The following is a 57,671-nucleotide window of genomic DNA, read 5'->3' on the forward strand; positions in this document are numbered from 1 at the left end:
TCTCCCACATCTCCCACGCCCCCTACCTCCCCATCTCCCACATCTCCCACGCCCCCTACCTCCCCATCTCCCACACCTACCCAAGTAACCCCAGAACCACAGCCAGAGCAATCTGACTTAAATCAAGATTGGCAAAAAGTATTAGCCCACCTAGAGCCAATTTCCCGGCGAGAGTTACTGCGGCAAATGTGCTACTTAGTTGAATTTGATGGTAGGGTGGCGCGTGTAGGTGTCAAACCAAAATGGTATAAAAAAGTTCAATCAGACCTGCCTACTATTACGACAGCGTTCCAACAGGCTTTCCAACATGAAATCAAAGTAACTTTAGAAGAAGGAATAGTTGCTAACTCTACTGTGGCTAGAAAGGAACCTCCAGCCAAGAACCCTTCCACTGTTCAACAATCATCACCGCCTAGCTACAACAACCAGAACAAGAACATCACACCGACCCCAGCACCACCAACACCACCAGCACCAGCAAGAACCGAATCAACAGCGACAAATACTAGTAGAGTGCAAACTTTACCGTCGCCCACAATTCCCACAAACCAGTTGAATTGGGAAACTGATGAAGTAGCGATCGCCGCCCAGCGTCTAGCACAATTTTTTGATGGACAAATAGTCCGGTTTACAGACGATGGAGTCGATACACCTGAATCCATGACTACCTCTGAATGGGTAGATGAATCAGAAATCGACGATGATTGATGTGGTTGGGAATGGCGGATCTAGGCCCTTTCCCCCATAAAAAAATCCAAAATTCAGAAATTACTCTAAATTTTGGATGTTGAGTGTTCAATTTTGTAAAAAAGACTATTCTCCTTTACCTGAATGCACTGTTTTCACCCATTTCAGACGTTTTGGTCTAAAAGAAATCCGAGCAGTAGTACTACTCATGACTACCAGCCAGTGCAACATATATAAAGTGCCACGTAAGGTTTGTAGCAATAACACAAAGACTGTAGGAATCTTAAATTCCTTATCTTGACGAATACGCTTCAGCCCAGCAAACATCCCCACAACAGACATGCTTACCGATAAACTAGTTATCGGGCCTAAAATTGGTAACCGATGACGAGCTACCGCCATTAATAAATCGGGAATTGCTGCTGTAGGAAGAATGTACATAGTTAGCATAAACATCAGCAGATCCCAGGTTTTCCGCACACCCATGCGGTTTTTGAGTATGAGATCCCAGTAATCCAAATAACGCTGATAACCACCTTCTGCCCAACGATTGCGCTGATGCCAAAGTGCGATCGCATTTGTCACACCTTCTTCCTGCACAGCTGGGTAGAATGTACACTCAATATCCCAGTTGTCTAGATGTAGGCGGAAAGTCATATCCAAATCATCAGTAATGGTTTCTTCATTCCACCCGCCACAACTTTCTAAGGCTGTACGCCGGACAAATTGACCATTACCCCGCAGTTCACCAACGCCACCAATAGCAATACGTTGTTGCTGAAACCAGGTATCCAGAGCCATTTCTGCCATCTGTCCCTTAGTCCAGAAATTTTCTTTGGCGTTAGCAATGGCTTTTCGTACCTGCACCGCTCCCACCTTTTCTCGTTGGAATAAAGGTGCTACCTGTAGTAGTAAATCTGGTACAACCTGAGCATCGGCATCAAACACGGCGACAATTTCGCCCGTAGTCAATGGCAAAACCTGATTCAACGCTCCTGATTTACCACCAATCGCTTGTGGGGAACGCCTGAAGACGTTGAGTTGGTCATATTCCTGTGCTAGTTCTGCTAAGACTTGGGGTGTGTCATCGGTGCTGTTATCGTCAATTATCCAAACTTCATACTTGCCATCTGGATATTCCAGATTACAAAGATTTTTGACTAATTTACCAATAACTGCATCTTCGTTTTTTGCTGCTACCAATATAGATACAGAGGGTAAATCTCCCTGTATTTCTTTGTGATAGCGGCGAGGTCTAGCAAACACAATCACTAAAGCGTGAAATCCCAGGAGAGTTGTCAGTCCGAGGATGAATATTGAACCCCACGAAGCTAAATGCAGGGCAATAGTACCGCTCCAAACTACACTTAAAACCAGAGCGGCTTTGCGTCTACGTCCTTGAAACCGGGATGGCAAAGGCATAGAATCTGCCTCTACCACTGACTCCTCACCATCGGCCGATTGGTCGGATAACAGGGAGTTGAGTGGGTCAAGCTCGTCGTAATAATCGTTCTCGGGCCAGGAATTCGCTGGCATAGTTTAGTTGATTTAAAAACCAGTATTGTTATACACCTTGCAGAAGCTAAAAATCAGGTAACAATCAAACATACAACCTGCGTACACTTGCAGTTACCACCAACAATGACTCACAATCAAGTTTGTCAAGTCACTGAATGAAATAATAGCAAGTGCGAGTTTATAACAGCTTGTTGTTGCCATCAATAGCAATAACACTATTCTCCGCTTCACAGCAGGTATTTTTCCTGTTATTGCTTTAGCTTCCATAAAAGTCAATGCAGCCCTATTGTAACCGAAATTTTTAATATTTCTTAGCAGTTACTTCTATAGACACTATCATTTTTGGACATGGTATTGGTTTTTATAAAGCTCAAAACAGACAATTGAGCAGGTTCAGCCGGCATCCAGCATTTTTACTTTATTCATGTTGTATCGTGCAAAAAAGCCAAAAAACCAATGTCTTTTCTTTTCTGCCCCTCATCCCCCTGTGATGAAATATTTTTATTTTTCAGTCTCTTACCAGCCCTCGCGTGAACTATAGATATTTTTTGGGAATAATATTCACATCCACTAATATCCCCAGTTGGTGAATAACTTGAGGAATATTTAACAATGTCTATTGAGCAAATCCAGCCGGCCAATCAACAACAAGCAAGTGTGTACTTACCTTATATTCAGGGTACAAAGCGCAATTTTTTACCTTATGCCATTAGTCTCTATCAAAAAGGTGTTTTAGAAGGACAACGCAAAATTGAAGCTAGTGAAAGTATTCCCTTTGTCGCCTCGTGGAATGTTGCTACCCTGCCTTCAGATTTAACCCGTTGTCGGATTCAGTTTGAAGGGAATGCCGAACTCAGCTATGAAGTGATGATGGCAAGTTTTGAATTTATGAGTTTTTTAATTGAACTCATGGAAAACTATAAACGCTATCGCTTGACTGATTTTTCACAAGCTTTCTATCGTAAGGTGTTGCGTATAGACGAATAAAGCTGTAATAACTTCAAAAGTAGCATATTTAGAACTCTAATGCCAATAAAGCTAGGAAATGGAGTTATTTTCAGCCATCGATACTATTAACGAGGGCAGTAATAACTCCTGTAGCTATATTTTTAACTATTTATGTTGCTATTTTCTACGTAATTACTCTTAATGCTAGCCATATAGCTTATCTTTGAGAAAATGTCATTTTTGTTTGCTATTCATTAAATTCAGGAGTTTTAGAGACAAAATATTGATAAGCTTTATGCTAAAAATAAAAATAATTGAATACTAACTTGTAACTTACATTTTAAGTATAAATATTTAGCTGGAAAAAATAAAATATACTAAGAAAAGGTACATTCTAGCAAACACCACCTTGTAAGAACTCGAGGCTGCCGCCGGAAGCAACTAAAATTAGGAAACACCTAGCTTAGTTCTACTTCCTTTTGCAATTAGGAGTGCATGTGTGCCGAAATCTGCTAAATGTCTGCTGATTGGCTCAACTGAGACTTATAGTGGTAAATCTGCAACTGTTTTGGGTTTGTCTCATCAGCTACAGCAAAAAGGACTAGATATTGCCTACGGCAAACCATTAGGCACTTGTTTTAGTGCATCTAGCGGCAGCGTAGTTGAGGAAGATGTCCAATTTATTGCTCATAGTCTCAACCTGCCAACAAACCGCGTTGCGCCCACTATGTTGGCTTTAGATGAAGTCAATGTGCAAAAACGCTTGCGCGGCGAAGACAAAACTGATTATCGACAATCTCTAGTACAGCAATATTCACAAATTTCTCGAGGAGATTTAGTGTTGCTAGAGGGGCCTGGTGATTTGACACAAGGCTATCTGTTTGATTTGTCTTTGTTGCAGGTAGCTGAAGCCTTAGACGCAGCTGTGTTGCTGATCAACCGTTATGATTCAGTGCTTTCTGTTGAGGCATTATTATCTGCTAAACAACGTGTGGGCGATCGCTTGGTGGGAGTTGTCATCAACGATATCCCCACGGACAAATTAGAAATAGTAGATCATCTCTTATGCCCATTTTTAGAACAGCAAGACATTCCTGTGTTGGCAACATTGCCGAAAAATGACTTGCTACGTAGTGTCAGCGTCGGCGAACTAGTAAACCAGTTAAACGCCGAAGTTCTCTGTCGTAGCGATCGCCTAGATTTAATGGTAGAGAGTCTGGCCATTGGCGCTATGAATGTCAATTCGGCTGTGAAGTATTTCCGTAAACGTCGGAATATGGCAGTAGTCACAGGAGGCGATCGCGTAGAAATTCAACAAGCTGCTTTGGAAACTTCTACCCAATGCTTGATTCTCACTGGACAACTACCACCACCCGCGTTTATTCTCAATCGGGCTGAAGAATTAGAAATTCCCATCTTGTCGGTTGACTTAGATACCCTCACTACTGTAGAAATTGTTGACCGTACTTTTGGGCAAGTGCGCGTCCATGAACCAATTAAGGTTCAGTGCATCCGTCAGTTGATGACTGAGCATTTTGACATTGATCGCTTGTTATCGAAACTAGGCTTAACTCCCGCAGGGGTTAATCAAAAGTAGTCAAACAATTTTGAAATTGCCAGCAACTACTCACATTCATGGAACAGTTTCAAAATCCCCAACAACTGCCAAAAACAGCGAAGTTTCAATATCTCACCCTTCTCAAAGGCATGAATTATGAAACATATTACTTAGCTTGGTGTGACCAAGCTATCCACCTACTGAGTTAGACAATTCAGAAAATGTAGCAATATGTAACTCAAGTTGGCTTCGCACCTACACTCTGTTTGGTAGAATAGCTGGGTTGTTTCATCTGATTACGTCCATCTTTGAGCCAGTCAACAGACATCATCAACCTCGATACATTAGCGCAGGAACTGGCGACAATTCAGCAAACGGGTTCTAAAAAAATCGCCTTGCTGGGTTCTCGCCATGTGCCAATTACGCATCAGAATTTAATTGAAATGATGACCTATGCCCTGGTTTTATCAGGCAATCGGGTTATCACTTCTGGGGCTACAGGTACCAATTCCGCTGCCATTAAGGGAGCAATGCGGGCTGACCCCAATTTATTGACAGTGATTCTACCCCAAAGCTTGGAACGCCAGCCTCATGAATCACGCCAGCAACTAGAACAGGTAATGCATCTGGTAGAAAATCCCAGTAATGATAATCTGTCCCTAGCTGAAGCTAGCTATATTTGTAATAAGGAGATTGTCTCCCGCTGCCAGCAACTGATTTGCTTTGCATTTCACGACAGTCGCACTCTACTACAAACTTGTGGAGATGCAGAAGAACAAAGAAAAGTGGTGACGCTTTTCTACTTTGACTAAAGTGAAGTGAAATTCTAGCCTAGGTAATGTATAGATATAGGGAACCGCTAATTGGTAATGGGTAGTTGGGTTTGCCAAATTACCTGTTACCCATTAAGGGATAACTAACTAGTTCTATTGATAAACTCGATGACGCTATTGCAAATACCTGTGTCTCATATTTTTTTGTACTCCATAGCTGCTGCCGTCGTTTTGATTTATCTACCGTTTTTGCTGGTAGCCTATGGGCGCCTTCAAATTGGGTACGAGGCGCTAGCTACTCCTCGCGCCAAATTTGATAAACTGCCCCCTTATGCTCAACGAGCTACCTGGGCGCACCAAAACTCCTTTGAAGCATTTATGTTGTTTGCCACCGCAGCATTGATGGCATACGTGACTGGTGTAACTTCTTCTACAGCAGCAGTGGCCGCGATCGCCTTTGTTGTCGCTCGGTTGCTATACTCAGTTTTTTATATTTTGAATATACCTCTGTTGCGATCGCTCATGTTTGCCATTGGCTCTCTTGGATCTGCTACTCTCATCATTTTGAGCATTATCCAAGCTACTAGTTAATGGGGGAGTAGGGAGTGGGGAGTGGGGAGTGGGGAGTAGGGAAAACAACTAGTCTCTAGTCTCTAGTCTCTAGTCTCTAGTTCCCAATCTAAAATCTAAAATCCCAACTTGTTTATGGCTTCTACATATTCCTTTGACATAGTAAGTGACTTTGATCGGCAAGAATTAGTTAATGCGGTTGATCAAGTTGTGCGAGATATTAAAGGCCGTTATGACCTCAAAGATACTCAAACTACTCTTGAGTTAAACGAGCAAAGTATTAATGTCAGCACTGACAGCGAGTTTACCTTAGACTCTGTTCACAACATTCTCCGAGAAAAAGCCGCCAAGCGTAACCTCTCTCAGAAAATTTTTGAGTTTGGCAAAGTTGAATCAGCTAGCGGTAACCGTGTTCGTCAAGAAATCACACTCAAAAAAGGCATCAGTCAGGAAATTGCTAAACAAATTTCCAAATTGATTCGTGACGAATTTAAAAAAGTACAAGCCTCGATTCAAGGTGATGCTGTACGGGTTTCTGCTAAAGCTAAAGATGACTTACAAGATGTGATGCAGCGGGTAAAACAAGAAGATTTTCCTGTGGCTTTGCAATTTACTAATTATCGTTAAACAGCCTGTAGAGTGGATTTTTCCACCCTACATTACTATTTTTTAACGGCCGCCAATGCTTTTTTGAAAAGCTGGACGCTCAGATATGCGCTTGATATAGTCCAACACGGCTGGGTAGCCACTCAAGTCTAGCTTCAGCATGATGGGAATGTAAGCCAAAATAGAACCTACTACTACATCAGCAACAGTGAACTCATGACCTAGTAAAAAAGGTTGTTGCTCCAGAATTTCCTGAAGAGGAGTTAATAAGCGAGGCATTTCTCGCTCTCGATTGGCTTCGACAAAAATCCCAGGGCCGAGGGTAGCATTGGCAAACAACGCCCACTGGGAAAATATACCCCTCTCTTCTGGTGAAAGTGGGGTTTTGCCATACTTGTCAGCAAGATACAGTAAAATTGCCCCTGATTCCCAAAGCTGGAAATCCCCATCCACGATTGCTGGTACCTTACCCATAGGATTAATTTTCAGGTATTCGGGCTGGCGGTGTTCACCAGCTTGCATATCCAGCATCACAAATTCGTAAGGAACTGCCAATTCTTCTAAATACCACTGGACAATTGACGCTCGACTACGAGCGCCACCATAAAGTTTCAGCATAATTACTTACTATTTATTTAAAACTAAAGGACTTTGTGAGTGTGGGAATGCTGTTTCACGTTGTCTTCTTTATTGACAACTCTCGCAGCATTTAGTACTCTTTTCCGTTCAGTAGAATACTGGAAATCAGTGTGGGTTGTACCGACGGGAATGAGGGATTTTGCTATTTCACGACGCTTGTAAGTACGAGCAGCAGCAAACACGCGGGAAACAAATTCTTCTCCGAGCTGCGCCGAAGTGGGAAACCCATCAGGGAGCATTGGTGTATCGCCATTGAGTACAGCACCCAACGTTGTTGCATAAGCTAGCTTGTATGAAGTGGGAATACCTTTAAACAGCGCTTCTAAAGCCGCTGAAGGAATTGGTTCGACAACTTCAACTTGATAAACTTCTCCGTCTTCCTTGATGAAGCAAGTTGATAGACCTATAACTATATAATCATCAGCAGTTAGATCGGGTGCATCTTGATAAGAAATTGCTGTCGTCATAAAAAAATTTTCTCAACACTGAAAAATTCTACCGAATTGTACTAGAGAGCAAAGAAACCTCGACACTGGCACAGAAGTAGCCACAGCAATATCAAAGGGCTACTCACGCATTCTGGCATCACTATGTTCCTGTGTCTTCTTCTCTATCTCTCCAGAAACGGCTTGTTGGCATTCTACCAATTTGTTGCTCTCACTACTTGACTCGTCTTAAAGATTGATATTTGCTATTTCTGGAATTCAACTTATGGGTGAAGTATTAATTACTAGGTTTAAGCATTAATTGTTTGAGGAAGGTGGAGTATTTCCCTTTTTGGATGTATGAGCTTAAATTCAGCGTTGGTACTCAACAACAAGTATTAATAGACACATCAAGAAGTGACACAGGGGCAAAACTACCACCACTACGAAAACTGTAAATTGATTTCCAAGAGCAGGTCGCTCAGGCAATAAAATATGAATAATTACTCATTTTTAGCTTCTGATAACCAGCAAAATAACCGATACAAATTTGTGTCTAAGAGTACAATTGATGCTCAAAGGCATGAGGCTAATGGTAGAGGTAGATCTGCTTTAGGGGACAGCTACTTACGCTCTTGCGCTTTAAATTCAGCTCAACAAGGAGATTATACTGAGGCGATCGCCTTACTCACCGAATTGATTGATCGCCATCCGCACAATGCCGTTGATTACAACAATCGGGGATTAATTTATTTTCAAAGTGGTTCATTGTCAAAAGCTTTGTGTGATTACAACACAGCCTTGCAATTGAATCCCAAATTAGCTAGCGCTTACAACAATCGAGCAAATTATTATGCAGCTTGTGGAGAATTAGCCGCAGCACTGGCCGACTACGAACAGGCGATTGATTTAAATCCTAGTTATGTCCGGGCAAGGATTAACCGTGGCATTACCTTACGTGACTTAGAACAATACGAAGAAGCCATTGAGACTTTTGAGGTAGCACTGCTGTTTGGTCAGCTAGAAGGTCATATTTGGGCGGAACGGGGTAGAACTTACCATCTGTGGGGGGATTGGAATTGTGCGATCGCTGATTATCGTCGCGCCCTTACTCAATTGCCCTCACTAACTCACAAAAGAGATATGTCTGGTTGTCGATTACGTTTACAACTGGAAAATTGGCTAAACGATTTGCTGAATCCTGAGGAATGTTGATTGGCAGATGATCCCTTGGTGTTTCCGGTTTTACTTTCCACTCTCACGAATTCACAATTAAAAATTCAAAATGATTAGTTTAAATTCTTAATTGTGAATTCAAGTATCGCTGATGACTAGTAGTGCAAGGCAAAAATCAAAAGTCTTAAAGAATAGGCTTTTCACTGATTGAGAATGGTGAACCAGCACTACGGGAGGGTTAACCTCACCCAGGCGACTGGTATAAAGCCTTTACAGTCATAGCCGTGCTTACCGTCAAATTGGAGTACTAGTAAATAATATTACCGATATATACAACGCTTGTGATGTCGGTAGAGTCTACTACTCTAGCCTCAGCGCCTCTGTTGCAAAATCCCCAACTTCATATTTTTTTTACGGTAATAACTCTAATACTTCCACTTCCTTGCCATCTCTATTCACGAAGACGACTGGAAGTTGGTTAGGGTCAAATCGATACGCTTGCTGTTGCCTAATACTATTAGCTTGATGGGGATCAAAGTTACGGTTAAATTCCTTTTGCAAACTATCGACACGTTCTTCCATCAGTTTGACTTCTGTGCGGACTTCTCGCAATCTGTCTTGCTGCATCGAGTAATAAGGCACAAGTTGGATGAGGGCAGATACTGCTGCTGCTGAAATCGCCAAGTTAACCGCTATCTTTGCTGTAGTTTCCAGGGCCATCACCTGGTAAGAACGTTGACGAAGATGCCGTTTTGGTCGAGGAATAACCCGGCGTTTTGGTATCGGTTGTAGCGGGGGTCTAGACGGTTGACTCGCGTTCATTATGCTAAAAGAACCTTACTGATTAAATGGCAACATCATAGAAAGCGCGCTGGCATTGACTACAGCTTAATTTAGCTGTTATGGTACTTCATTTTTCTGAAATTGCTACACGTGTGCTGAAAGTTAAAAATCAATGCAGCATACGTAAGTAACTGGTGTTCAATAATTTCTGGCATCTAGCCATTAGTAACGCTACGCGTAACTCGTAATTTGCAATTCCGATACTGCAAGCGTTTTATTGTTTGGGAATGGGCAATCAATCATGCCGTGCTATCTGAAAACTGCACCTGGTTTGCCAGATTATTAGTCTTTTAGGAGATTATGTCAATTCCAGGTTGTGATTATAGCGATCAATAGCTCCCCAAAAATTTCCCTCTTTTGGGAGATTACAATGTGACCCATTGTAATCAAAAAGTCTTTTGAGTCGCCATAGTTAGTTGTGTTGAAATTGCTAGCTTTTGTAGAAATATATATGACTTATGGCTTGCTGCAACTACGTTCTAGCTAATTAGCATAGTGATATTTACACTAGAATTTATGATCAATAAACTACGTAAATTTAAGAAATAAATAGTTATTAGATATACATATATTAATAAATATGGAGACGGCAACTTAATTTGTGACTATTGGCGGCGCTGCATTTTTATTTTGCAAACAACAACCAGGGTTAACCTGATTGTTGCTTGAGAGTAGGGCGATGTTTAGTACGCCCCACTTTCCATGTCAGAACGTGGCGTTATTTGTAAAGTTCTGTTGCTAAACGCCAAGCCAGAATTCCTGGAATCAGCGCCACAGCCAGAGCAATGTACACTTGGGTGTCTGATATAGGCATGGTCGGATACCTCCTAAACTCAATTCAATATTGATCAGTTCGTTTACTACTTTTCACTGTTTTGCCGAGTTTGTGGAATATCTTGTTACAAGATGCAACAAAAGCAGTGATTAACCAGTGGTCATTAGTTATTCTTCAGTAAAAAAATTTATAAAAATATGAACTTTTATTTGGGGATAGACTTCGGCACTTCTGGCGCCAGGGGCGTGGTAATTAGCGATGAAGCTGACATTCAAGCAGAAATGAGGTATCCCTGGGAAACAGCGGCATTTTTGGACTTAGCAGCAGCTTGGGAGAAAGCTTTATGGAGTCTGCTGGCACAAATCCCTGATGAATTGAAGCCAGGAATGAAGGCGATCGCTATTAATGGTACTTCGTCTACAGTCTTGCTGGTAGATGCAGATGGTAAGCCTGTAGATACACCTTTAGTTTACAATGATGCGCGGGGATCATTAATGGTGGAGCAATTGAGGGATATTGCCCCGCCGCATCATAATGTATTGAGTGCTACTTCCAGCCTGGCTAAGTTGTTGTGGATGATGCAACAACCAAGTTGTAGTCAGGCGAAATATTTTTTACATCAAGCAGATTGGCTGGGATTTCTTCTGCATGGGTATTTGGGGATTAGCGATTATCACAACGCTTTAAAGCTGGGTTATGACGTAGAACAGCTAAGATATCCCCAATGGCTGGAACAACTAAATATACCTATTCAGCTACCCAAAGTTTTACCTCCTGGTACTCCCGTTAGAGAATTACATCCAGAACTTGCCACTCAGTTTAAATTGCCCCATGATTGCCTAGTGTGTACGGGAACGACAGACAGTATTGCGGCTTTTCTAGCTAGTGGGGCCAAATCCCCAGGTGAAGCAGTGACTTCTCTCGGTTCAACCCTAGCAGTAAAATTATTGAGTCGGACTCGCGTAGAAGATGCACGATATGGCATTTACAGCCATCGCTTAGGTGACTTGTGGCTGACTGGTGGTGCTTCTAATACTGGTGGTGCGGTGCTAAAGCAGTTTTTTAGTGATGCGGAGTTAGAAAGATTTAGCAGTGAAATTGATAGTACAAAAGCTAGTGAATTAGATTATTATCCATTGTTGCAGGCAGGCGATCGCTTTCCCATTAATGATCCTCATTTACCTCCAAGATTAGAACCGCGTCCAGATAACCCAGTGGAATTTTTATATGGGTTGTTAGAAAGTATGGCCCGGATAGAAGGGCGAGGGTATGAATTATTACAGGAAATGGGGGTAGATAAATTAACTCGTGTTTATACTGCTGGCGGTGGTGCAGCGAATTTTACTTGGACTGCTATTCGTCAACGGTATTTACAAGTGCCTGTCGTTGCGTCTGAAAATACAGAAGCGGCTTATGGTTCAGCACTTTTGGCGATGCGAGGACTGGGAAGATAAGGAAAATGAGTGAAAAATATTTTAGTACAAGCCTAATGGTATTGCCTCTAGCCTCTTTACAATTTTTTTATAAATATTGTCGATATCCGTATCTATCCCGGTGACATATAGATACAGCCCAGTTGATACTTAATTTATTAGATACCAGATTATCAGGTTCCAGGTTAGTTATCTGGGCAGCTATTTGGGGGTGGATGCTTGTCATCTGTCCCCTTTACTAATATTAAGAAAACAAATCACAGAGGCACGGAGAAAAGTTGCTTGTGTAGTTTACCCGCGTTGAGAAAACTTCTCCTATCGGAGACGCTGCGCGAACGGAAGAATACAGAGTTCTTAGGATAGTTGGAATTTTTGCCAGGCTAGTAAGGCGGCACCGTAAGCCGGTTCATTTCTGGGCATGATTACGTTAACTAGAGGGAAGCTTTTGTGCAGAGAAATTATAAATCTCTGATGCATTTTGCATTGAGTTTGCCATAAACTTCCTGTTGTAACTATTTCTAAATTTGAGTCAGGATAAAAAATTGATTTAATGACTGTAGATGTTGCTATAACTAATTCTTGTACGGAATTATCAATAATTTGATTTGCTAGTTCATCACCAGATGCTGCGGCATTATCTACGATTGGTGCTAAGGCTGCAATTTTTTTTACATCCCATTTTTGGCTATAGATTATTTCTATTAAATCTTCTATATTTGCTAAACCGAGATATTGTTTAAAGTCTTCTATTAATCTTGAGGGTATTTCTCGACCATCATAAGATTTTAATGTTGCTTGCATACCAGTGAGTGCGATTTTGTAAGCGCTACCTTCATCACCTAAAAGATATCCCCAACCACCGACTCTCTTGGTATTTCCTTGATGATTTCGTCCAAAAACTATGGAACCTGTACCTGCTGCAACTACGATGCCGACATCATGGCCAATGCCACCAATTAAAGCGATTAAGGCATCGTTACAGATGATAATTCTAGATGGGGATAAATCCCAGGTAATAGGTAGTATTTTACTATTTTGTAATTCTTGAACTATACTTTTTACTATTTCGATATCTGTTGCGCGTCCTACACCTGCTAACCCTAGGCATATGGCGGTGATTTTTCTTGTGATGTTGTTAAGCCTAAGCCACCGACTTCTGGTTGGTCTAATAAGAATAAGGAAGCAATTTTGACTAACATGGCTTCACCTAATCTATAAAGTAAGATGAATGCTAAAATTGCAACTATTTTTTCTTGAGCAAAATATGATTTGATAATTTCCCAAAAGGGTATGTTATTTGTCGCTTGGGGTTGGCGTTGGCTATCTGATTTGGGTAGGGGAAGAACTAAGCGATGAAAAATAAATAGTATGCCTAAAATTAATGCGGAGAAGCTAATGGTTATAGTCCAGCTTAAGGGAATATTGTTGAGGGAGATTTCGAGTTGACCTGCTAAGACGACTAACACTCCAGAGCAAAAGATAACGGCAAGTCGGTAAAATAAGGAGCGAATACCGACGAAGAATGCTTGTTGTTCTGGGGTTAAAGCTATTAGGTAAAAGCCATCGGTGGCGATATCGTAGGTGGCGGAGATGAAGGCGCCTATGCTTAAGGCTGCGAGGGAGGGGAAGAAGAAGTTGGATAGTTGTAAGCTGAAGGCTATTAGTGTTAAGCACCCGAACATGGCAAGTTGGGTGTAAAGCATCCATTTTCTTTTGGTGGAGTAGATATCGACTACGGGGCCCCAGAACATTTTGATCACCCAGGGGAGGTAGAGGAAGCTTGTCCACAGGGCGATTTGGGTGTTGTCTATGCCGAGGTTTTTGTAGAAGATGACGGAAACTGTGTTGATGATGATGTAGGGTATGCCTGAGGCGAAGTAGAGGGTGGGAATGTATATCCAGGGTTTCATTTTTACGAACCACGAAGGCACGAAGGTCACGAAGAAAGAGTTAAGAAACGAGGATAATACGTTTGATGCCATCTCTGAGGAGAGGGACATTAAAGTTTATAAGCAGGCCGAGGGGGCGTTTGGTCATTTTTAGGTAGGAGAGAACTTGTGCTTCGTGAATGGGGGCTAGGTTTTGGACTGCCTTTAATTCCACAATGAGAAGATTACCAATCAGAAAATCTAATTGGCCTTCACCTACGGGATACCCTTTATATTCCACTGCTACTGGATACTTAGATTTATAAGGTATTCCACGCATAATAAATTCCTGTTTTAATGCCTTGTGATACACCTCCTCTAAAAATCCTGGACCCAATACTCGATGTACTTCAATTGCAGCACCGATTACAGCATAAGCTAACCGTTCCAATTCATCACCGAAGTACCTCATTCTTTTTTCTTCTACCTTCGTGACCTTCGTGCCTTCGTGGTTCGTTTCCATCAATCCCTCTCCAACCCTATGGCAAAATTTATTAGAGTCCTTCCACAGTTAGTTTTCCCAGCATGACCGCAACAACTTCCAATCTCCCTAGTCTCTACGACCCCTTCTCCACCGAAGCCAAGTGGCAAAACTTTTGGCAAGAAAACCAAACCTACAAAGCCGACCCCAACCACCCCGGCGAACCCTACTGCATCGTCATTCCCCCTCCCAACGTCACCGGTAGCTTACACATGGGTCACGCCTTTGAGAGTGCCTTAATTGATACCCTCATCCGCTACCACCGGATGAAAGGACGCAACACCCTATGGGTACCCGGAACAGACCACGCCAGTATCGCCGTCCACTCAATGCTGGAAAAGCAACTCAAGAAAGAGGGTAAAACTCGCTACGAACTGGGACGGGAACAATTCTTAGAACGCGCTTGGCAGTGGAAAGCTGATTCTGAAGGTACAATCGTTAACCAGTTAAAACGCTTGGGTGTCTCGGTTGACTGGACACGGGAACGCTTTACTTTAGATGAAGGTTTATCAAAAGCTGTTTTAGAAGCCTTTGTGAGTCTCTATGAATCTGGATTAATTTATCGTGGCGAATATTTGGTGAACTGGTGTCCCGCTTCTCAGTCGGCTGTGTCCGATGTGGAAGTGGATAATCAAGAAGTTGATGGTAATCTTTGGCATTTCCGTTATCCCCTCAGCGATAATTCTGGTTTTGTCGAAGTGGCGACGACTCGACCGGAAACTATGTTGGGTGATACGGCTGTGGCTGTTAACCCCAATGATGAACGATATCAGCACTTGATTGGCAAAACTCTGACTCTGCCAATTATGCATCGGGAAATTCCCATTATTGGTGATGAGTTTGTTGACCCCACCTTCGGAACTGGTTGTGTGAAAGTGACTCCCGCCCATGACCCTAATGACTTTGAAATGGGTAAGCGTCACAATCTGCCAATGATCAACATTATGAATAAAGATGGCACTCTCAACGACAACGCTGGGGAGTTCCAAGGAGAAGACCGCTTTGTTGCCAGAAAAAATGTTGTATCTCGCTTAGAGGCAGATGGTGTGCTGGTGAAGGTGGAGAATTATAAGCATACCGTTCCTTATAGCGATCGCGGCAAAGTCCCCGTTGAACCACTACTGTCTACTCAGTGGTTTGTGAAAATTCGCCCGATGGCTGATAAAGCTTTAGAATTTCTCGACAACCAAAATTCACCAGAGTTTGTCCCCCAACGCTGGACTAAGGTTTATCGTGATTGGTTAGTTAAGTTGAAAGATTGGTGTATTTCTCGCCAATTATGGTGGGGTCATCAAATTCCAGCTTGGTATGCAGTTAGTGAAACGGGTGGTCAAATTACTGATAACACGCCGTTTGTTGTCGCTAAATCAGCCGATGAAGCTTGGGCTAAAGCTAAACCACAATTTGGTGAAAATGTCCAGCTAGAACAAGACCCAGATGTACTAGATACTTGGTTTTCTTCTGGGTTGTGGCCGTTTTCAACTTTGGGTTGGCCAGAACAAACTCCAGATTTGGCAACTTATTACCCTAACAGTGCTTTGGTTACTGGCTTTGATATCATCTTTTTCTGGGTGGCCAGAATGACCATGATGGCAGGACATTTTACTGGCACAATGCCTTTTAAAGATGTTTACATCCACGGGTTGGTGCTGGATGAAAACGGTCAGAAAATGTCGAAGTCCAAGGGGAATGGCATTGACCCACTGTTATTAATTGACAAATATGGTACTGATGCCCTGCGCTACACCCTGATTAAGGAAGTGGCTGGTGCTGGTCAAAATATTCGGTTAGAGTACGATCGCAAAAAGGATGAGTCTGCATCGGTGGAAGCATCCCGCAATTTTACTAACAAGTTGTGGAATGCAGCCCGGTTTGTGATGATGAATTTAGAAGGACAAACTCCAGCACAACTAGGTCAACCAATTGCCACAGAATTAAGCGATCGCTGGATTCTTTCTCGGTATCATCAAGTTATCAACCAAACTAACAATTACATAGATAACTACGGTTTAGGGGAAGCCGCTAAGGGTTTGTATGAGTTTATCTGGGGTGATTTTTGCGACTGGTATATTGAACTGGTAAAATCCCGGTTGCAACCAGATGCTGACCCCATATCCCGCAAGGTTGCCCAACAAATCCTCGCTTCCGTGCTGGAAGGGATTTTAAAATTACTGCATCCTTTTATGCCCCACATCACTGAGGAAATTTGGCAAACGCTCACCCAACAGCCAGCCGATTCTCAGCAAAGTTTATCTTTACAACCTTATCCAGAAGCGGATAATAACCTGATTAACCCCACGTTGGAAGCACAGTTTGAACTGTTAATTGGCACTATCCGTACAATTCGTAATTTACGCGCTGAAGCAGATATTAAGCCAGGGGCAAAAATTACGGCGAATTTAGAAACGGGTAATCCCCAGGAAGAGCAAATCCTTTGTGCGGGACAATCTTATATTCAAGACTTGGCTAAGGTGGAGAATTTAACTATTACTGGCGTTGGTGCAGTATCTCCAAAAGCAGAAATCAGCCAAACCGTGATTGAAAAGAAACCTCAGCGGGGTTTGAAAACCATTGGCTGGATAATTGTCGGGTTAGTCTTTGCCAGAATAGGTTTAGCTGCGGGGTATGCAATTAATGACATTCCCATTGTGGGTACTTTCTTTGAAATAGTTGGTTTGGGTTATGTCACATGGTTTGTGTCCCAAAATGTATTTAAACCCCAGGTAAGAAGTAAGTTTTGGGCCAAGTTATTCCAGACAACTACAGATAACGAAAAGCCACAAACACAATTACAACAGCCAGCAACACGAGAAAATGTCATCGCTGGGGTTGTGGGTACGGTACAAGTGGTAATTCCCTTAAGTGGCGATGTAGTAGATATTGCTACCCTGCGGGCCAAGCTAGAAAAAAGCCTCAACAAAGCCGAAACCGAAGCCAATTCTTTGAGTGCGAGGTTAAGCAATGCCAAATTTGTAGATAAAGCCCCAGCCGATGTGGTGCAGGGTGCTAGGGATGCTTTAGCCGAGGCTACCAAACAAGCGGAAATTTTACGCGATCGCCTGCGTACTTTGGCGTAACTGCAATGGATAATGGTTGAGTAGTACTTAACCATTATCTAGACAAGTTTCTCAAAAAACTCAACCAGAAAAATATTTGGGAAATTTAAAATCTAAAATATAAAGTCATGCTATATCTAGCCCAAGCACGTAAAAACGAATTTTTAGACCAGTACCAGTTACGTTTGTTGGCACGTCAAGAAGCAGACAATCTTTGGGTAATCATCCCCGAAGAAGCTTTTATTTTGTTAGGAAAAGGTAACACTATGAGCGAGAAATTGCTAGTTTTAGTGGAGCTTGCTGAGAGTGGTGATATTGAGAAGCTGGAAGAAGCTAGTGATTGGGTACTAAATTTAGTCCAAACTTACCTCAGCGCTGGTATGTCGCCCCAAGATTTACAACAAGAAGTAGAAAGAGCAGAAAGTTGGCGACAATCTCTAACTTTACAAAATCAAGACTTGGCGCGACGTTCCCTAGAATTGGAAGCCCGTCGGGAACAAATTCAAGCTTTAGAAGAAAGTATCAAACGTGAAAGAAATTTTAGTCAACGGGAATCTCAAGGTGAATCTTAAAGATGAGAAAGAAGGGGGATAAGGAAGTACTTTTATTTTTATCCCCTTGTCCCCTTGTTCCTACATTCTTACAGGTAAAGAAACCCTTGCAGGTCTTTCTAACTGACTTCTATCGGTGCTTTTCACTTCTTCGGCTGCTAACAACTCACGAATCAGACGTGCTATGGCTTTTTGGGTTAAGCGATTGGTAACTTGCTGTCCTAAACGCTGTACGCCTGGATTTACTAATAATTGGGCCAGCTGAGGAGCCATCTGCACTGGGTCAAAGCCACGGGTTTCTCGGAGAATGTTTAAAATGCGTTTAATATGCTCTAAGGTTTGTTGTTGCTCAACTGTCGCTCCAGGAGTTTCGTTGACTGCTGTTAAACCTACTCGTTCTCTGAGGACGTAAGTGAAGTTGTGTAAGACATTTTTGCCCAAAGCATTCAAGCCATTAACAAATTCATCTACTAGCTTGTCACGAATAAAAGCTCCACGTTCAGAAGAAAGAAACTCTAAACCCTGATCTAAAACTAGATTAAAGTCATAGTCTTGATTTTTCTTGGCATTGCGAAGTAAGTTTTCTAACCGATTCCAACGGAATTTACCCTCTTTAAATAATAAGTTTTGCAGAGATGTTCTTAATTGCGTTGAGGGATCAGTTAATAGGCGTTTAGCAACGTAAGGATAAGCTTCACTGAGAACTTTGAAGTTGGGATCTATATAAATTGCAATACCTTCTAGGGTAACCAGGGAGCGAATAATTAAAGCGTAATAAGGCGGTACCCGGAAAGGATATTCATACATCAAAGCTGATAATTCATCGGTGATGCTTTTGATGTTCAAATCAGCGACACTGGCTCCTTGAGCATCAGCAAAGACTCTAGCAAAAGCAGGAATAATTGGTGTTAAGTCGGTTTCTGGTGATAAGAAATCTAGCTTTACGTAGTCGTTAGCTAAACCTTCAAAGTCACGGTTGACGACGTGGACGATCGCTTCAATTAAACCATAGCGCTGGGGTGGCTGAATCTCACTCATCATCCCAAAGTCGAGATAGGCCAATTTGCCATCTGGTGTGGCTAGCAAATTACCTGGGTGGGGATCAGCATGGAAAAATCCGTGTTCTAATAGCTGGCGCAAGGAACATTGCACACCTACTTCAATGAGATAGCGAGCATCGATACCTTGGGCATTAATTTCTACTGTTTGCGTTAATTTAGTACCGTTAATCCACTCCATCGTCAAGACGCGACGATTGGTATATTCCCAGTAAATTTTCGGTACATAAATGTCTTTTATGTGACCATATAACTCAAAGAAGCGCTCGGCATTTTCTCCCTCATGAATATAATCCATCTCTTCAAAGATGCGATCGCCTAATTCATCGAGAATACCAACTAAGTCACTGCGTATCCGCTTAACTTGGGTTTGTACCCAACCGGCAATTTGCCGCAAAATATACAAGTCAATGGTAATTCGTTCTCTTAAGTCAGGGCGTTGCACTTTAATGGCAACTTCTTCACCAGTTTTGAGTTTACCTTTATAGACTTGTCCTAAAGAAGCAGCTGCAATTGGCTGAGGCGAGAGTTCGGCATAAATCTCTGATGGTGGTGCGCCTAATTCTTCTTCAATAAATTGGTAAGCAATTTCGTTGGGAAACGGCGGTAATTGGTCTTGTAACCTAGTTAACTCTTCTAAATAAGTAGGGGGAACTAAATCTGGTCTGGTGGATAAAGCCTGGCCAATTTTGATGTAGGCGGGCCCTAATTTTGTTAGTAAGTCCCGCAATTGTACGGCTCGACGACGGTCTGCTTTAACGTTAATTCCCCGGCGACTATCCCACCACAACCCAAAAACAAGGGAAAGTGTCGGCCTTAATACAGCAATAATCCGCCGTAAAACTTGCAAAGGTCTACGACTATAATGCTCTCTGATTTCTTCGGGGTTATAGAGTATTGTTGTCTCAGGCTCGGACTTTTGAGCAATTATCAGTTTTGGTGAACGCACAACCAAGGCTGGGTTGCCATTTTCTGGCACTACTTCAGTCACAAGCGTTTCGCCCTCGGTTGGCTGGGAATTAGGGGGAAGTGTCTTAACAATCATGAAAATAGCCACCAGTCAGATTGAGCATGTTAAGTATTGTAACAATAGGGTTACAATACAGCATCCCCCAAAAGGGGATAAATGGGAATAAATTTTAGCTACACCCACCAATCAAAAGAATTATTCACCTTATATCAAGGTAATCCATAGTTTTGCTACACTGAAATGGGCTTAATAGTTTAATAGTAGTGGGTATTGCTGGAAGCTAAAAGATTATGCTTAGTGTTTTGTAACTAAAAAGTCTCGGCAACTGCCCTCACGGAGAATTTTGCTGAATGTTGCTTTGCCTACGAATCGAAAATTTTGCCCTAATTGACCAATTAGAACTGGAATTCGGCGCTGGACTCAATGTTTTAACCGGGGAAACTGGCGCGGGAAAATCGATTATTTTGGATGCCATTGACGCAGCCTTGGGCGGTAAAGTCTCTAGTCGAGTGATTCGCACGGGGACAAATCGGTCAATGGTGGAAGCCACTTTTACTTCTAATCCACCTTTAACTGCTTGGTTGAGTGAACAGGAAATTGATTTAATTGATGATAATTGTGTAATTGTCAGTCGAGAAATTACCGCTACTGCAAGTAATGTCCGGAGTAGATCGCGGATAAATGGGGTGTTGGTAAATCGGCAGATCATGGGAGGAATGCGCGATCGCTTGGTGGAAATCACCGCCCAAGGTCAAACTGTACAAGTGGGACAACCTGCCCAAGTTAGGGAATGGTTGGATGTGTACGGTGGTGATTCTTTATTGCACCAGCGTCAACTAATTGGTGTGGCTTTTAATACTTACCAACAAGCGCATCTCATTTTAGAAAAACGCCGGACATCAGAACGAGAACGCCTGCAACAACTCGATTTACTCACTTATCAAGTGCAGGAGTTGACAGCAGCCAATATTGAAAATCCTCAAGAATTAGAACAACTCATCCAAGAACGAGAACGCTTAAATCATGTAGTTGAATTGCAACAGATGAGTTACAAGGTTTATGAAGCTTTGTATCAAAATGATAGCGAAACCCCAGCCGCAGCAGATTTACTGGGTGACAGCGAAGCAACATTAACTGACATGGTAGAATACGATGCCCAACTGCAACCTTTGTTGGATTTGGTGCGGGATGCTCAAACTGCCATGATGGAAGTGGGTAGACAAATTAATGCTTATGGCGAAAGTTTAGAAGCTGATCCCCAAAGGTTGGAGGAAGTCGAAACACGTATTCAAGAATTAAAACAAATTTGTCGCAAGTATGGCCCCACTTTAACAGAGGCGATCGCCTACTACGAACGTATCCAAGGTGAATTAAGCGAACTCAACGATAGCGAACAATCTATCGAAAGTCTAGAACAGCAAGTACAGGCCAGTTTAGCCAAGCTGACTCAAGCTTGTGGCAAATTAACTCAACTGCGGCGACAAACTGCTGCTAATTTAGAATCCCGATTGCTTTTTGAACTCAAGCCTTTAGCGATGGAAAAGGTACAGTTTCAAGTAGAAATCGCCCCTACTGCCCCCACAGTTACGGGATCTGACAAAATTACATTTATGTTTAGCCCCAATCCTGGGGAACCACTACAACCCTTAATGGCCATCGCTTCTGGTGGGGAAATGAGTCGGTTTTTGCTAGCGCTGAAAGCTTGCTTTAACCAAATAGATGCGGCTGAAACAATGGTATTTGATGAAATTGACGTTGGCGTGTCTGGCAGAGTCGCCCAAGCGATCGCCGAAAAGTTACACCAATTAAGTCAAAATAATCAAGTATTGTGTGTCACTCACCAACCTTTGGTGGCGGCCATGGCTGACCGGCATTTCCGTGTAGATAAGCAAACTATTACCCAAGGTAAAGGTAAAAAAGCTCACAATGGTAACGCCGAACAACGTACAGTGGTGCGTGTGACTAACTTGGATAATTTAACTCATCGCCGGGATGAACTAGCACAATTAGCAGGTGGGAAATCAGCTACTGATGCCATTGCTTTTGCTGAGTCTCTATTATTACAAGCTGCTCATCATCGTGGGGAAAAGAATAATCTCAATTTACATTGATGATGGCAGTCCTTCTAGTGTCCCCGAACCAGTTATCACTTCACCAATAGTAAAGGCTGAAATATCCTGCGATCGCAAAAAACTAATAGTGGCTTCTACTTGATGGGGTGGTACTAATAGCACAAATCCAATACCCATATTGAAAGTATTATACATAGCCTCAGCACTGACTGAACCAGCTTGTGCTAGCCACTGAAATATAGGAGGAATTTGCCAACTGGGGTTAATTTTAATCGCTTGACCTTTACCCAAACATCTGGGTAAATTTTCTGGTAAGCCGCCACCTGTAATATGAGCCATACCGTGAATTTCTAACCCAGCTTGACGAGCTGCTAAAACAGGTTTGACATAAATTTGCGTGGGTTTGAGGAAAGCTGCGCCGATGGTTTCACCACCTAATAATTCTGGTTTTTCATCCCAAGTAAAACCACCATCACTGACAATCTTGCGGACTAAACTCAAGCCATTACTGTGTACACCTGTACTAGGCAGGGCGATCGCTACATCCCCAACTTGGACTTGGGAACTATCCAGCATTTGGCTTTTTTCCACAATTCCCACACAAAACCCAGCCAAGTCATATTCACCAACTTGGTAAAAACCTGGCATTTCTGCGGTTTCTCCGCCCAATAACGCACAACCAGCTAACCTACACCCAGTGGCTATACCAGCTACCACTTGAGTCAGTTGCTCTTTTTCTAACTTACCTGTGGCTACATAATCTAAAAAAAACAACGGTTCTGCGCCTGATGTCAACACATCATTCACGCACATTGCGACTAAATCAATGCCAACAGTGTCATGACGATTGAGAATTTGAGCAATTTTTAACTTTGTGCCTACACCATCAGTCCCCGAAACCAATACTGGCTCTTTAAAACCCCCTGGTAGTTGAAAACAACCACCAAAACCACCCAATCCGCCAATTACTTCCGGTCTAAAGGTGCTGTGAACCAAATTGCGAATTTGATCGACAAAAGCTCTACCAGCCTCAACATCCACCCCGGCATCCCGATAATCCATTCCTGACTGCACCGTTATCAATCCGTTACCAACTTAGGCTATCATCTTGGAGGTGGTTTGTTGTGAGTCTACATTAAAATACTTCCTCTTCAATGCCACGCCACCATTCACCCAAATTCATTAAGTCTTGGTGTATATCTGCTAATTCATTGGCATAGGTATCTTCGGAAATATTAGCTTGACGTTCTTGCAACTTCTTGAGTCGCAGTTGCACCAATAGCCAAGGTTTGGTGATGCTATTTGTGGATTCCAAGTATTGAGCTAGTTCTGTACTATCCATATGTTTGTTTTAGTTCACTACTTTTTACAATACATTAGACAGTTCAGCCCAGCACCATTTGCTTAACAGATCAAAAACAGCCACGAGCCAAGTCGTGACTGCTAGGCAATATTCAGAAGTTAACTGATTGTCTCTGCTTTGCATATCTGGCAAAAGTCAGCAACACAATCAGCACAAAACTGCAAGTTAATTAGGCTTTAGCAAGATTTGCCGCCGCAAATTCCCAATTCACCAACTGATCTAAGAAGTTTTTGATGAATGCTGGACGAGCATTTCTGTAGTCTATGTAATAAGCGTGTTCCCAAACATCCAAGGTTAGGAGTGCTTTTTTACCATGAGCTAGAGGGTTTTCCGCATTCGGTGTCTTCATTACCTTCAGCGTCCCACCATCATCAATTAGCCAAGCCCATCCACTACCGAACTGAGTTGCAGCAGCGTTAGAGAACTCTTCTTTAAATTTATCGAAGCTACCAAAGTCTTTATCAATCTTGGCTGCTAAGTCGCCGCTGGGTGCGCCACCGCCTGCGGGTGTGAGGGAATTCCAGAAAAATGTATGGTTCCAAACTTGGGCAGCATTGTTGAAGATGCCCACTTTAGAGGAGTCTTTAAAGGCAGTTTGGATGACTTCTTCTAGAGATTTATCAGCAAGTTCAGTACCATCAGTTAGCTTGTTCAGGTTATCTACATAAGATTTGTGATGCTTGCCGTAATGATACTCAAAGGTTTCGCCTTTCATGCCATGAGACTCTAGAGCATTAAAGTCGAAAGGTAAGGGGGGCTGTGTAAATGCCATTTTGTGAAATCCTCTCTTTAACTGTTTTCCAGTTTAAAGCTGTTGTAGCAGCTTAGGAAATTACAGGTTTTATACGTATCAGTTTCATACCCTTTAATATTGGATATAAAACTTAACATCGCCATTTTACTACTAAAAGGAAGATCAAGACAAAGTAGATTAATAATAAGTCGTTTTTCTATAGACTAATGATGATAAATAAAAACTGCTAATACCCCAGGTAAACACTCTTCTAGCCATTAACTGAAACTTGTTCCTGTGATATTAATACCAGATTCTACCGCTGAAATCTATAATCTTGACTATGCAAGGAGATATTTCAGTAAATAGATAACCGTTTAACTTAGATTTTTTCGCCAACTCTTATATATAGCTAATTTCTTAGGTAAAATACTTCTACCTTGAGAAATACGAATTAAATTATTTTTAGTCAGCCTCAAGCTAGAGGTATTAATTTTTCTATTTGTTTATAGTCTCTAATACGGCGATGATATTAAAACTCAAATTACTGTATTTTTAAGCTTCAGTTTTGAGATGGGGGTGTCAGTTTATTAGCAATCACTCCCCACCCCAATTAAATCGGAAATTGTCAGCAGGTTGTCATTACTACGGTTGAGATAAACGCTGTTGGTAATAGTTGACAATTTGTGCGGAAACATCAGACACACTCAAACCATCAGTTTGCATCTCTAGGGCATCCGCTGCTTTTTGCAGAGGAGAAACTTTACGGGTACTGTCTTTCCAGTCACGTTCGGCAATATCCCGTTCTAGCTCCTCTAAACTCACTTCGGGTTGACCTTGTTGCTTAAAGTCTTGCTGACGGCGACGCGCGCGTTCATTGACAGAAGCAGTTAAGAAGATTTTAACTTCAGCATCGGGGAATACATGAGTACCAATGTCTCGTCCTTCCGCGACTAAACCACCTTTTTTACCCCAGCCTTGCTGTTTTTTCACCAGTGCTTGACGCACAGCAGTTTGGGCAGCTATGGCTGATACTTGAGATGTCACTTCAACCGTGCGAATTGCTTGGGTAACATCGGTATGATTAATCCAAACCTTGACTGGGGATTGTAAATCATGGCTGGGAGTCAATTCAATGTTACACCGATGAGTTAATTCTGCGATCGCACACTCATCATTAATGGCCACACCTTGTTGCAGCACTAGCCAAGTCACAGCCCGATACATGGCTCCTGTATCTAAATACACTAGCCCCAACTTAGCTGCTACTTGACGAGCCACCGTAGATTTTCCAGCACCCGCAGGCCCATCAATGGCGATGATAGGTTGGCGATCGCGCAAAATGGTATTATCAATCAAACGTGTAGAACCAAGACGAGCTGCGATCGCCAGCATTCCTTCCTCCTCAATTGTTTCTAAAGACATTAACGTAGTCGGTTCAACCAATTCAATATATTCCACAAATAGAGTACTAACCTTTGCCAGTTCTTGCTGTACCACCGCTATCAGCTTGCTACTATCATGCACACCTGACTTGAAAGCAGCTTCTGCTTGCCGTAAACCTTGAGATAAAACCGTTGCTTGCTCTTTTTCTTGTGCAGTCAAATATTGATTGCGAGAACTAAAGGCAAGTCCCGACGCTTCCCGCATTGTCGGACAAGCAACAATTTCTACTGGCAAATTCAAATCAGCTACTAACCGTTTAATAATAGCTAGTTGCTGACCATCTTTTTGTCCAAAGTAGGCTCGCTCAGGTTGTACCAAGTTCAAAAGCTTAGTCACAATGGTAGCCACACCTTGAAAGTGACCTAGTCGAGAACGACCACACAAACTTGCCATCATAGCAGACGGTGGTATCACTTGTGTCACTTTAGATTCTTGTATACTTTTCTGGGGAACACCCATTTCTTCCGGAGTCGGTGCAAAAATCGCATCTACCCCTGCTTGCTGACAAAGTTGTTGGTCTTGCTCTAAAGTCCGAGGATAACGTCCGTAATCTTCGTTGACACCAAATTGCAGGGGATTGACGAAAATACTGACAATCACCGTAGAATTTTCTTGCCTAGCTCTTGCAATCAAGCTTAAATGACCTTGATGTAAACCACCCATAGTTGGCACCAAACCGACTGCTGTCTGGTACCAGCTAGTCATTTCATTTAGTACCAAGTCTTCGGAAATTTTTAGCTTGTTGTCTGAGTAGCGTTGAGTTAAATAGCAGCGTAAAGCTGCGACTGTTGTCAGCAGGCGCACAAAATACCCCTAGTTCTTTTTAAGCGTCTCCCCCGTTAGTTTATATCTGAAATAGGGGAAAGGGCTAATTGAACTAGGGGAATTAGAAATTAGAAATTAGGCAATGGGGAATAGGGAATAGGAAATAGGGAGTAGGTAAGAATCTAGCTAATCTCCTCTTACTCTAGCCCCTAGCCCCTAGCCTCTAGCCTCTAGGATTATCTTCCCAAAACTTCAATTTTGACAGGTGCTACACCACTATTGATCATGCCTATAGACCTAGCTGCACCAGTAGATAAATCGATTACCCGACCCCGAATAAATGGGCCACGGTCATTGATTCGCACCACGACAGAACGACCATTACGGGCGTTAGTCACCCGGACTCGTGTTCCGAAGGGTAGGCTGCGATGAGCTGCGGTCATGGCTTCTGGATTAAATCTCTCTCCAGTGGCAGTAGGTCTGCCAGCAAACTCACGACCATAAAAGGAAGCTATGCCTTGAAAACTGAGCCGCCTATTGCTAGCTATTTGTTGTGCCGGCTGAGGCATAGAAATAGGCGTGGCTTTTGGTAGATTAGCAATTTCTGTGATGGGAGATGCATTACCCATAAGTCTTCGCAAGCGATTGGTTGCTTGCAATGCATCTTCTGCTAGATTTTTGGTGGTACCTGCTAGTCGGGTATTTTGATTGATTTCCACCAATTCTTGGTCATTGATTTTGATCGCATAGCGAGCGCTTGACTGTTGCTGAACAGGGGCGCTTTTCTTTTGAGCCTGATTACCGCCTGTAGTCTCGTTTTTGTCTTTCCAACTTACAGTAATCTTATCAGCCTCTACATCATTCCGGACTAGCTGGTTAATACTAGCTGCTATTAGACCAGCTCTATGAACCGGGTCATCTTGAAGCGAGTTATTTTGTTGGTTACTCGCATTCGCTAAATTCCCAATACTGGTCAATTGGGCTGAGTCACCAGCAATAAGGGCGTACGATTGCACGCCCTCAGAATCTCCAATTTCTCCAACTTTATTATCAACACTTGCAACTGGCTGAGAACTCAAAAATGTGAGAACTGGAATATTTTTGATAAACAGAGTCGCCGCCTTACGACCTTCAATGTTATGAGGATGAATGCTTGTGATCACAACATCCGAGGTTGGTTTCTCTGCTGAGGATTGAAACTCTCCTACCTTGACCACCTCTTTAACTGGTGATTCTGGGGAAACTTGATTGGCTTCCTTGGTAGTTTGAGTGCGCCCCGATAAAGGCATTCCCCAAACAGCTAGAAACAGAGCGACAATAGTCCACAAATATCTTTGATTCATGCGTCCGATTTTAAAGCGACTGTAGAACAGCAGTTACTTAGTTCGCGGGTTTTTGTGCCAACTGTAGTGGCATATTCCTAATAACTCGAACTTGTTCCGCTTTCACTTTTTGTTTGTAACTGCAACAGACTAACACGAACTTTTGTGCTTGGGGATCAGGGTTTTAGCGTAGAGAATTATCACTTTGGGAATTTCTAATTGCAATTTTTAGGGTGAAACCTTTCTCAAATGCGGATTTTGACGATGTAACGTTTTTTTCGCAGATCAAAAATTTCTATAGGAAAAATTAATGATTTGGGGATTTTTAATTAGCTGTAACCCTCCGGATCAGAAAATGTACTTTATAAGACATATAAAATTTTAAAATACTATTTATTACAATTTAATATATTTAAGTAAAATCGCGCTCAAAATACTTAATTAAATTTAGTTTACAAAGCTTTTATATTGTTGTATAACCAGTCTGTATCAAGCCTTACAAATAATATTTTCAAAAAATCAATCCCCCGTAATTGTTTTAGTTTAAGTATTTTAATTACATGGTTTTTACGGCAATATGCTGATTTTATGAGAATTTAATAGTATTAAATAGAACTTATATTCTAGCTATAAATACTTAAAACGCTGGGCGCTTAATGTATCTATTATTTTTATTTTAGTAAAGTAAAAGTAATGATGAGACAATTAAAAATGCTTGATTAATATGTGCGAATAAGTTCCTGTGTATCAAAAATTACGCAAAAACTCGCTTGCTAAATTTAAACAAGTGTGATTTTTTAAGCAAACTATCGGCTTCATGGCAAATTCAGTAAATCCAGAAGATTTAGAAATACTTCCATCGCCACTTTTAGCTGTTCTCAACGATTTGCATTCTCAATACAAGTCTTTAAATGAAGGCACACTAGCAAACTATATTCCAGAACTAGCAAAGGTAAATCCGGACTTATTTAGTATTTGTATTGCGACTGTAGACGGCAAAATTTATCAAGTCGGGGATTACCAACAGACATTTACAATTCAGTCAATATCTAAGGTGTTTGCTTACGGACTGGCCTTAGAAGATCATGGACGGGATTATATATTGACGAGAGTTGGCGTGGAACCAACAGGAGATGCATTCAACGCGATTATTCTAGATGAGCCATCAAAGCGACCGTATAACCCAATGGTAAATGCCGGTGCGATCGCCATCACTAGCTTAATCAAAGGATCTGGCCCCACAGAACGCCTCAACCGGGTTCTAGAAATGTTTCAAAGATACACCGGACAGGATGCACTAGTGGATATATCAGTATTTACTTCCGAACGTAGCACGGGACATCGGAACCGCGCGATGGCACACCTGATGCTGAACTTTGGCATGATTGACCACAATATTGAAGAAGCTTTAGATCTTTACTTCCAGCAGTGTGCCGTGATGGTGAATTGCCCAGACTTGGCCGTAATGGCAGCTACTCTTGCTAATAAGGGTATCAACCCAGTTACAGGTAAACAGGCAGTAAATAACCTTTATATTAAAGATATTCTCAGTGTGATGTACACCTGCGGTATGTACAACTTTGCGGGTGAATGGGCTTACAAAATTGGGTTTCCGGCTAAAAGTGGTGTTTGTGGAGGAATTATGGCTGTTGTCCCCCGTAAAATGGGCATTGCAGTATTCTCACCACTATTAGATGTGCGGGGTAATAGTGTCCGGGGAGTGAAAGTATGTGAAGAACTTTCTCAACGGTTGCAGTTACATCTATTTGAATGTTCCGGAGAAGATTAGGGGCTAGGGGCTAGGGGCTAGACAGTAACGCTCAAAAATTCAAGATGACTATATATATAAGTATTATTCTCAATTTGGCGACAATTATGGGAGGTCTAAATGGCACAGGTTGTGATTGTCGGTGCGGGGCCAACAGGTGCGGCACTGGCCCTACTGCTTGTACAGCGTGGTATTGCGGTGACACTAATTGAAGCGGCTAAGGACTTTTATCGTGTATTTCGCGGTGAGGGGCTAATGCCCAGTGGGTTAGATGCATTGGCACAAATGGGGCTATCGGCATTGTGGCAGCAGATTCCTCATCGACAACTCAACGCTTGGGAATTCATTATTAATGGGAAACAGTTATTTCGAGTAGAGGAGCCAATGGGGGCAAATTTACCTTGTACACTCGTCTCACAACCTCCCTTGCTCCAAGCATTGATTTTAGAAGCTCAAAATCATCATGAATTTAAATTGATCCAGGGTGTCACTGTTAAAGATGTTTTGTGGAAAGATCAGCGTGTTGCCGGTGTCTTACTCAGCGATGGGCAACAAATTGCTGCTGATCTTGTAATTGGGGCGGATGGACGCAACTCAATTGTGCGAGAACGCGCAGGCTTAAAATTAGTCCGCCAACCTAAAAATATAGATATTCTCTGGTTTAAACTGGCCTCCACTCCTGAGTTTGCTGAAGATAATGTGTTTCGGACTATTGTGAATAGCGATCGCGTGTTTAGCATCTTTCATGGAGCCGAGTCAGGTAAACTACATCTGGCTTGGGTTGTGTCCGCCAACGAAAAAGCTGACTGGAAACAAGCAGACTGGGGAGAAATTTTCGCGTCTTTATCACCCTCATGGTTAGCAGAACATTTCCATAATTATGCAGACACTATCGAATCTCCCATTAAATTGTCTGTGGTAGTCGGTTCTTGTCCCCAATGGCACGCACCAGGGGTAATGCTGTTAGGCGATGCTGCACACCCTATGTCTCCTGTCCGCGCTCAAGGAATTAATGTCGCATTGCGTGATGTCATTGTTGCAGCTAATCATCTTGTGCCTATATTGCAGGGTGAAACTGAACATCAATATATAGATGATATAGATGTAGCATTATCAAAAATTCAAGCAGAACGTGAGCCAGAAATTCTCCGCTCCCAGCAACTTCAATTACAGGAAGCAGCACAAGGTGAACTCATGCGAAATAATTCACTGGTGCGATCGCTGTTGGTACAACTTGCTCCCTGGTTCGGTAATATTATCAAACAGTCTTGGTTAAGGCGACAACGGGAAATGCGTCAGGGTATAACTCAGGTAACCTTAATTGTCTGATCATCCCGTATCCCGTACCTATTCCCTAAGTGCAGAGCTTGCTAAAGACTCTAGTAATTCTGTCAAACAGGTACCCAACTAGCGGTAAAATTAACATCCATCCCCAAATTGCCCTCCTGCTTACCCCATGTATTGTGATTACCTGGTACAAATTCTGACTGCCCGTGTCTATGACGTTGCCCAGGAAACACCACTGGAATATGCCCCAAACCTTTCTGCACGACTGAATAATCAACTACTGCTAAAGCGGGAAGATATGCAGTCAGTTTTTTCCTTTAAGCTGCGGGGTGCTTATAACAAGATGGTGAACTTGTCACCTGAGATGCTGGCCCAGGGTGTAATTGCCGCATCTGCGGGAAACCATGCCCAAGGTGTGGCTCTAGCTGCTAGTCGGTTGGGTACACGAGCGATTATTGTGATGCCGGTGACTACTCCTCAAGTGAAGATAGATGCCGTCAAAGCTAGGGGAGGAGAAGTTGTATTAAATGGGAATACCTACGATGATGCTTATGCTTATGCTCGTCAATTAGAGGCAGAAAAGAATTTAACATTTATTCACCCCTTTGATGACCCAGATGTGATTGCTGGACAAGGAACAATTGGCATGGAAATTCTGCGACAATACCAGCAACCCATCCATGCAATTTTTGTGGCTATTGGTGGTGGAGGTTTAATTTCGGGAATTGCTGCCTATGTTAAACGGTTGCGTCCGGAAATCAAAATTATTGGTGTTGAACCTGTGGATGCTGATGCCATGTCTCAATCATTAAAAGCTGGACATCGAGTGAGGTTGTCCCAGGTGGGTTTATTTGCTGACGGGGTAGCGGTGCGGGAAGTGGGTGAAGAAACCTTCCGTCTGTGTCAGAACTATGTAGATGAAATTATTTTGGTCGATACAGATGACACCTGTGCAGCCATTAAAGATGTGTTTGAAGATACACGCTCTATTTTAGAACCCGCTGGTGCATTAGCGATCGCAGCTGCTAAAGCATACGCCGAACGAGAACAAATCCAGGGACAAACATTAATCGCTGTTGCTTGTGGCGCTAACATGAACTTTGACCGCCTCCGCTTTGTGGCAGAACGGGCAGAATTTGGTGAACGCCGTGAAGCTATCTTTGCTGTAGCAATACCTGAAGAACAGGGTAGTTTGCGAAAGTTTTGTGAATGCATAGGTCAACGCAATCTTACCGAGTTTAACTATCGCATTGCCGATGAAAAAGAAGCCCATATTTTTGTAGGTGTACAAATCCAAAACCGTGCCGATGCCGGAAAAATGGTAGAAACTTTTGAAAATTGTGGTTTCCAAACCATTGACTTAACAGATGATGAACTGACAAAATTACATCTGCGACATATGGTGGGTGGACATTCTCCCCTAGCGCATAATGAATTACTTTATCGTTTTGAGTTTCCCGAACGTCCCGGCGCATTAATGAAATTTGTTGGTTCTATGAGTCCCAATTGGAATATTAGTATGTTCCACTACCGTAACAATGGGGCAGATTATGGACGCATTGTTGTCGGGATGCAAGTACCCCCCCATGAGATGCAGGAGTGGCAAGTGTTTCTCGATAGCCTCGGTTATCGTTATTGGGATGAAAGTCAGAACCCTGCATACAAGCTCTTTTTAGGTTAAATTCTCTACTTAAAATTGCTGAGATTTTCTCATAAAACTAATTTTGCAAGAGGTACAATGATTGTCCAAATTCTAAAATTCAAAAGCTGGTGAGCATAGCCTGATATAAATGTCCCTTGTTTCGTCAGCAAAAGCCCTTCTGCCGTGCATAACTCTAGTATTATCAATCATTAAAATATCTCCTTTTTTCCAAGAAATCTCTGTTGTTATTCTTTCAGCAATTTCATCTAATTCTGTAAGCACATCATGAGGAATTTCTGAATCATCCTCAAACTTTAGAATCTCTGGGTGTAACTGTTTGGTTGGTAACAAAATGTTGATAAAAACTTGATATTTCCCACATTTACTAGGAATAATTGCCGGGCAAATGTATTGAAGATAAATAGATTTATCTGCGTTAATTTTTAGAGACATATCGTTATTTATACACATCTCTTGTAACTTATTCAACTCATCAGTTTTATATTTTATCTGCCATTTATCTTTAGATATATATACAGAAAACTTCAGTTTCTTGTTGCTAAATAATTCTTTAGTTGAAACACTAATTTGCTCAAAAAATTCTTTGCCATCACATATTGTTGTTTGTCCTGCTTCTGATGCTGGATTAGCACAAAAAAACCACAACATCAGTGGCTTTGTTTTCTGATAATACATTTCTCCATGTAACTTAATCTCAAACTGATCATCGTTGACGCTTAAAATAGTCTTATCGTCATCAATAATTCTTCTAGTAAAAGCTCCGCCAGTGTAATCGAGAAAATCTGTACTTAATAAATTGCTGAATTGCTTAAAAATATTAACATCAGTTTCAAATCCTCTAAAAAGTAATACACCAGAGGATTTGAATAAATTCGTAATTTCTTCTAGGTTCAATTCTCAAAGACTAACACTATCATTATTTGTAATTTGGATACCTGTGTTTTTTGATAGTGGTTGCAATTTAATACTCATATAGTTAAATAGCGATTTATTTAATTTTTAGTTTAATGCTGGGCTATAGGCAATATAGCGACATACTACATTTTACAGGTTTAAATAAACTGCGATCGCCTTTTTTATTATGACTTGTCCTATTATGTAGGAAACTGATATAAAATCTTTGAGACTATAGATTTATTAGTTTTTGTGTCAATACCTTATATTTTTGCCAAATGGTGATGCTCCCTATCGTTTAAGTGTTAGATATACTGATATTCATTTATTCATAACTTTATATTAGAGCAATTATATAATTTTATTGGCTTTATCTTTAGCCATATATCCTACTTCAAAACGCCACAGGTATAGATATTTTCAAACATTATACCCGAATGGCATTAAAGTAAAGGCTCTTACTATAACATAACAATAATTAGACAATAGGTTTATTAACTAGTAATTTTACTAACAGTATTTTTATAGTAAAACTACCTGTTGATTGAAACTAAACATAAACAAATAATTGATTATATGATGTATGAGCAACTTATTAGGAAACATAATATATGAACTATTGTTTGGTTACTACCAGAGTCATTGATTTTACTAAATTGTGAATCAAAGACACGATGTTATCAGGTTAACTGGTCAGTAATTTATCAACTCTCACTTTTCACTCAGCATCTATGAAGAGTCAAAATAAACTTCACTTATATTCATTACTAGCTCAGGTTCGATGGTTCAAAAAAAGTTACACAGCTAAAATCATGTTGGTGGCATTTTTAGGAACCCATGTCCCACTTCTGACCTTGCTGTTCAGTTTTGTGATCTCAAATTCCTATTCTTGGGATATGGCGCTACCAGTTTTATTGATTGCCCTGTTAGCTACATTAGTGGGTACTGTAATTACTCTCTATGCATTACGCTTGCTGCTGGCTCCGGTGATTTTGACCTCGGTGGCCTTACAAGACTATCTCAACACCAAAACATTACCCAAACTGCCGACAGAATTTGCTGATGAAGCAGGAAGCCTGATGGCAGATACCTCACAAACTCTTCACAAATTAGACGAATTAATTCACCACATCAGTAATTACGATAATTTAACTGGATTACCCAATCGGGATTTGTTTTGCGATCGCCTGAATCAAACTTTATGCCAACCTCAGCACAGCCAAAAGCTTGTAGCTGTATTCTTACTAGCTATTGATGATTTTATTGGCATGAGTCATGCCTTGGAACATGAAACTGCAAACTTACTTTTAAGAGCAGTTACCCAGCGTTTGATAACTTGTTTAGCACCAACAGATATCCTGGCCCATGTGAGTCGAGATGAATTTGCGATCGCGCGGATAGATCTTCCCTGTTTTGAAAGTGTCATCCACCTTGCCCAGTTGCTACAAAGTACCTTAGCAAAACCCTTCTCTTTAGATGGCAACCGCATTCATATTACAGCCAGTATCGGTATCATCTTTAATGGTTTAGATAATTGCCATGACGTAGATCAACTCTTGCAACAGGCTCATATAGCTTTGTACCAAGCCAAACAGCAAGGGCGTGGTCAACATCAGTTTTATTCCCCAGAGATAAATGCTCAAATCCAGGAAAGATTAGCCCTAGAAAACGAACTACACGGGGCCCTTGAGCGTGGCGAAATGCGAGTTTATTATCAACCTCTGATTGATTTACACAGCGGACAAGTAATAGCCAATGAAGCCCTCGTTCGCTGGCAACAGCCAAGTTTATTCCCATTATCGAAGCTAATGATTTAATTGTGCCTGTTGGTGAATGGGTTTTACGAACCGCTTGCGCCCAAAATCGTGCTTGGCAACTTGCGGGAATGTCTCCTCTTCGTATTTCCGTCAACCTCTCGGCTCGACAATTTGAACAACCGAATCTGGTGCAAGTCGTCAGCCAGATTCTTGAGGAAACAGGAATGGCAGCTGCTTACTTAGAACTAGAAGTGACTGAAAGTTTTTTGATGACTGACATTCACAGATCTGTGAACACCTTACAAAAATTACGAGAACTAGGTATATCAATAGCTTTAGATGACTTCGGCACAGGCTATTCTTCCTTGAACTACTTGAAGCAGTTTCCTGTAAATATGCTGAAAATTGATCGCTCATTTGTGCAGGATGTTATCTCTAATCCTGATAGTGCTGCTGTCACCAATGCCATTATTGCCTTAGCAAAAAGCCTGCGGTTGGCTATCACAGCCGAGGGAGTAGAAACCCAAGAACAGATGGAATACTTACAAAAACGTGGATGTGACGAAGGTCAAGGTTTTTACTTTAGTCGCCCTGCTCCGGCTGAAACAATTGCCCCAATGCTCAAGATGAGTTCTCAATTGAGGGAAATGATGGGAGTAGGGAGTAGGGAGTAGGGTAGGGTACAAAAACGAACATACGTTTTCATTGCCCCATCTCCCCATATCTTTACTCTCCTCTTCCCATAGCCGAGCGAAATGCGGGAACTGGGAAGAGATTTTGAAATCCTGCTATTCTCTGACTGGGAGGTTCTGGGGCAGAGTTCCACAGGGTTTCGTAATAAAAGAAAGTGACTCCTAAACCGCGTGCTTGGGCAGCCCGTACCTGTGATTTAATTTGTTGCATGGGTACAGGTCGATTGCGTAAACCTGTCATGATACCAATGCCTGTGGGAATCATTTGTTGGGCTTCTTGAATTTCTGTGCGGGAAATATTATTGACAAAGCTTTGGAGATCGGGACGATATATCTGCACAATTAGCTCGTCTACAATGTTTTGCCGCATCCAAGCTAGCCAGTCTTGGAGTTGAAATTTGTAAGCAAAATCGTAGTAATTGGGAGAAACTGAGAAAATGGCGTTGGGTTTTCTAGCTTTCACAGCTTGATTAAGTTGTACCATAAACGCTGTGATTTTATCTGCCCGCCAACGCATCCATGATTGATCTTGGGGATTACTTGGGGGACTATTATTAGTTTCTTGGGTGTATAAGGCTATGGTGTAGGGATCGTAACCAAATTCGTAGGGCAAACTCATATGATCGTCAAATTGAATGCCATCGACATCATATTGAGTGACGGTTTCCACTACGAGATCGGTGATAAACTGCTGGACTTCGGGATGGAAGGGATTGAGCCATACAACTTCACCAGCCGCACTAATTGAAGTTTGGCTACCGTCTCGTTTTTGCGTTAACCACTGTGGATAATCCAACGCTAATTCGGAAGTCGGGGGAGCCATGAAGCCAAACTCAAACCAGGGAATTGCCAAAAGTCCCCTGCTGTGGGCTTGGGTAATTAAGTCTGCGAGAATATCATGGCCATCGGAGCCGCGAAACACAAAGGGTTGAATACCAGTGCGTTGTGCCACGGCGCTAGGATACATGACATAGCCAGAATTCCATACCACAGGATAAATTGTGTTGAAGTGGAGCTGCCGTAATTGAGTCATGGCCTCTTGGACTTTGGTACGCTCTTTGAGAACGTTAAAGTCATTGTTGGTAATCCAAACGCCGCGAATCTCCTGACGCGGTAGTTGGGCCATAGCCGGGCTTAAACTATTGAGTAGCAGTACGGCAACAAATGATATTAAAACGAGAATAGGGGAAAACCTTTTGAGCGATCGCTCAATCAAAGGTAATTTCATCAGCTTGAATAATGTGTTAGCTCCCCATCTATGCCATAGGATTCTGGTGTGATGAAATTTACTAGCCATATCATCTACGAACATCTATGTTTACTAAAGGATTTGTTAATTGATAGTTAGTTGTTCATTCCATGCACATTAAATGTTTGCATCCGAAAAATCGCAGCAGACTTAGCACAGTAAGATAGGTGACGTAGCTCTGAAGCTAGTAGTGCCTGTTAACTTTTTTTTCCTGGAAGATAATTCAATTTATATCTTAGGTATAGCGTCGTTTGAGGATTAGTCTTTACAAATTCACTGATAGTATACTTACCAAATATTACTTAGACTTATAGGAAATATTAATTACATAGAAAACCACAGATAAACTATTAATTTCTATCTGTGGTTAATTTTTTGCTGATTTGCTTTTTGCCAAAACTCTAATTATTAGTCGTCATGTCTGCCCGAATATGTGGCAGTTTGATTATCGGAGGAAGCAGCCTCTAATGACATTGTTTGATGACGATTACGTTTAACAAAACGCTCTGTAGTCATCTTAATCACAATATATAAAATTGGCACGACAAACAAACTCAAAAAAGTAGCAATTAACATCCCACCAAACACCGTTGTTCCCAAAGACAGACGACTTCCCGCACCAGCACCTGTGGCAATAGTCAAGGGAAAAATACCCAGCAGCGTCGAAAACGCCGTCATCAAAATCGGGCGTAAACGCCCTTGTGCAGCCTCTACAGCCGCCTTAGTAATGGAAAGCCCTTCATCCCGCAGTTGGTTGGCAAATTCCACAATCAAAATCGCATTCTTACTAGCCAAACCAATCAACATCACTAGACCGATTTGACAGTAAACATCATTGGCAAAACCTCGCATTGATTGAGCTACAAGTGCGCCAAAAATTGCTAAAGGCACTGATAACAGGATAATTAAGGGGTCTATGTAGTTCTCATACTGAGCAGCTAGCACTAAAAAGACAAAGACAATTCCCAAACCAAAGATAATCGGTGCTAAACCGCCAGATTCTATTTCTTCTAATGCAGTTCCTGACCACTCATAACCAAAACCTGGTGGTAAAACTTCTTGAGCCACCTGTTCCATAGCCTGAATCGCGTCGCCAGAACTAGTACCGGGTGCAGCAGAACCATTGATTTCAATTGAGCGAAAGAGATTATAGTGATTAATCGTTTGCGCTCCCACAACATCAGTAGTTGTAATTAAGTTTCTCAAAGGAATCATTTGATTGGTTTGAGAACGAACATATAGTTGACCGATATCTTTGGGGTTAGAGCGAAACTGTTGATCGGCTTGGATATAAACTCGATAATTACGCTGCTGGAGGTTGAAATCATTGACATATTGAGAACCTAAAGCAGTTTGCAGAGTCCGGAAGATATCACCTATGGAAACTTGTAGTGCTTTGGCTCGATTACGATCTACTTCTACCAGCAATTGTGGTGTTTGTGCGGCAAAAGTGCTAAAGACAGCTTGTAATCCTGGCGTTTGGTTGGCGCGACCAAGCAATTGACCCATTGATTGCACTAAATTGTCCAAGCCACTACTACCTCTTTGGTCTTGTAGTTGGAAATTGAAGCCGCCAAAGTTACCTAATCCCTGAATGGGCGGTGGATTCACAGGAAAGACTCTGGCTTCTGTTATGGCGAATAATTGCCCTCGTAACTTACCAAGAATCGCCTGTACTGATTGATCCGGTCGTGAGCGTTCTGCCCAAGGTTTTAATGTGGTAAATATAATACCGTTGTTGGCAGTATTACCACTGAAACTAAACCCACCCACAGCGAAGGTTCCCACGACTTCAGGAATTTCCAAGATTTGTTTTTCTACCTGGGCAATGACATCACTGGTATATTGCAGTGAAACCCCTTGCGGCCCTTGAATCAGTGTAATAAAAAAGCCTTCATCTTCGTCTGGGAGAAAGGCTGTAGGTACTGTGACATAAAGCCAAGCGGTCATTCCCAAGGAGACAATGAATAGTCCAATGATAATGTTTTTGAAGCGGATGAGAAAATGAAGCGATCGCTCATAGCTGCGTTGTACCGAGTCGAGCAACTGATTAACTCGATCAAAAAACCGACCCAGCCAGCCTGTAGGTTTCTGTCCTGGACGTAGCAGTAAGGCACACAAAGAAGGTGTCAGAGTTAAAGCCAGAAAAGTAGAAATCACAATGGAGAAGGCGATGGTCAGGGCAAATTGCTGATAAAGTGCGCCAGTACTTCCGGGAAAAAATGCCACGGGGATAAATACCGCCATCAGCACCAAGGAAGTGGCAATTACTGCACCAAATAGTTCAGCCATTGATTCACTGGCGGCTCGGCGCGGACTCATGCCTTTATCCTGGATAAAACGGCTGATCTGCTCAACTACAACGATGGCATCGTCTACCACCATCCCAGATGCTAAAGTCAAACCAAATAAGGTCAAACTATTAATGGAAAAGCCAAAAACCCTGGCAAAAATAAATGTCCCAATCAGAGACAAAGGCACCGTCAGTGCGGGAATTAAAGTGGTTCGCCAGTCCTGCAAGAATACAAAAATCACAATCACAACTAGTATCACTGCGGCAATTAGAGTCTTGACTACTTCTAACATCGACTCTTCCACAAAAAGTGTCGTGTCAAAAGCTACCTCATACTGTATTCCCGGCGGAAAATTGGGAGCCAGTCGCGCCATTTCTGCCCTCACTCCCCGCGCCACATCTAAGGCATTACTCCCAGAAAGCTGATAAATACCCAAACCTACTGCATCTTTGGCACGATATCGCAAAAATGAGTTGTAATTTTCTGCTCCTAGTTCTGCTCTACCGACATCTTTAAGCTTGATTAAGGTACCATCATCGTTAGTTCTCAGGACAATTTCGTCAAATTCTGATGGTTCGGTGAGTCTACTAACAGCACGCACATCAATTTGATATCTTTGCCCTTCCGGAGCAGGTTCTTGACCAATACTCCCCGCACCGACTTGCAAATTTTGTTCAGATAAGGCATTGGCTACATCCGCAGTCGTTAACCCCCGACTAGCAAGGCGATTGGGATCTAACCACAGACGCATGGCGTAACGGCGTTCACCAAAAATTTGCACATTACTAACGCCTTTGATTCTTTTTAAGGCATCTGCTAAGTAAAGGTCAGCATAGTTACTTAAAAATATATTGTCATATTCATCGTTTTCAGCAAATATCCCAATGGCTAAAAGGATATTATTAGATTGCTGTGATACTCTAACACCCGTGCGTTGTACAGCTTCTGGTAGTTGCGGTTGGGCAAGAGAAACCCGGTTCTGCACATCTACAGCCGCAATATCGCCATTTCGGGATGAATCGAAGGTAGCTGTAATATTAGTCGAGCCATCGTTACTACTACTGGAGGTAATGTAGCGAATACCTTCAATCCCGTTGATTTGCCTTTCTAATATGTTTGTCACACCGCTTTCTACGTCTTCAGCACTGGCTCCGCTATAGTTGGCGGTGACGTTGATTTGAGTAGGAGCAATATTCGGGAAACGAGCAATGGGCAGAGTGGGAAGACAAATCAATCCCAATAACAGCACAATCAATGCACAAACCGTAGCAAAAACTGGCCGTTTAATAAAAAAATCAACAAACATAGATTTGAGAAATTTGTAAATGGAAATCGGTAGTTAGGAATTTAGTCAACCGATTTTGGATTTTAGATTAAGGATTTTCCATCTAACGTCTAAAACTCAAATTCTGCTGCCAAAAATCATTTAATTACGAATTATTCCTGGGGTTTTCCATTCCCCATTTCTGCGGATGCAGGCATGATTGGCGCACCATTTGTGAGGTTAAGAATGCCAGAAACAACGATTTTGTCCCCAGCTTCCAGCCCTTCCAGAACTTGATAATTATTGCCTTCAATAGCTCCTAACTTCACGGGTTTTTGTTGAGCTACCAAATTAGGCATTCCCGGTTTGGTTTCTGCTGGTGCTTGAGCTACAAACACAAAATTTTGCCCCCCCATGCGCGAGATGGCTGCGGTGGGAACTAAAATTCCCGGACGTTCGCTCCAGATGACTTTGGCTTGTACGTTCAGGCGATTAAGTATTTGGTTCTGGGCATTGACAAAGGTGGCTTTAGCAACAATATTCTGCGTATTAGCATTGATATTGGGTGAGATAAAACTTACTTTACCTGTAGCCGCAGGTTTGCCTTCAGCATCTAGTATTTCTACAGGTAATCCCACACGCAACCTTTCGGCTTCATGGAAAGGGACATTTAAATTCAATTCCAAAGAGTCATTTCTATTGAGTGTGGTGAGTTCATCTCCTTGACTGACAAAATCCCCCACCCTTACCGGAATATCACCGAGAATACCCGTTAAAGGAGCGACAACATTTGTGTTTCTTTGTTGGACTTCTGCTACCTGGACTTGGGCGGCGGCTTCACTAACTTGAGAACGGGCTTGAGCAATTTCCTCCGGGCGGGGGCCGTTTTCCAGTTGTCTGACATTTTGCCTTTCTAGTTCTACAGCCGCAGCTAGTTCATCAATATCAGATATTCGACTTTTGCGGAGTTGTTCGAGCCGTCTTTGGGCTTCTTGCAGCCTAGCTTCAGCGCTTCTTTGTTCTCCCAAAAATCCTTCTAGTTGGTCTTGGGAAACAGCACCTTCTGCTCTTAATTGTTGGTACCTCTGACCTCTTGAGCGTGCCAATTCCACATCAGATTTAGCTACTTCAATTTGCGCTTCGGCCTGAGCAATTTCTTCGGGACGCGCTCCACCTTGGGCATTTCTCAGACGAGTTTCGGCTTGAGCTAATCTAGCTCTGGCTTGGGCAATTTCTTCAGGACGTGTACCGGCTTTGAGTTCTGCAAGTCGGGCTTGGGTACGTTCTAACGATGCTCTTGCTTGTCGTAAGCGAGCTTGGGTATCGTCACTTCGCAGGCGAATTATCACTTGTCCTTGTTGGACGCGATCGCCTTCTTTAAATAAAATTTGACTGATCCGCCCGTCAGTCTCTGGCTGGATTGCTACTGAGCCAGGAGAGTCTAAAAAGCCACCAATTACTGAACTGTCTTCTATAGTTCCAGTTTCTACAGTGGCTATTTTTACAGGAACTGCCATCGGTTGACCAGCAGCTGCTGTGTCCCCTGGAGGTGGATTCTCCGCAAGGCTATTTTGCCACCAGCGCCAACCAACACCACCACCGATAATTAACAGGATGATGCCTAAAATTAGAGGCCAACGCCGCCGTTGATTAGTCCGAGGTTTTTTCTCTGGCTGTTCAACGTGTAGGTTATCAGTGACATCTGGCTGTTTTATTTCAGCCGCAACGAAAGACTCAGGCGATTCAGAATGGGGCATATTTGTTTTTTATATATTATGTAGACAGACGGCAAATTAGATAATCTATTACTTGCTGAAAACCCAGATATTTCGGGTTATGGCACTTTTTGGTATTCTTAGAAACTTATATGGTCAGAAAATTACGTGCAAATACTATAACTTGTTCAAGTAGTCAATAAAAAACAATCCTCTGTTGATCCTCTCCTAGAGCGTTTATCGGGATTGAATAAGCGGATTTACCAAGTTTGTGGAGTGTTTGATGCTAAGTTACTCATGAGTGGAATGTAAGTGCTTGCTTGCATTATATACATATGTTGAGTAAATTTGTAGAAATTAGAGGTATTAGGTAGCGATCGCCTCAATGACTTGCGATTAATTCCACATTCTATCGTTTATAGATAGCCCCAAACTACTGGTTTTTGTCAGCCATATATTGGGTAAACCAAATTGTTCAATCAGGGCGAACGCATCTAAATATTGCTACTCGCTCTCCATCAAAAGGAGTAGGAGTAAAATCTGGTGCGAAACCTATATCTGTACTGTTGCCAGACGAGTTAGATAGTTATGTGCGTAACAAGCCCAACCGTTCCGAATGGTTGCGGCAAGTTATAGCTGAGGCTATCGAAAAAGAAATTTCTGCTCAATCTCAAAAACTGGAGTTTAGACTAGGCAGCAAGAAAAGACTCAGCAACGCTGAGTTGAAAAGAAACAGAGTTCAGATATGAAAATCTATAGTACTAAGCAGATTTTGATTGCTCTTTGCGGGGCTTCGTTGTAGTTTTTTTAACTATGGGATAGCGAATTCTACGTTTACGTGGTTGATCAGCCTTCCAGCCTGGAGACTTTCCGCGAGGTTTGGGTGGTTGGGCTGGAGTACCAATCGCCGCAAAAACTCCTCCCATAGCTTGGGCGACTCTTCCAGGGGTCAATTTATCCAGGGACTTTTGCCATTATTTGAGGGCTGTACTGCTTCGCAGAACCCGTAGGGTAGCCCTCACTACAAACCGTCTTCTTGAAGGCTGATTGCGTCTTCATCTATGGTATTACGGGCATGATTTAGCACCGCCATGATTTTTGTAATTGGGGTTGGAGTGCTTGTTCGCTTTGTACATGAATACCAGGGTAATCCCAATTAACCAACGTCGATTCTGATGGTGAAGTTGTATTTGGCCACAATACCCAACGACTACCTGGTGGTAAGGAAGAGAGACTTAAAGAATTTTGAGTTAGCCAAATCACAGGATTGTTCTGGCGGCGATCGCTCGTGTTAATCTCTTCGTGGTAAGTCGTTGCAGCTAAAGCTTCCAAAACCAGGCGATCGCCTTGAATTAAACCTGTCGCTGCTGTCCAAAGTTGCACTGGTATTTGCTGTTTTTGTGCGTAAAAATACAGTGATGCTACGGCAGTTACAGCTTGTTCAAAGTTTTCTGTATCCCAATTACCAGCACTATCAAGGGCAATTACAATTTCTTGTCCGCCTGTAACTATTTCTAGTTCTCGTACCCGTAATTCACCGTAACGCGCACTAGTACGCCAGTGGATCAGACGAGTGGGATCACCAATGCGGTAAGGACGTAGCGATCGCACCAGTCCCGATGTAGCTGTCTGCAAAGGTCTGCCACGAGGATCACTTTTTTTGCTGTCATCTTGTCCAAATTCATCGATTAAGGGGCAGGTAGTCAAAGGTAATACTGTGGGATAGACAATCGCTGTGGCAGCACAATCACGCTGACGGCGACACCAAAACAATCCTAAAGGCGCACCACTACCCAGTTCGACGGTGTGCCAACGATAAATTCCCCGACGCTGGGTTGGCTGATAATATACCCAACGGTAACTGCCTTGTTTGGGAATTGTTTCTATAGCCTGATGTACTGGTTTTCCTAAGACAAAGGGTAATATATCCTCCACCTGCAACAAGTTGACAGAGTGTCGTGTGGGATTGCAGATTTCTAATTCCACAGTTAGGTCGTCACCTGCTGATATCGGCGACATGGGATGACGTTTCACCACTAAACCAACAAGCGATCGCGGTGGTAAAACTGCGGCTATCACTAAAAGGGCAAAACTTACACCGCTAATAGCGTATAGCCAGCCAGCCATAGTATTCACAGCCGCCCCAAAAAAACAAATAGCAATTCCCGCGAGTACCCACCCAGTGTATGTAGGCGTACTAGCACGGATTTCTAACCAGTTAGTGATGGGTTTAATGATTTTCATGTTTCTTTTTTAACCCAACACTGATAAAAATTCACAGATGTCTTTTCATATCATGGGGAAAAGTCTACAGAAAATCTAATTTTCCCACCAGAAATCCAAAGTCTCTCTCCTCGCAGGAGAGAGATTTAGAGAGAGGTTTTCCAGATACTGTAAAAAATTAGCTCACAAAAATTAAATGACTCAATTCCTGCATCTAATACGACTAAGCTATAAACAGGGTAAGTTATGACAATTTGCTGCTTCTGGGCAAATTAATTGTTTCAGTAAGTAGGCAATAAGATTCAAAAAAATTATACAAACCTCGTTTTTTGGCAAAGAAAGGCTTTCATGGGTGAATTTACTTTAGTTTTAGATTAATTTTTAATTATTATGGCACTTCCTGTGCTTACTCAGCGCTTTCGGATCTGGTTACAACCACGAAAAGGTTTAGCGATCGCAGAAGCTTCGATTATTGGGATTGTGGCTGCTTTATCTGCGGTACTGTTAAGAGTAGGATCGGGATCTTTGGGGACATGGCGAGTCCAAACTACCCAAATGTTACCAGCATGGTTCATCTTACCTATAATTGGTTTGGGCTTTGGATTTACATCTGGGTGGTTGGTAGAAAGATTTGCCCCAGAAGCAGCAGGTAGCGGTATACCTCAAGTCAAGGCAACTTTAGCTAATGTCCCTATTAGATTATCCTGGCGGGTAGCAGCCGTGAAATTACTCAGTGCCATTGTCACCCTTGGTGCCGGGATGACCTTGGGGAGACAAGGCCCTACTGTCCATGTGGGGGCAGGCTTGGCGGCGGGAATGAGTAGTTGGCTTCCCACTTCCCCAGATCATCGACGGCAAATGATTGCGGCGGGTGCAGGTGCTGGTTTATCGGCTGCTTTTAATGCCCCCATTGCTGGTGTCTTATTTATCATTGAGGAGTTACTTCAAGACTTATCGGGATTAACTCTGGGAACCGCCATTATCGCTTCATTTATTGGTGGGGTAGTATCCCGGTTATTGGGTGGTGGTAGCTTGCAACTCAACCTGGAATTGATACAACACTCCAGTCAGTTTACCCTGCCAGAAATTCCCTTCTTTGTGCTGTTGGGTATTTTAGCAGGGTTCCTGGGGGCATTATTTAATCACGGTATAGTTGCCAGTATAAAAGCTTATCAAAAATTACACATTAGCTTACCCCTAAGAGTAGCTTTAGCTGGATTGGTATCAGGTATTATCGTATCTACATTGCCGGATTTTTTCCGTGATAACACTGGATTAAGAGAGTATTTAATTACAGGTAGTGCCAATGTATCTTTTGCAGTGATCGCCTTTTTAGCTCAGTTTATCCTGACTTTAATTGCCTTTGGCTCAGGCGCGCCTGGGGGATTATTTGCGCCGAGTCTGATATTGGGTTCTTGTTTAGGACACATAATTGGTGTTTCTGCATCGTATTTTTTGCCAATTGATGCCCCTACTACTTATGCGTTAGCTGGGATGGGGGGCTTTTTTAGTGCTGTTTCCAAGGTACCTATAACAGCAATCGTGATTGTGTTTGAAATGACTACAGATTTCAATCTAGTACTACCTTTGATGATTGTTTCTGTGGCAGCTTACTTAGTTTCCGATAAAGTCATGCCTGGATCACTGTATGACAAACTATTACGGTTAAAAGGAATCACAATCACCAAAGAAATTTCTCACGAAGGGATATTATCTAAGTTAACTGCCAACGATGTCATGGAGCAACGGGTGGAAACTCTGGATGCAGACATGACTTTAGATGAGGCCATGCAAGTATTTACCCGTTCCCATCATCGCGGCTTCCCAGTAGTAGAAAATAACAAATTAGTAGGCATCGTCACCCAAGCGGATTTAGTGAAAAAACGCGCTCAAGATTCACAAATAATTGGCGATCGCAACCCTCCAAATAATACCCCGTTAAGGGAAATTATGATCCCCGCCCCGATGACGGTTAGACCCAAGCATAGCCTTAGTAATGTCTTATATTTATTAGATCGCTATCAAATTAGTCGCTTACCAGTGGTAGAAGGGCGGAAATTAGTTGGCATTATTACCCGCGCAGATATCATCCGGGCCCAAGCAGAACATCTCAATTATGGCAACACCAGCCCAGAAGCACAAATAGAGCCTTCCTATGTAGTTTATCAAACGCGATCGCCCAACATCGGCAGAGGCAGAATATTAGTACCCGTAGCTAATCCCGAAACCGCAGCTGTTCTGTTGCAAATGGCCGCAGCCATTGCCCGCGATCGCCATTATGAAATAGAGTGCGTGCAAGTAATGATCGTCTCACGCAACAGTTCGCCATCAGAAACACCAGTAAGAACAGCCAAAAGTCGGCGCTTACTCCGACAAGCAGAAGTCTTAGGCAAAAAGTGGCGTATTCCTGTGCATACAGAGATTCGAGTTGCCCATGATGCCGCCCAAGCAATTTTAGAAACCATTAAAGAACGACACATTGACATTATTTTAATGGGATGGAAAGGTGAAACTTCTACACCAGGTCGGATTTTTGGCAACGTGGTAGACATTATTATTCGCCAAGCCACCTGCGATGTGATGCTAGTCAAGCTAGGACAAAAAGTTCAAAGAATAATTTCGCCCCCATTTCCTACCTTGGGGGAATCCACAGAAGCGTCTACATCTCCCCACCTCCCCACTACCCAATTTAACCGTTGGCTAGTCACAATGGCTGGAGGGCCAAATGCCAGAGTCGCGCTGAAATTATTACCTGCCTTAGTCACATTAGGTAATTATCCCCAAATTCGTTTAACACAAGTATTTAAGCCCTCTGAGTTGAAACCAGATATGTCAGTTTTAGAACAAGCCATCCGTGTACTTATGCGTCGCCGCAAATTATCTAGCAATGTAGTTGCTATACCAGTACAAGCTGATTCAGTGTCCGAGGGTGTGATTAACCTAGTGAAAACCGAAGATTATGATGTTGTGGTTTTAGGGGCATCTCGTGAAGGATTATTACAGCACGTAATACAAGGTAATATACCCGAAGCGATCGCCTCTGGTGTAGAGAGTACCGTAATTTTAGTTAGGGGTGCGATTAGTAATTAGACATTCTTTATATTGTCTTCATCTACTCTCAAACCCAAAATAACCAACTTTTTTACTACGTATCAGCTAGAAAATCAAAAAGTTAATTCTGGGCAAACTCTTGTATTCGGGAACCTTTAGTCAATAAATACATCTCTAGGGTTAGAGTAATCTCTCCTCAGACAGATGTCATAAAAAATATGTATAAATAAGTATATTTATCTATGATGAGGGCATCAAGGGTTTATAATTTTTTCATGAAATTTACGTAAAACTAGTAAATATGCGGAGGTAGATTTGGTATGATACCTAAAGTTTATATTAAGAAAAATAAAAAAAAGTGTAGTTTATGTTATTCAACTCCTTAGAATTTATTTTTCTATTTTTGCCGATTATTCTGGCAATATTCTTTTTTGTAAGTAAATATGGTTATCATCGATTAGCGATCGCTTCTTTAGTAGTCGCTTCTTTAATTTTTTATAGCTGGTGGAACCCCAAATATTTAATATTACTTGTGGGTTCTATGATTTTCAACTTTGGTATAGGTTACACATTAAATAAAAAATCTCGTTCACCAACATTTAAAAAGACGCTTCTAAGTTTAGGAATTGCCACAAATTTAATTCTGATTGGTTATTTTAAATACGCTGATTTTTTCATTACCAGTGCAGGTGATCTATTAGGGCGAAACTTTAACTTACAAAATATTATCCTGCCTTTAGGAATTTCCTTCTTTACATTTCAACAAATTGCCTATTTGGTAGATTCTTTCCGTGGAGAAACAAAGCACTATAACTTCGTAGATTACTGTTTATTTATTAGCTTTTTTCCCCAACTAATTGCTGGGCCAATTGTTCATCACTCAGAAGTAATGCCCCAGTTTGCCGATAAAAGTGTGTATCGGTTTAATCCCGAAAATTTATCTGTAGGCATCACAATTTTTAGTTTAGGGTTATTCAAAAAAGTTGTGTTTGCCGATAATATTGCGGTTTATGCTAGTCCGGTATTTGATGCTGTAAGTCAAGGGATATTCCCCACTTTTGTCGATGCTTGGATTGGGGCGATCGCCTACACATTACAACTATATTTTGATTTTTCTGGCTATTCAGATATGGCAATTGGCATAGCTAGAATGTTTGGTATTAAATTACCAATTAACTTTTATTCACCTTATAAAGCTATCAGCATCAGTGATTTTTGGCGGAGATGGCATATTACCCTCTCTAATTTTTTACGAGATTACTTATATATTCCTTTAGGTGGTAATCGTCAAGGCGAAATTAGACGTAATATCAACTTAATTATCACCATGTTATTGGGAGGACTTTGGCATGGTGCAGGCTGGCAGTTTATTTTCTGGGGTGGTTTACATGGATTTTATTTAGTAATTAATCACCAATGGAACTCTTGGCAAAAACGGCGCAACTTGACAGTCAATAATTGGCTAAGTCAAACAATCGCTTGGTTAGTCACCTTCATCGCCGTTGTTTTCGCCTGGGTATTCTTCCGCGCTGAAAATATGAATGCAGCATTCGTAATTGTCAGAAGTATGCTCGGTTTGAATGGTCTATCATTGAATGCGGAAATTCTAGAAATAGAATTTAAAAGGGCAATTGTGGCAGTTTCTATTTTACTAGCCATCGCCTGGTTTACACCGAATGTTCAGGAATGGATGGGTAAATATGAGCCAGTCTTAAACTTTGAAAAAGTCAAAAAACTGTCGTCCAATGGCCCTATATGGTCAAGATGGCAGTGGCAACCTAATCAAACATATGCTGTCATCACTTCATTTCTAACGGTGATTGCACTATTGCACCTTACCAAAGTTAGTGAGTTTTTGTATTTCCAATTTTAGTGATTCAGTAAATCTTATGCTTGGTTACATCAAAACATACTTCGCAGTGGCAAGCGTGCTTCTGACATCCGTTGGCGCACTCAATTTCGTAGTCGATCCCCTTTGGTATCGTCGGGGAAACCGATTAACTGGAGTCAATGCACCTTTTAACGAGAGATTGACCAAAACTAATCGATTGTTGAATAGCGATATCGAAAAGTACGATTGTCTAATTTTTGGTAGCTCCCGCTTAACTTTGTTAGATACTAAAGCCCTCAAAAAAAATAATTGTTTCAATTACGCTTTTGCGGCGGGAACTGCTGAAGAATTTGCTGAATATGCTAAATTTGCCAAAGAGCAAGGAGTTAATCCCCAAAAAGTATATGTGGGAATAGATGCTTTCAATTTCAAATTCACGATAGATGATAAAAATATGGCATTTAAAGAAGAAGTTGAAGTGCCAGAACCGCAACCCATGTATCAGTCTTATCTATTCTCCATAGACAGTTTAAAGTTTAGTATATATACACTAATTGGCAGATTTCCTCTAGAAAGAGCATACAATCAATATTTCAAAGGCACAGTTTTAGAACTTTCTTACAGTTACAATCCTAAATTTGTGACGAAGAAGTCTCAAGAAAAATGTGATTTTTCTCGTATAAACTCTTACAAGCAAATCCGAGAGACGTTTCCAAATGCTGAAATTATTGGTTACGTAGCACCAGTTTCACCTTGGGAAAAATTTAATCAAAGCTATGCTCAAGGCCTGCTAGATTGCCAGTTGCAAGGTATTCATGAATCTTCCCGGCATTTTAATGAAACATACGATTTTTCCTATCCTTCGCGGGTAACTAAAAATACGAATTATACTTACGATGGTAGTCACTACTATCCATATGTGCATGAAAGAATAGCTCGAATTCTCGAAGGTGAAAATTCCCAGTTTGGTATTCGTGTTAATCAAGTTAGTTTACAAGAATATCAAGAGTTGCACAGAAGCAAGCTCAAAACATTTGTCAAAGAACAAGGTAAAGGTCATCTGTGGTAGAAAATCAACATTTTCTTGAACGACTCACATATTGACCATGAATATTTACCATATAGGGAATCACGTAGGTTATGCCCGCAGAAATCCAGCGTTCCCGATTCATTTGACCTTTGACCAAAGCTGAACCGTGATTGATGATGAATAGAATAGAACCAACTACTAAAGACACTTTTAATGCTGTCGTCCTCATGTCTGGATTAAAAAGACATAAGCCGAATTCCTTGAAAGTTTTCATCTTGAGATAGCTTGTAGAAACTAATTTTTTAGATAAAAATAACAAACTACTGAGATACGCGCCAAACCTTAATAGTATTGTCCTCACTACCACTTACTAGGGTATTTCCATCTGGGCTGATAGCAATGGATGTTACCGTATCAGTATGTCCCAGCAGTGTCCGCATTTGTTCACCAGTTTCTACATTCCAGAGTTTAACAGTGCGATCGCGGCTAGCACTGGCTAAGAGTGTGCCATCTGGGTTAAAGGTAACGGTATTCACTGTTTCATCATTTTCTGTGAGTGTGCGAATTTTCTGTTTTGTCGCCAAATCCCAAAGTTTAATCGTGCGATCGCGGCTAGCGCTGGCTAATAGTGTACCATCTGGACTAATGGCAACAGAAGTTACAGTTTCTGCATCTTCCCCCAGTGTGCCGATAAGAACTGCTTGAGACAAATCCCAAAGTTTAATAGTTTTATCAAAACTGCCACTAGCAAGAGTCACACCATCAGGGCTAATGGCTAGCGATCGCACCCAAGAGGTATGCCCTCTCAATGTCCGTCTGAGTCCTCCTGTACCTAAGTTCCACAGTTTAATAGTGTTATCATCACTACCACTGGCCAAGTTTATGCCATCCGGGCTAATGGCTAGCGCCTGAATCGAATCAGTATGTCCCCTCAATGTGCGGACTAACTGATTGGTGGGTAAATCCCATACTTTAATAGTTTTGTCATCGCTACCACTAACCAAAGTGCGTCCATCTGGACTGATAGCTACAACATTTACCCTTTGGAAATGCCCTTGTAGGGTAGCCATTTCTTTGCCTGTGGCGAGATTCCACACTTTAATATTGCGATCGCCACTACTAACTAAAATTTGGCTATCGGGACTAATGGCTACGGATAAAACCCAATGTTCATGACCATTCAACACCTTAGCTAAAGCCACATTTTGCAAGCTAGTATTAGCCGATTGATTGACAACGGCTTTTGGAATACTCTGATTTTGACTCAACCGAGAAAATAAAACAGTGTGAACACGCCGATACTGCTGATACCAGGAATCGCCGATACCAAATAACAAAATCAAAGCACTTACTAAGACTAAATTTTTCAGTAGCGTATATCTAACTGGTAAAGATGAAGTCTGAGTTACTGAGAGTTTTCCCCCAGACTTACCTGCTGGTGGTAGTGCTAATGGTTGTTTGGGAGTCAAATTTTTAATGACTTCATCAGCCGACTGATAGCGCTCCTGGATATCTTTCCGTAACAGCCTATCAAGGACATAATCCAAATCAGTACTCAACGGACTTCGCAAATATTGCCGCCAATTAGTCACCCAACCATAGCCATATTCCATCCACAACTGAAAAGGAGACACACCAGTTAGCAGATGAAAGCAAGTAGCCCCCAAACCGAACAAATCACTAGCTGGGTAAGCCTTACCGTCTCTAATTTGTTCCAGGGGCGAATAACCGTGAGAACCAATGGATGTACCGCTTCTATTATGTACCCTTGCCGTCAACTGCTTAGAAGAACCGAAATCGATCAGGCTTAATCGCCCATCACCATGACGACGGATAATATTTTCTGGCTTGACATCACGATGAATCACGCCGCGATCGTGGATAAACTTGAGGACAGGCAATAAATGCAGCAAAATTGCTTGAACTTCCTCAGGTCGATAAAGTTTACGTCTTTGCAACTCTTGTAACAAATTTTGCCCATTTACAAACTGTTGCACCAAATACAGACAATGGTCTTGCTCAAAGTAAGCTAACAAAGTCGGTATTTGTGGATGTTCTCCCAGTTCTTGTAGGCGTTTTGCTTCCGCAGCAAATAATTCGACAGCTTTCTTTTGCGACCAAGTTCCTTGAAACTTCGGCGCTAATTGCTTAATAACACAACGTTCATTTAACTTATCTGTATCTTCGGATAAATAGGTTCTGCCAAATCCCCCCTCATCGGAAAGTACCCGGATGACACGGAAGCGATTTCGCAAAAGCGGCACCAACAGAGTGCCACAAGCCTGGCATAACTTCTTTTTGTCAGGATTTAGGGGATTTGAGCAATCGGGATTTAAGCAGCAGATCATTCTCTGACAGGCGCGACTGCACAACAAATTATGCTAAGTTTGCCCCGAAATTTCCCTTAATTTAAACTTGGCTCTCGCGTAATTATGGTAGAAAACACTGCTGTAGGGGATTGGGGAATTACTTAATATAGTAAATTTTGGTAGATGCTAGCCCATTTTCCGTTAAGTCGGAAAACTACAAGAGCCATAATATTACTTATTTTCTAGATTATATAGCAGGGAATGGGGAGATGGGGAAGATAAAAACAAAGATGTTGGTACTCACCGAAAATCTTTCCCCCCTGCTCCCTGCTCCCTGCCCCCCTGCTTCTTCCCCCACTCCCCTCAGTTGGAGGCAAAATGATACTATTAAAAGAGTTGCAAAATTAAACTATGAAATACCACCAATCAGTTTCCTAAATGATTGGATTGGATTGTTGTCGTTTTTGAGTTAATTCTTGCTTGAGAACCCATCCATCACATAAATGACTGGTTAGGTTAAATTCTTCTTATAATCAATATCAAAACTTTAATCCTCATCCCCTTGATTTAGTTCCATAATCTGCCATGCTAAAACTCTTGTTGGGCGATCCCAACGCTCGTAAGCTTAAAAAATACCAACCTTACATTACTGAAGTTAACCTCTTAGAGGAAGACATTCAAGCTCTTTCTGACGAGGAGTTAAAAGGTAAAACAGCAGAATTTAAACAGCGGCTAGCTAAAGGCGAAACCCTGGATGATATTTTGCCGGAAGCCTTTGCGGTGGTCAGAGAAGCAGGACGGCGAGTCTTGGGGTTGCGGCATTTTGATGTTCAACTGTTGGGCGGTGTCATTCTGCATTCAGGACAAATTGCGGAAATGAAAACCGGGGAGGGTAAAACCCTGGTTGCTACTTTACCGAGTTATTTAAATGCCCTCACTGGCAAAGGTGTACACGTAGTTACAGTCAACGATTACCTAGCTCGTCGTGACGCAGAATGGATGGGACAGGTGCATCGGTTTATGGGATTGAGTGTGGGGCTAATTCAGTCGAGCATGATTCCCAGTGAACGCCAGAAAAACTATGAATGCGATATCACCTATGTCACCAACAGTGAGGTAGGTTTTGACTATCTGCGGGATAATATGGCGACATCAATGGCTGATGTGGTGCAACGCCCGTTTAATTATTGTGTGATTGACGAAGTAGACTCGATTTTAGTAGATGAGGCGCGGACACCGCTAATTATTTCTGGGCAGGTAGAAAGACCTACAGAAAAATACCTCCGAGCTGCGGAAATTGCTTTCACATTACAAAAAGATGAGCATTACGAGGTAGATGAAAAAGCTCGGAATGTGCTGTTAACGGATGAAGGCTTTGCGGAATCGGAAAATCTTTTGGGAGTAACAGATTTATTTGACCCAGAAGATCCGTGGGCGCACTTCATGTTCAATGCCATTAAAGCCAAGGAACTATTCCTCAAGGACGTGAATTACATCGTCCGCAATGGGGAAGTGGTAATTGTGGATGAATTTACTGGACGGGTGCTACCAGGAAGACGTTGGAGTGATGGACTGCACCAAGCAATTGAAGCTAAAGAACATGTAGATATTCAGCCGGAAACGCAAACCCTGGCAACAATTACTTATCAAAACCTGTTCTTGCTTTATCCCAAGCTAGGCGGAATGACGGGAACCGCAAAGACCGAAGAACCAGAATTTGAAAAAATCTACAAATTAGAAGTTGCGGTAATTCCCACCAATAGAATCAGAAGACGCCAAGACTGGCCAGATATGGTGTTTAAAACCGAGCCTGGTAAATGGCGAGCGATCGCCGGAGAATGTGCAGAAATGCACCAACTTGGCAGACCAGTATTAGTTGGAACCACCAGTGTAGAAAAATCAGAATATCTCAGTCAGCTGCTCAAGCAGATGGAGATTCCCCACGAATTACTAAACGCCAGACCAGAGAACGTGGAACGGGAAGCAGAAATTGTCGCCCAAGCAGGACGTAGAGGTGCTGTCACCATTGCCACAAACATGGCTGGTCGGGGAACAGATATCATCCTTGGTGGTAACTCCGAATACATGGCGCGTCTGAAGTTACGGGAATACTTCATGCCTCGTTTGGTGGTTCCAGACAATGAAGATGTATTTGGTGTACAAAGAGCCGCTGGTCTACCCACAGGACACGGTGGTGGACAAGGCTTTGTCCCTGGTAAAAAAGTCAAAACTTGGAAAGCTTCCCCAGAAATTTTTCCCACTGAGTTGACCAAAGAAAGCGAACAGCTATTGAAAGCGGCAGTGGAAGTGGCTGTGAAAGAATATGGCGAACGTAGTCTACCGGAACTGGATGCAGAAGATAAGATAGCTGTGGCAGCAGAAAAAGCTCCCACTAATGACCCTGTAATTCAAAAATTGCGGGAAGCTTACAACCGGGTGAAGCAAGAATACGAAGAGTTTACCGAAACAGAACACAACGAAGTAATTGAACTTGGTGGTTTACACGTAATTGGTACAGAACGCCACGAATCACGGCGGATTGATAACCAATTGCGCGGACGTGCGGGACGACAAGGTGACCCTGGTTCCACCAGATTTTTCCTCAGTTTAGAAGATAACTTACTGCGGATTTTTGGAGGCGATCGCGTCGCTGGGTTAATGAATGCCTTCCAAGTAGAGGAAGATATGCCCATTGAATCTGGGATGTTAACCCGCAGTTTGGAAGGCGCCCAGAAAAAAGTGGAAACCTACTACTACGACATTCGGAAACAGGTATTTGAGTACGACGAGGTAATGAACAACCAACGTCGCGCCATCTACGCCGAACGTCGTCGGGTGTTAGAAGGTCAAGACTTGAAAGAACAAGTCATCAAGTACGCCGAAAAAACGATGGATGAAATCGTTGATTTCTACATCAACCCAGACTTACCCTCGGAAGAGTGGGAATTAGAAAAGTTGGTAGAGAAAGTCAAAGAATTTGTCTATCTGCTTGCGGATATGCAAGCCAGTCAATTAGAAGATATGTCTGTGAGCGAAATTAAGGCATTCCTCCACGAACAAGTGCGAATTGCCTACGATCTCAAAGAGGCACAGATTGACCAAATTCAACCAGGACTAATGCGACAAGCTGAAAGATTCTTTATCTTGCAACGCATTGATACCCTATGGCGGGAACACTTGCAACAAATGGATGCTTTACGCGAATCAGTAGGATTACGTGGTTATGGGCAAAAAGATCCGTTAATTGAATACAAGAGCGAGGGTTACGAACTCTTCTTGGATATGATGGTGAACATCCGCCGAGATGTCGTTTACTCATTGTTCATGTTCCAGCCCCAGCCGCAGCCAGTGGTGCAAGCATCATCAGAGATGGTTTAATTCCCGGTACGAAACTAAAATCAATCAAACCGAGAACTCGATGAATGATTTAACTGATTCATCGAGTTTTTAGTATTAAGAATATTAACCACCAATAAAGCAAGGTGTGTACGAACTCTTAACTGGCTTAACGGGTGACAAGAAGTCTAAACAGCTTGCCTTATAAATTTTTACAGATTTCTTTACACTGGCGGTAAAGATAAACTGGTTCGCAAATTAGCAAGAGAATCTTTCCAGTGTTCTTCAAAACGATAACTTAATAAAAAATCGGCTTTTTTGCCCAGTTCTTTCCCTTTTTTAAAGTTGGCAAAAATTTCACCTCTTTGTTGAGGGGCAAGCAGAGGATAAAGGCATTGAGCTATCCATAAACCGATTTTTAATGATTGACTATAGTTTTGCTCAACTGCAACAGCAAGTACACCTATTTCTCCAGCATAGCTAGTGTCAAAACCGAGTAAAACATGAAAAATATCGTGAGTAACTACATAGCGCAAAGCAAAGACATTGTGTTTAGCAATTTCCTCCAATGCTGGACTGACATTGAACGGTTGTAAATGATTAATTTGCATATGATTGGCATATTCTCGTCCTAAAGTTCCTGGAGGATATTGGCTTAATATCTCCAAATTAATTGGGGGATGATATCCCTCTACTGCTTGTAATTTAGCAGCTACTGCTGGTGAAACCTTGGCACCAAATAATTCAGATTTGAGAATGGCAATATCACCTAAATGTTCCCAGTTTTTATTAGTTAGCAGCAGTTGAATGTATTTTATTTTTTTGAACATAACCACCCTCCCATCTTATGGGTGATGTGTTTGTAGTCAGGACTTGAGTCCTGAATGTGCTAAATTCTCCAATGATTACTACAAACTTAGCAAAACTTTAATCCCTGGTGCATTAGCCTCCGGCATAACACAACGGTATTGAACCTCGCATGACTAGAAATCACGCGATTCCTGCTTCAACGATCTCTGCCTGAATTGCTCCAGGACTAACAAGTTCTCCACAGGCGTTTAAAGCATCCGGCGCACCGATGGCGGCTATATTTTGACTACGCTCAGTCACCAATATTGTCAATCCTTCACTTAATATATTCCTAGCAGCATTCTCATCTCTGTAATTGTAATTATGACAACTAGGACAAGACCATTCACGCAACTTTAAATCTTTGACTAATGGATTGATAAAACCACAACAGTTACAAGTTTGAGATGAGGGATAAAACGTACCAACTTTCTGCACAATTCTGTCATGTCATAAGCCTTTATACTCCAATATGTAAACAAATTTAGACCAACTAGCATCTGCAATGCTCAAAGCTAATTTGTGATTCTTTACCATATTGGCAACTCGCAAATCTTGTCTGCGACACGCTCCGCGAACAATACAGATAATGCTGTTTTCTTTGATTAGACGAGTTGAGAGTTTGTGTAAAAAGTCATCTCTGAGATTCGTAATGTGTTCGTAGGTACGAGCTAGCTTGATTTTTGCTTTGATCTGTTACCATATACTAATCTAACTATAGAAATATAAAGCGCCTAACTCATGACTCGAAGTCACGAGTGTG

General features: G+C 42.0%; 40 protein-coding genes and 5 pseudogenes. 21 read left to right on the forward strand and 24 right to left on the reverse strand.

The window, feature by feature from the left end:
* A pseudogene (locus tag ACM0OS_RS10565) lies at positions 1 to 708 on the forward strand (DNA polymerase III subunit gamma/tau); the annotation flags it as partial.
* A gap of 105 nt (positions 709 to 813) precedes the next feature.
* Here ACM0OS_RS10565 and ACM0OS_RS10570 read toward each other — a convergent pair.
* Positions 814 to 2,223 carry a glycosyltransferase gene (locus tag ACM0OS_RS10570; RefSeq protein WP_414543141.1) on the reverse strand — a complete coding sequence of 470 codons (1,410 nt, stop codon included), beginning with the start codon at positions 2,221 to 2,223 and terminating at the stop codon, positions 814 to 816.
* A 594-nt stretch (positions 2,224 to 2,817) separates the two neighbouring features.
* Here ACM0OS_RS10570 and ebsA point away from each other — a divergent pair.
* The 6 genes and pseudogenes from ebsA to ACM0OS_RS10600 all read left to right on the forward strand — a co-directional run bounded on the left by ebsA (position 2,818) and on the right by ACM0OS_RS10600 (position 6,681).
* On the forward strand, positions 2,818 to 3,192 hold the full coding sequence (gene ebsA / locus ACM0OS_RS10575) for a type IV pilus biogenesis protein EbsA (protein WP_414543142.1): 375 nt from the start codon (positions 2,818 to 2,820) through the stop codon (positions 3,190 to 3,192).
* 460 nt (positions 3,193 to 3,652) lie between these two features.
* A complete protein-coding gene (locus tag ACM0OS_RS10580) occupies positions 3,653 to 4,750 on the forward strand; it encodes a phosphotransacetylase family protein (RefSeq protein WP_414543143.1) in 1,098 nt (365 codons plus the stop codon).
* 29 nt (positions 4,751 to 4,779) lie between these two features.
* Positions 4,780 to 4,920, forward strand: a pseudogene (locus tag ACM0OS_RS10585) (hypothetical protein); the annotation flags it as partial.
* Positions 4,921 to 5,019: 99 nt separating this feature from the next.
* Complete coding sequence (locus tag ACM0OS_RS10590) at positions 5,020 to 5,523, forward strand: DNA recombination-mediator protein A (RefSeq protein WP_414543144.1); 504 nt, start codon at positions 5,020 to 5,022, stop codon at positions 5,521 to 5,523.
* Positions 5,524 to 5,652: 129 nt separating this feature from the next.
* Positions 5,653 to 6,075, forward strand: a complete 423-nt coding sequence (locus ACM0OS_RS10595; protein WP_414543145.1) for an MAPEG family protein — start codon at positions 5,653 to 5,655, stop codon at positions 6,073 to 6,075.
* Positions 6,076 to 6,189: 114 nt separating this feature from the next.
* Positions 6,190 to 6,681 (forward strand): YajQ family cyclic di-GMP-binding protein, encoded by a 492-nt coding sequence (locus tag ACM0OS_RS10600; RefSeq protein WP_414543146.1) that lies wholly within the window; start codon positions 6,190 to 6,192, stop codon positions 6,679 to 6,681.
* 42 nt (positions 6,682 to 6,723) lie between these two features.
* Here ACM0OS_RS10600 and ACM0OS_RS10605 read toward each other — a convergent pair whose 3' ends face one another.
* Positions 6,724 to 7,278: a glutathione S-transferase family protein gene (locus tag ACM0OS_RS10605; RefSeq protein ID WP_414543147.1), complete on the reverse strand. Its 555-nt coding sequence runs from the start codon at positions 7,276 to 7,278 to the stop codon at positions 6,724 to 6,726.
* A gap of 23 nt (positions 7,279 to 7,301) precedes the next feature.
* Positions 7,302 to 7,766: a hypothetical protein gene (locus ACM0OS_RS10610; RefSeq protein ID WP_414543148.1), complete on the reverse strand. Its 465-nt coding sequence runs from the start codon at positions 7,764 to 7,766 to the stop codon at positions 7,302 to 7,304.
* Positions 7,767 to 8,219: 453 nt separating this feature from the next.
* Between ACM0OS_RS10610 and ACM0OS_RS10615 the strand changes: the two genes are divergently transcribed.
* Complete coding sequence (locus ACM0OS_RS10615) at positions 8,220 to 8,939, forward strand: tetratricopeptide repeat protein (protein ID WP_414543149.1); 720 nt, start codon at positions 8,220 to 8,222, stop codon at positions 8,937 to 8,939.
* Between the two features lie 372 nt (positions 8,940 to 9,311).
* Here the strand turns inward: ACM0OS_RS10615 and ACM0OS_RS10620 are convergent, their stop codons facing one another.
* Both ACM0OS_RS10620 and psaM read right to left on the reverse strand, forming a co-directional pair.
* Positions 9,312 to 9,722: a hypothetical protein gene (locus ACM0OS_RS10620; RefSeq protein ID WP_414543150.1), complete on the reverse strand. Its 411-nt coding sequence runs from the start codon at positions 9,720 to 9,722 to the stop codon at positions 9,312 to 9,314.
* A gap of 739 nt (positions 9,723 to 10,461) precedes the next feature.
* A complete protein-coding gene (gene psaM, locus ACM0OS_RS10625) occupies positions 10,462 to 10,557 on the reverse strand; it encodes a photosystem I reaction center subunit XII (protein WP_006196319.1) in 96 nt (31 codons plus the stop codon).
* 158 nt (positions 10,558 to 10,715) lie between these two features.
* Between psaM and ACM0OS_RS10630 the strand changes: the two genes are divergently transcribed.
* Entirely contained in the window at positions 10,716 to 11,972 is a 1,257-nt protein-coding gene (locus ACM0OS_RS10630) for an FGGY-family carbohydrate kinase (RefSeq protein ID WP_414543151.1), read from the forward strand.
* 333 nt (positions 11,973 to 12,305) lie between these two features.
* Here ACM0OS_RS10630 and ACM0OS_RS10635 read toward each other — a convergent pair.
* The 3 genes and pseudogenes from ACM0OS_RS10635 to ACM0OS_RS10645 all read right to left on the reverse strand — a co-directional run.
* A pseudogene (locus ACM0OS_RS10635) lies at positions 12,306 to 13,079 on the reverse strand (N-acetylglucosamine kinase); the annotation flags it as partial.
* A pseudogene (locus ACM0OS_RS10640) lies at positions 13,079 to 13,861 on the reverse strand (MFS transporter); the annotation flags it as partial. The pseudogenes ACM0OS_RS10635 and ACM0OS_RS10640, both read right to left, overlap by 1 nt.
* A 40-nt stretch (positions 13,862 to 13,901) precedes the next feature.
* Positions 13,902 to 14,342 (reverse strand): GxxExxY protein, encoded by a 441-nt coding sequence (locus tag ACM0OS_RS10645; protein ID WP_414543152.1) that lies wholly within the window; start codon positions 14,340 to 14,342, stop codon positions 13,902 to 13,904.
* A 62-nt stretch (positions 14,343 to 14,404) separates the two neighbouring features.
* Here ACM0OS_RS10645 and ACM0OS_RS10650 point away from each other — a divergent pair, with 62 nt between their 5' ends.
* Entirely contained in the window at positions 14,405 to 17,437 is a 3,033-nt protein-coding gene (locus tag ACM0OS_RS10650; protein WP_414543153.1) for a valine--tRNA ligase, read from the forward strand.
* A 107-nt stretch (positions 17,438 to 17,544) separates the two neighbouring features.
* A complete protein-coding gene (locus tag ACM0OS_RS10655; protein ID WP_414543154.1) occupies positions 17,545 to 17,988 on the forward strand; it encodes a hypothetical protein in 444 nt (147 codons plus the stop codon).
* 60 nt (positions 17,989 to 18,048) lie between these two features.
* On the opposite strand, the gene ACM0OS_RS10660 is transcribed toward ACM0OS_RS10655, so the two are convergent.
* Entirely contained in the window at positions 18,049 to 20,070 is a 2,022-nt protein-coding gene (locus tag ACM0OS_RS10660) for an ABC1 kinase family protein (RefSeq protein WP_414543155.1), read from the reverse strand.
* Positions 20,071 to 20,345: 275 nt separating this feature from the next.
* Here ACM0OS_RS10660 and recN point away from each other — a divergent pair, with 275 nt between their 5' ends.
* On the forward strand, positions 20,346 to 22,106 hold the full coding sequence (gene recN, locus ACM0OS_RS10665) for a DNA repair protein RecN (RefSeq protein WP_414543156.1): 1,761 nt from the start codon (positions 20,346 to 20,348) through the stop codon (positions 22,104 to 22,106).
* On the opposite strand, the gene purM is transcribed toward recN, so the two are convergent.
* From purM to ACM0OS_RS10690, 5 genes are all read right to left on the reverse strand, one after another.
* Positions 22,098 to 23,129: a phosphoribosylformylglycinamidine cyclo-ligase gene (gene purM, locus ACM0OS_RS10670; RefSeq protein WP_414543157.1), complete on the reverse strand. Its 1,032-nt coding sequence runs from the start codon at positions 23,127 to 23,129 to the stop codon at positions 22,098 to 22,100. The two genes, recN and purM, sit on opposite strands and share 9 nt — an antisense overlap.
* A 73-nt stretch (positions 23,130 to 23,202) precedes the next feature.
* Entirely contained in the window at positions 23,203 to 23,409 is a 207-nt protein-coding gene (locus ACM0OS_RS10675; protein WP_414543158.1) for a hypothetical protein, read from the reverse strand.
* A gap of 190 nt (positions 23,410 to 23,599) precedes the next feature.
* Positions 23,600 to 24,202, reverse strand: coding sequence for a superoxide dismutase (locus ACM0OS_RS10680; RefSeq protein ID WP_414543159.1), 603 nt, complete (start codon positions 24,200 to 24,202; stop codon positions 23,600 to 23,602).
* Between the two features lie 606 nt (positions 24,203 to 24,808).
* Positions 24,809 to 26,413, reverse strand: a complete 1,605-nt coding sequence (locus ACM0OS_RS10685) for a bifunctional pantoate--beta-alanine ligase/(d)CMP kinase (RefSeq protein ID WP_414543160.1) — start codon at positions 26,411 to 26,413, stop codon at positions 24,809 to 24,811.
* A gap of 197 nt (positions 26,414 to 26,610) precedes the next feature.
* Entirely contained in the window at positions 26,611 to 27,717 is a 1,107-nt protein-coding gene (locus ACM0OS_RS10690; protein ID WP_414543161.1) for a septal ring lytic transglycosylase RlpA family protein, read from the reverse strand.
* A gap of 796 nt (positions 27,718 to 28,513) precedes the next feature.
* Between ACM0OS_RS10690 and glsA the strand changes: the two genes are divergently transcribed.
* From glsA to ilvA, 3 genes are all read left to right on the forward strand, one after another.
* Positions 28,514 to 29,485: a glutaminase A gene (gene glsA, locus ACM0OS_RS10695; protein WP_414543162.1), complete on the forward strand. Its 972-nt coding sequence runs from the start codon at positions 28,514 to 28,516 to the stop codon at positions 29,483 to 29,485.
* 99 nt (positions 29,486 to 29,584) lie between these two features.
* On the forward strand, positions 29,585 to 30,793 hold the full coding sequence (locus ACM0OS_RS10700; protein ID WP_414543163.1) for an FAD-dependent monooxygenase: 1,209 nt from the start codon (positions 29,585 to 29,587) through the stop codon (positions 30,791 to 30,793).
* Positions 30,794 to 30,920: 127 nt separating this feature from the next.
* Complete coding sequence (gene ilvA, locus ACM0OS_RS10705) at positions 30,921 to 32,432, forward strand: threonine ammonia-lyase, biosynthetic (protein ID WP_414543164.1); 1,512 nt, start codon at positions 30,921 to 30,923, stop codon at positions 32,430 to 32,432.
* A gap of 72 nt (positions 32,433 to 32,504) precedes the next feature.
* On the opposite strand, the gene ACM0OS_RS10710 is transcribed toward ilvA, so the two are convergent.
* A complete protein-coding gene (locus tag ACM0OS_RS10710; protein ID WP_414543165.1) occupies positions 32,505 to 33,308 on the reverse strand; it encodes a TauD/TfdA family dioxygenase in 804 nt (267 codons plus the stop codon).
* Between the two features lie 731 nt (positions 33,309 to 34,039).
* On the opposite strand from ACM0OS_RS10710, the pseudogene ACM0OS_RS10715 reads away from it, so the two are divergent.
* Positions 34,040 to 35,739, forward strand: a pseudogene (locus ACM0OS_RS10715) (putative bifunctional diguanylate cyclase/phosphodiesterase).
* Positions 35,740 to 35,791: 52 nt separating this feature from the next.
* Here the strand turns inward: ACM0OS_RS10715 and ACM0OS_RS10720 are convergent.
* The 3 genes from ACM0OS_RS10720 to ACM0OS_RS10730 form a co-directional block, all read right to left on the reverse strand.
* Positions 35,792 to 37,054 carry a glycoside hydrolase family 10 protein gene (locus tag ACM0OS_RS10720; RefSeq protein ID WP_414543166.1) on the reverse strand — a complete coding sequence of 421 codons (1,263 nt, stop codon included), beginning with the start codon at positions 37,052 to 37,054 and terminating at the stop codon, positions 35,792 to 35,794.
* Positions 37,055 to 37,414: 360 nt separating this feature from the next.
* Positions 37,415 to 40,606 (reverse strand): efflux RND transporter permease subunit, encoded by a 3,192-nt coding sequence (locus tag ACM0OS_RS10725; protein ID WP_414543167.1) that lies wholly within the window; start codon positions 40,604 to 40,606, stop codon positions 37,415 to 37,417.
* Positions 40,607 to 40,737: 131 nt separating this feature from the next.
* The gene (locus ACM0OS_RS10730; protein ID WP_414543168.1) at positions 40,738 to 42,321 is read right to left on the reverse strand and encodes an efflux RND transporter periplasmic adaptor subunit; all 1,584 of its coding nucleotides are present in this window, start codon (positions 42,319 to 42,321) and stop codon (positions 40,738 to 40,740) included.
* Positions 42,322 to 42,722: 401 nt separating this feature from the next.
* On the opposite strand from ACM0OS_RS10730, the gene ACM0OS_RS10735 reads away from it, so the two are divergent.
* On the forward strand, positions 42,723 to 43,028 hold the full coding sequence (locus ACM0OS_RS10735; protein ID WP_414543169.1) for a hypothetical protein: 306 nt from the start codon (positions 42,723 to 42,725) through the stop codon (positions 43,026 to 43,028).
* A 12-nt stretch (positions 43,029 to 43,040) separates the two neighbouring features.
* On the opposite strand, the gene ACM0OS_RS10740 is transcribed toward ACM0OS_RS10735, so the two are convergent.
* Together ACM0OS_RS10740 and ACM0OS_RS10745 are read right to left on the reverse strand one after the other, a co-directional pair.
* Complete coding sequence (locus tag ACM0OS_RS10740) at positions 43,041 to 43,232, reverse strand: hypothetical protein (RefSeq protein ID WP_414543170.1); 192 nt, start codon at positions 43,230 to 43,232, stop codon at positions 43,041 to 43,043.
* 127 nt (positions 43,233 to 43,359) lie between these two features.
* Complete coding sequence (locus tag ACM0OS_RS10745; RefSeq protein WP_414543171.1) at positions 43,360 to 44,523, reverse strand: DUF58 domain-containing protein; 1,164 nt, start codon at positions 44,521 to 44,523, stop codon at positions 43,360 to 43,362.
* A gap of 369 nt (positions 44,524 to 44,892) precedes the next feature.
* Between ACM0OS_RS10745 and ACM0OS_RS10750 the strand changes: the two genes are divergently transcribed.
* From ACM0OS_RS10750 to ACM0OS_RS10760, 3 genes are all read left to right on the forward strand, one after another.
* Complete coding sequence (locus ACM0OS_RS10750) at positions 44,893 to 47,592, forward strand: chloride channel protein (protein ID WP_414543172.1); 2,700 nt, start codon at positions 44,893 to 44,895, stop codon at positions 47,590 to 47,592.
* A gap of 328 nt (positions 47,593 to 47,920) precedes the next feature.
* A complete protein-coding gene (locus ACM0OS_RS10755; RefSeq protein WP_414543173.1) occupies positions 47,921 to 49,426 on the forward strand; it encodes an MBOAT family O-acyltransferase in 1,506 nt (501 codons plus the stop codon).
* 46 nt (positions 49,427 to 49,472) lie between these two features.
* Positions 49,473 to 50,453, forward strand: coding sequence for a hypothetical protein (locus ACM0OS_RS10760; RefSeq protein WP_414543174.1), 981 nt, complete (start codon positions 49,473 to 49,475; stop codon positions 50,451 to 50,453).
* Positions 50,454 to 50,457: 4 nt separating this feature from the next.
* On the opposite strand, the gene nrtS is transcribed toward ACM0OS_RS10760, so the two are convergent.
* On the reverse strand, positions 50,458 to 50,688 hold the full coding sequence (gene nrtS / locus ACM0OS_RS10765) for a nitrate/nitrite transporter NrtS (RefSeq protein WP_414543186.1): 231 nt from the start codon (positions 50,686 to 50,688) through the stop codon (positions 50,458 to 50,460).
* Positions 50,689 to 50,734: 46 nt separating this feature from the next.
* Complete coding sequence (locus ACM0OS_RS10770) at positions 50,735 to 52,762, reverse strand: protein kinase domain-containing protein (RefSeq protein WP_414543175.1); 2,028 nt, start codon at positions 52,760 to 52,762, stop codon at positions 50,735 to 50,737.
* A 546-nt stretch (positions 52,763 to 53,308) separates the two neighbouring features.
* On the opposite strand from ACM0OS_RS10770, the gene secA reads away from it, so the two are divergent.
* Positions 53,309 to 56,101, forward strand: coding sequence for a preprotein translocase subunit SecA (secA, locus tag ACM0OS_RS10775; protein ID WP_414543176.1), 2,793 nt, complete (start codon positions 53,309 to 53,311; stop codon positions 56,099 to 56,101).
* A 182-nt stretch (positions 56,102 to 56,283) separates the two neighbouring features.
* Here the strand turns inward: secA and ACM0OS_RS10780 are convergent, their stop codons facing one another.
* Together ACM0OS_RS10780 and ACM0OS_RS10785 are read right to left on the reverse strand one after the other, a co-directional pair.
* On the reverse strand, positions 56,284 to 56,889 hold the full coding sequence (locus ACM0OS_RS10780; RefSeq protein WP_414543177.1) for a Coq4 family protein: 606 nt from the start codon (positions 56,887 to 56,889) through the stop codon (positions 56,284 to 56,286).
* A 160-nt stretch (positions 56,890 to 57,049) separates the two neighbouring features.
* Positions 57,050 to 57,346 (reverse strand): zinc ribbon domain-containing protein, encoded by a 297-nt coding sequence (locus ACM0OS_RS10785; protein ID WP_414543178.1) that lies wholly within the window; start codon positions 57,344 to 57,346, stop codon positions 57,050 to 57,052.
* Positions 57,347 to 57,671: the final 325 nt, after the last annotated feature.

This window comes from Nostoc sp. CCY0012, from assembly GCF_963920855.1.
GTDB lineage: Bacteria > Cyanobacteriota > Cyanobacteriia > Cyanobacteriales > Nostocaceae > Cyanocohniella.

What these genes read in the sequence shown, in the direction of transcription:
- recN (WP_414543156.1), top strand. Translation starts at nt 20,346, where the DNA reads ATGTTGCTTTGCCTACGAATCGAAAATTTTGCCCTAATTGACCAATTA.
- ilvA (WP_414543164.1), top strand. Translation starts at nt 30,921, where the DNA reads ATGTATTGTGATTACCTGGTACAAATTCTGACTGCCCGTGTCTATGAC.
- ACM0OS_RS10660 (WP_414543155.1), bottom strand. Translation starts at nt 20,070, where the DNA reads ATGATTGTTAAGACACTTCCCCCTAATTCCCAGCCAACCGAGGGCGAA.
- ebsA (WP_414543142.1), top strand. Translation starts at nt 2,818, where the DNA reads ATGTCTATTGAGCAAATCCAGCCGGCCAATCAACAACAAGCAAGTGTG.
- ACM0OS_RS10570 (WP_414543141.1), bottom strand. Translation starts at nt 2,223, where the DNA reads ATGCCAGCGAATTCCTGGCCCGAGAACGATTATTACGACGAGCTTGAC.
- ACM0OS_RS10755 (WP_414543173.1), top strand. Translation starts at nt 47,921, where the DNA reads ATGTTATTCAACTCCTTAGAATTTATTTTTCTATTTTTGCCGATTATT.
- ACM0OS_RS10645 (WP_414543152.1), bottom strand. Translation starts at nt 14,342, where the DNA reads ATGGAAACGAACCACGAAGGCACGAAGGTCACGAAGGTAGAAGAAAAA.
- ACM0OS_RS10620 (WP_414543150.1), bottom strand. Translation starts at nt 9,722, where the DNA reads ATGAACGCGAGTCAACCGTCTAGACCCCCGCTACAACCGATACCAAAA.
- ACM0OS_RS10600 (WP_414543146.1), top strand. Translation starts at nt 6,190, where the DNA reads ATGGCTTCTACATATTCCTTTGACATAGTAAGTGACTTTGATCGGCAA.
- ACM0OS_RS10655 (WP_414543154.1), top strand. Translation starts at nt 17,545, where the DNA reads ATGCTATATCTAGCCCAAGCACGTAAAAACGAATTTTTAGACCAGTAC.
- ACM0OS_RS10750 (WP_414543172.1), top strand. Translation starts at nt 44,893, where the DNA reads ATGGCACTTCCTGTGCTTACTCAGCGCTTTCGGATCTGGTTACAACCA.
- ACM0OS_RS10675 (WP_414543158.1), bottom strand. Translation starts at nt 23,409, where the DNA reads ATGGATAGTACAGAACTAGCTCAATACTTGGAATCCACAAATAGCATC.
- nrtS (WP_414543186.1), bottom strand. Translation starts at nt 50,688, where the DNA reads ATGAAAACTTTCAAGGAATTCGGCTTATGTCTTTTTAATCCAGACATG.
- ACM0OS_RS10720 (WP_414543166.1), bottom strand. Translation starts at nt 37,054, where the DNA reads ATGGCTAGTAAATTTCATCACACCAGAATCCTATGGCATAGATGGGGA.
- ACM0OS_RS10615 (WP_414543149.1), top strand. Translation starts at nt 8,220, where the DNA reads ATGAATAATTACTCATTTTTAGCTTCTGATAACCAGCAAAATAACCGA.
- ACM0OS_RS10630 (WP_414543151.1), top strand. Translation starts at nt 10,716, where the DNA reads ATGAACTTTTATTTGGGGATAGACTTCGGCACTTCTGGCGCCAGGGGC.
- ACM0OS_RS10780 (WP_414543177.1), bottom strand. Translation starts at nt 56,889, where the DNA reads ATGTTCAAAAAAATAAAATACATTCAACTGCTGCTAACTAATAAAAAC.
- ACM0OS_RS10745 (WP_414543171.1), bottom strand. Translation starts at nt 44,523, where the DNA reads ATGAAAATCATTAAACCCATCACTAACTGGTTAGAAATCCGTGCTAGT.
- ACM0OS_RS10605 (WP_414543147.1), bottom strand. Translation starts at nt 7,278, where the DNA reads ATGCTGAAACTTTATGGTGGCGCTCGTAGTCGAGCGTCAATTGTCCAG.
- ACM0OS_RS10595 (WP_414543145.1), top strand. Translation starts at nt 5,653, where the DNA reads ATGACGCTATTGCAAATACCTGTGTCTCATATTTTTTTGTACTCCATA.
- secA (WP_414543176.1), top strand. Translation starts at nt 53,309, where the DNA reads ATGCTAAAACTCTTGTTGGGCGATCCCAACGCTCGTAAGCTTAAAAAA.
- ACM0OS_RS10730 (WP_414543168.1), bottom strand. Translation starts at nt 42,321, where the DNA reads ATGCCCCATTCTGAATCGCCTGAGTCTTTCGTTGCGGCTGAAATAAAA.
- ACM0OS_RS10700 (WP_414543163.1), top strand. Translation starts at nt 29,585, where the DNA reads ATGGCACAGGTTGTGATTGTCGGTGCGGGGCCAACAGGTGCGGCACTG.
- purM (WP_414543157.1), bottom strand. Translation starts at nt 23,129, where the DNA reads ATGGATTATCGGGATGCCGGGGTGGATGTTGAGGCTGGTAGAGCTTTT.
- ACM0OS_RS10725 (WP_414543167.1), bottom strand. Translation starts at nt 40,606, where the DNA reads ATGTTTGTTGATTTTTTTATTAAACGGCCAGTTTTTGCTACGGTTTGT.
- ACM0OS_RS10690 (WP_414543161.1), bottom strand. Translation starts at nt 27,717, where the DNA reads ATGAATCAAAGATATTTGTGGACTATTGTCGCTCTGTTTCTAGCTGTT.
- glsA (WP_414543162.1), top strand. Translation starts at nt 28,514, where the DNA reads ATGGCAAATTCAGTAAATCCAGAAGATTTAGAAATACTTCCATCGCCA.
- ACM0OS_RS10680 (WP_414543159.1), bottom strand. Translation starts at nt 24,202, where the DNA reads ATGGCATTTACACAGCCCCCCTTACCTTTCGACTTTAATGCTCTAGAG.
- ACM0OS_RS10650 (WP_414543153.1), top strand. Translation starts at nt 14,405, where the DNA reads ATGACCGCAACAACTTCCAATCTCCCTAGTCTCTACGACCCCTTCTCC.
- ACM0OS_RS10610 (WP_414543148.1), bottom strand. Translation starts at nt 7,766, where the DNA reads ATGACGACAGCAATTTCTTATCAAGATGCACCCGATCTAACTGCTGAT.
- ACM0OS_RS10770 (WP_414543175.1), bottom strand. Translation starts at nt 52,762, where the DNA reads ATGATCTGCTGCTTAAATCCCGATTGCTCAAATCCCCTAAATCCTGAC.
- psaM (WP_006196319.1), bottom strand. Translation starts at nt 10,557, where the DNA reads ATGCCTATATCAGACACCCAAGTGTACATTGCTCTGGCTGTGGCGCTG.